55 protein-coding genes, 1 tRNA gene and 1 pseudogene are annotated in these 51,597 nt (G+C 67.3%); 34 read left to right on the top strand and 23 right to left on the bottom strand.

Annotated features, from left to right (window positions below):
- Positions 1-203 precede the first annotated feature (203 nt).
- The 3 genes from WKI94_RS02055 to WKI94_RS02045 are packed head-to-tail and all read left to right on the top strand — an operon-like array spanning position 204 to position 3,041.
- Positions 204-1,091 (top strand): EamA family transporter, encoded by an 888-nt coding sequence (locus tag WKI94_RS02055; RefSeq protein ID WP_337844113.1) that lies wholly within the window; start codon positions 204-206, stop codon positions 1,089-1,091.
- On the top strand, positions 1,088-1,900 hold the full coding sequence (locus tag WKI94_RS02050; RefSeq protein WP_337844112.1) for an EamA family transporter: 813 nt from the start codon (positions 1,088-1,090) through the stop codon (positions 1,898-1,900). Before WKI94_RS02055 ends, WKI94_RS02050 begins: the two co-directional genes overlap by 4 nt.
- A 1-nt stretch (position 1,901) precedes the next feature.
- The gene (locus WKI94_RS02045; protein ID WP_337844111.1) at positions 1,902-3,041 is read left to right on the top strand and encodes an MFS transporter; all 1,140 of its coding nucleotides are present in this window, start codon (positions 1,902-1,904) and stop codon (positions 3,039-3,041) included.
- Here the strand turns inward: WKI94_RS02045 and WKI94_RS02040 are convergent.
- Positions 3,021-4,022, bottom strand: coding sequence for a Fic family protein (locus WKI94_RS02040; protein ID WP_337844110.1), 1,002 nt, complete (start codon positions 4,020-4,022; stop codon positions 3,021-3,023). The genes WKI94_RS02045 and WKI94_RS02040 overlap by 21 nt on opposite strands.
- A gap of 175 nt (positions 4,023-4,197) precedes the next feature.
- Here WKI94_RS02040 and WKI94_RS02035 point away from each other — a divergent pair, with 175 nt between their 5' ends.
- Positions 4,198-5,691, top strand: a complete 1,494-nt coding sequence (locus tag WKI94_RS02035) for a YifB family Mg chelatase-like AAA ATPase (RefSeq protein WP_337844109.1) — start codon at positions 4,198-4,200, stop codon at positions 5,689-5,691.
- Here the strand turns inward: WKI94_RS02035 and WKI94_RS02030 are convergent.
- Together WKI94_RS02030 and WKI94_RS02025 are read right to left on the bottom strand one after the other, a co-directional pair.
- Positions 5,688-7,715 (bottom strand): molybdopterin oxidoreductase family protein, encoded by a 2,028-nt coding sequence (locus WKI94_RS02030; RefSeq protein ID WP_337844108.1) that lies wholly within the window; start codon positions 7,713-7,715, stop codon positions 5,688-5,690. The two genes, WKI94_RS02035 and WKI94_RS02030, sit on opposite strands and share 4 nt — an antisense overlap.
- 4 nt (positions 7,716-7,719) lie before the next feature.
- Entirely contained in the window at positions 7,720-9,267 is a 1,548-nt protein-coding gene (locus WKI94_RS02025) for a carboxylesterase family protein (protein ID WP_337844107.1), read from the bottom strand.
- A 61-nt stretch (positions 9,268-9,328) separates the two neighbouring features.
- Here WKI94_RS02025 and WKI94_RS02020 point away from each other — a divergent pair, with 61 nt between their 5' ends.
- The 3 genes from WKI94_RS02020 (at position 9,329) to WKI94_RS02010 (ending at position 11,629) form a co-directional block, all read left to right on the top strand.
- Complete coding sequence (locus WKI94_RS02020; protein WP_337844106.1) at positions 9,329-9,928, top strand: ribonuclease HII; 600 nt, start codon at positions 9,329-9,331, stop codon at positions 9,926-9,928.
- Between the two features lie 56 nt (positions 9,929-9,984).
- On the top strand, positions 9,985-10,461 hold the full coding sequence (locus tag WKI94_RS02015) for a DUF4384 domain-containing protein (RefSeq protein WP_337844105.1): 477 nt from the start codon (positions 9,985-9,987) through the stop codon (positions 10,459-10,461).
- An 88-nt stretch (positions 10,462-10,549) separates the two neighbouring features.
- Positions 10,550-11,629 carry a TRAP transporter substrate-binding protein gene (locus WKI94_RS02010; protein WP_337844104.1) on the top strand — a complete coding sequence of 360 codons (1,080 nt, stop codon included), beginning with the start codon at positions 10,550-10,552 and terminating at the stop codon, positions 11,627-11,629.
- Between the two features lie 65 nt (positions 11,630-11,694).
- Here WKI94_RS02010 and WKI94_RS02005 read toward each other — a convergent pair whose 3' ends face one another.
- The 4 genes from WKI94_RS02005 to WKI94_RS01990 form a co-directional block, all read right to left on the bottom strand.
- Positions 11,695-13,188 (bottom strand): TRAP transporter large permease subunit, encoded by a 1,494-nt coding sequence (locus WKI94_RS02005; protein ID WP_337844103.1) that lies wholly within the window; start codon positions 13,186-13,188, stop codon positions 11,695-11,697.
- Positions 13,188-13,727 carry a TRAP transporter small permease subunit gene (locus tag WKI94_RS02000; protein WP_337844102.1) on the bottom strand — a complete coding sequence of 180 codons (540 nt, stop codon included), beginning with the start codon at positions 13,725-13,727 and terminating at the stop codon, positions 13,188-13,190. Before WKI94_RS02000 ends, WKI94_RS02005 begins: the two co-directional genes overlap by 1 nt.
- Before the next feature lie 98 nt (positions 13,728-13,825).
- Positions 13,826-15,031 (bottom strand): MFS transporter, encoded by a 1,206-nt coding sequence (locus WKI94_RS01995; RefSeq protein ID WP_337844101.1) that lies wholly within the window; start codon positions 15,029-15,031, stop codon positions 13,826-13,828.
- 9 nt (positions 15,032-15,040) lie between these two features.
- A complete protein-coding gene (locus WKI94_RS01990) occupies positions 15,041-15,874 on the bottom strand; it encodes a universal stress protein (protein WP_337844100.1) in 834 nt (277 codons plus the stop codon).
- 21 nt (positions 15,875-15,895) lie between these two features.
- Between WKI94_RS01990 and folP the strand changes: the two genes are divergently transcribed.
- The 3 genes from folP (at position 15,896) to WKI94_RS01975 (ending at position 17,779) form a co-directional block, all read left to right on the top strand.
- Positions 15,896-16,732, top strand: coding sequence for a dihydropteroate synthase (folP, locus tag WKI94_RS01985; protein ID WP_337844099.1), 837 nt, complete (start codon positions 15,896-15,898; stop codon positions 16,730-16,732).
- A complete protein-coding gene (folB, locus tag WKI94_RS01980; protein WP_337844098.1) occupies positions 16,705-17,061 on the top strand; it encodes a dihydroneopterin aldolase in 357 nt (118 codons plus the stop codon). The genes folP and folB overlap by 28 nt, the downstream gene beginning before the upstream one ends.
- 178 nt (positions 17,062-17,239) lie before the next feature.
- Positions 17,240-17,779: an NYN domain-containing protein gene (locus tag WKI94_RS01975; RefSeq protein ID WP_018460872.1), complete on the top strand. Its 540-nt coding sequence runs from the start codon at positions 17,240-17,242 to the stop codon at positions 17,777-17,779.
- A 5-nt stretch (positions 17,780-17,784) separates the two neighbouring features.
- Here WKI94_RS01975 and ndk read toward each other — a convergent pair whose 3' ends face one another.
- The 3 genes from ndk to WKI94_RS01960 are packed head-to-tail and all read right to left on the bottom strand — an operon-like array spanning position 17,785 to position 20,038.
- Positions 17,785-18,198, bottom strand: a complete 414-nt coding sequence (gene ndk, locus WKI94_RS01970; RefSeq protein WP_337844097.1) for a nucleoside-diphosphate kinase — start codon at positions 18,196-18,198, stop codon at positions 17,785-17,787.
- A gap of 35 nt (positions 18,199-18,233) precedes the next feature.
- On the bottom strand, positions 18,234-19,163 hold the full coding sequence (locus WKI94_RS01965) for a Stp1/IreP family PP2C-type Ser/Thr phosphatase (protein ID WP_337844096.1): 930 nt from the start codon (positions 19,161-19,163) through the stop codon (positions 18,234-18,236).
- A 17-nt stretch (positions 19,164-19,180) separates the two neighbouring features.
- Positions 19,181-20,038 (bottom strand): LysR substrate-binding domain-containing protein, encoded by an 858-nt coding sequence (locus tag WKI94_RS01960; protein ID WP_337844095.1) that lies wholly within the window; start codon positions 20,036-20,038, stop codon positions 19,181-19,183.
- A gap of 101 nt (positions 20,039-20,139) precedes the next feature.
- On the opposite strand from WKI94_RS01960, the gene aceE reads away from it, so the two are divergent.
- The 5 genes from aceE (at position 20,140) to WKI94_RS01935 (ending at position 27,232) form a co-directional block, all read left to right on the top strand.
- On the top strand, positions 20,140-22,854 hold the full coding sequence (gene aceE, locus WKI94_RS01955; protein WP_337844094.1) for a pyruvate dehydrogenase (acetyl-transferring), homodimeric type: 2,715 nt from the start codon (positions 20,140-20,142) through the stop codon (positions 22,852-22,854).
- Positions 22,855-22,863: 9 nt separating this feature from the next.
- A complete protein-coding gene (locus tag WKI94_RS01950; protein ID WP_337844093.1) occupies positions 22,864-24,120 on the top strand; it encodes a 2-oxo acid dehydrogenase subunit E2 in 1,257 nt (418 codons plus the stop codon).
- Between the two features lie 66 nt (positions 24,121-24,186).
- On the top strand, positions 24,187-25,470 hold the full coding sequence (locus WKI94_RS01945; RefSeq protein WP_337844092.1) for an ABC transporter substrate-binding protein: 1,284 nt from the start codon (positions 24,187-24,189) through the stop codon (positions 25,468-25,470).
- Positions 25,471-25,517: 47 nt separating this feature from the next.
- Complete coding sequence (locus WKI94_RS01940; protein WP_337844091.1) at positions 25,518-26,393, top strand: sugar ABC transporter permease; 876 nt, start codon at positions 25,518-25,520, stop codon at positions 26,391-26,393.
- The gene (locus tag WKI94_RS01935; RefSeq protein WP_337844090.1) at positions 26,390-27,232 is read left to right on the top strand and encodes a carbohydrate ABC transporter permease; all 843 of its coding nucleotides are present in this window, start codon (positions 26,390-26,392) and stop codon (positions 27,230-27,232) included. The genes WKI94_RS01940 and WKI94_RS01935 overlap by 4 nt, the downstream gene beginning before the upstream one ends.
- 43 nt (positions 27,233-27,275) lie before the next feature.
- Here WKI94_RS01935 and WKI94_RS01930 read toward each other — a convergent pair whose 3' ends face one another.
- Complete coding sequence (locus WKI94_RS01930; RefSeq protein ID WP_337844089.1) at positions 27,276-29,078, bottom strand: peptidyl-prolyl cis-trans isomerase; 1,803 nt, start codon at positions 29,076-29,078, stop codon at positions 27,276-27,278.
- Between the two features lie 44 nt (positions 29,079-29,122).
- On the opposite strand from WKI94_RS01930, the gene WKI94_RS01925 reads away from it, so the two are divergent.
- The 4 genes from WKI94_RS01925 to WKI94_RS01910 all read left to right on the top strand — a co-directional run bounded on the left by WKI94_RS01925 (position 29,123) and on the right by WKI94_RS01910 (position 31,699).
- Positions 29,123-29,199 (top strand) — tRNA-Arg (locus WKI94_RS01925).
- Between the two features lie 84 nt (positions 29,200-29,283).
- The gene (locus tag WKI94_RS01920) at positions 29,284-30,417 is read left to right on the top strand and encodes an MFS transporter (protein WP_337844088.1); all 1,134 of its coding nucleotides are present in this window, start codon (positions 29,284-29,286) and stop codon (positions 30,415-30,417) included.
- A complete protein-coding gene (locus WKI94_RS01915) occupies positions 30,414-31,220 on the top strand; it encodes a universal stress protein (protein ID WP_337844087.1) in 807 nt (268 codons plus the stop codon). The genes WKI94_RS01920 and WKI94_RS01915 overlap by 4 nt, the downstream gene beginning before the upstream one ends.
- 47 nt (positions 31,221-31,267) lie before the next feature.
- Positions 31,268-31,699 carry a CBS domain-containing protein gene (locus tag WKI94_RS01910; protein WP_337844086.1) on the top strand — a complete coding sequence of 144 codons (432 nt, stop codon included), beginning with the start codon at positions 31,268-31,270 and terminating at the stop codon, positions 31,697-31,699.
- 69 nt (positions 31,700-31,768) lie between these two features.
- On the opposite strand, the gene WKI94_RS01905 is transcribed toward WKI94_RS01910, so the two are convergent.
- Genes WKI94_RS01905 through prfA form a run of 3 tightly spaced genes read right to left on the bottom strand, consistent with a single transcriptional unit; the run spans position 31,769 to position 33,668 of the window.
- On the bottom strand, positions 31,769-32,116 hold the full coding sequence (locus WKI94_RS01905) for a phage holin family protein (RefSeq protein ID WP_337844085.1): 348 nt from the start codon (positions 32,114-32,116) through the stop codon (positions 31,769-31,771).
- Positions 32,117-32,136: 20 nt separating this feature from the next.
- Positions 32,137-32,604 carry an NUDIX hydrolase gene (locus tag WKI94_RS01900; protein WP_337844115.1) on the bottom strand — a complete coding sequence of 156 codons (468 nt, stop codon included), beginning with the start codon at positions 32,602-32,604 and terminating at the stop codon, positions 32,137-32,139.
- Positions 32,604-33,668 (bottom strand): peptide chain release factor 1, encoded by a 1,065-nt coding sequence (prfA, locus tag WKI94_RS01895; RefSeq protein ID WP_337844084.1) that lies wholly within the window; start codon positions 33,666-33,668, stop codon positions 32,604-32,606. The genes WKI94_RS01900 and prfA overlap by 1 nt, the downstream gene beginning before the upstream one ends.
- A 64-nt stretch (positions 33,669-33,732) precedes the next feature.
- Between prfA and WKI94_RS01890 the strand changes: the two genes are divergently transcribed.
- Positions 33,733-34,524, top strand: a complete 792-nt coding sequence (locus WKI94_RS01890) for a ZIP family metal transporter (protein WP_337844083.1) — start codon at positions 33,733-33,735, stop codon at positions 34,522-34,524.
- An 84-nt stretch (positions 34,525-34,608) separates the two neighbouring features.
- On the opposite strand, the gene WKI94_RS01885 is transcribed toward WKI94_RS01890, so the two are convergent.
- Both WKI94_RS01885 and WKI94_RS01880 read right to left on the bottom strand, forming a co-directional pair.
- Positions 34,609-35,193, bottom strand: a complete 585-nt coding sequence (locus WKI94_RS01885) for an SCO family protein (RefSeq protein ID WP_337844082.1) — start codon at positions 35,191-35,193, stop codon at positions 34,609-34,611.
- The gene (locus WKI94_RS01880; protein ID WP_337844081.1) at positions 35,190-35,612 is read right to left on the bottom strand and encodes a copper chaperone PCu(A)C; all 423 of its coding nucleotides are present in this window, start codon (positions 35,610-35,612) and stop codon (positions 35,190-35,192) included. Before WKI94_RS01880 ends, WKI94_RS01885 begins: the two co-directional genes overlap by 4 nt.
- A gap of 139 nt (positions 35,613-35,751) precedes the next feature.
- Between WKI94_RS01880 and WKI94_RS01875 the strand changes: the two genes are divergently transcribed.
- From WKI94_RS01875 to WKI94_RS01835, 9 genes are all read left to right on the top strand, one after another.
- Positions 35,752-36,885, top strand: a complete 1,134-nt coding sequence (locus tag WKI94_RS01875; RefSeq protein ID WP_337844080.1) for a NosD domain-containing protein — start codon at positions 35,752-35,754, stop codon at positions 36,883-36,885.
- A complete protein-coding gene (locus WKI94_RS01870; RefSeq protein WP_337844079.1) occupies positions 36,864-37,544 on the top strand; it encodes an ABC transporter ATP-binding protein in 681 nt (226 codons plus the stop codon). The genes WKI94_RS01875 and WKI94_RS01870 overlap by 22 nt, the downstream gene beginning before the upstream one ends.
- Positions 37,525-38,217: a nitrous oxide reductase accessory protein NosL gene (locus WKI94_RS01865; RefSeq protein WP_337844078.1), complete on the top strand. Its 693-nt coding sequence runs from the start codon at positions 37,525-37,527 to the stop codon at positions 38,215-38,217. Before WKI94_RS01870 ends, WKI94_RS01865 begins: the two co-directional genes overlap by 20 nt.
- A 283-nt stretch (positions 38,218-38,500) precedes the next feature.
- On the top strand, positions 38,501-39,010 hold the full coding sequence (locus tag WKI94_RS01860) for a nitrous oxide reductase accessory protein NosL (RefSeq protein WP_337844077.1): 510 nt from the start codon (positions 38,501-38,503) through the stop codon (positions 39,008-39,010).
- A complete protein-coding gene (locus WKI94_RS01855) occupies positions 39,007-39,756 on the top strand; it encodes a hypothetical protein (protein WP_337844076.1) in 750 nt (249 codons plus the stop codon). The genes WKI94_RS01860 and WKI94_RS01855 overlap by 4 nt, the downstream gene beginning before the upstream one ends.
- Positions 39,757-39,765: 9 nt before the next feature.
- Positions 39,766-40,209, top strand: a complete 444-nt coding sequence (locus WKI94_RS01850; RefSeq protein ID WP_337844075.1) for a hypothetical protein — start codon at positions 39,766-39,768, stop codon at positions 40,207-40,209.
- The gene (locus WKI94_RS01845) at positions 40,184-40,777 is read left to right on the top strand and encodes a MazG family protein (protein WP_337844074.1); all 594 of its coding nucleotides are present in this window, start codon (positions 40,184-40,186) and stop codon (positions 40,775-40,777) included. The genes WKI94_RS01850 and WKI94_RS01845 overlap by 26 nt, the downstream gene beginning before the upstream one ends.
- Positions 40,778-40,806: 29 nt before the next feature.
- Complete coding sequence (locus WKI94_RS01840) at positions 40,807-41,277, top strand: NUDIX domain-containing protein (protein WP_337844114.1); 471 nt, start codon at positions 40,807-40,809, stop codon at positions 41,275-41,277.
- The gene (locus WKI94_RS01835; protein ID WP_337844073.1) at positions 41,240-41,737 is read left to right on the top strand and encodes a type 1 glutamine amidotransferase domain-containing protein; all 498 of its coding nucleotides are present in this window, start codon (positions 41,240-41,242) and stop codon (positions 41,735-41,737) included. The genes WKI94_RS01840 and WKI94_RS01835 overlap by 38 nt, the downstream gene beginning before the upstream one ends.
- Here WKI94_RS01835 and argB read toward each other — a convergent pair.
- Both argB and WKI94_RS01825 read right to left on the bottom strand, forming a co-directional pair.
- Positions 41,730-42,473 carry an acetylglutamate kinase gene (argB, locus tag WKI94_RS01830; protein ID WP_337844072.1) on the bottom strand — a complete coding sequence of 248 codons (744 nt, stop codon included), beginning with the start codon at positions 42,471-42,473 and terminating at the stop codon, positions 41,730-41,732. The genes WKI94_RS01835 and argB overlap by 8 nt on opposite strands.
- Entirely contained in the window at positions 42,466-42,954 is a 489-nt protein-coding gene (locus tag WKI94_RS01825; RefSeq protein WP_337844071.1) for a hypothetical protein, read from the bottom strand. Before WKI94_RS01825 ends, argB begins: the two co-directional genes overlap by 8 nt.
- 19 nt (positions 42,955-42,973) lie before the next feature.
- Between WKI94_RS01825 and dnaX the strand changes: the two genes are divergently transcribed.
- The 5 genes from dnaX to WKI94_RS01800 all read left to right on the top strand — a co-directional run bounded on the left by dnaX (position 42,974) and on the right by WKI94_RS01800 (position 48,137).
- The gene (dnaX, locus tag WKI94_RS01820) at positions 42,974-44,539 is read left to right on the top strand and encodes a DNA polymerase III subunit gamma/tau (protein ID WP_337844070.1); all 1,566 of its coding nucleotides are present in this window, start codon (positions 42,974-42,976) and stop codon (positions 44,537-44,539) included.
- Positions 44,540-44,546: 7 nt separating this feature from the next.
- A complete protein-coding gene (locus WKI94_RS01815) occupies positions 44,547-44,828 on the top strand; it encodes a metal-sensitive transcriptional regulator (RefSeq protein ID WP_016328302.1) in 282 nt (93 codons plus the stop codon).
- Positions 44,829-44,830: 2 nt separating this feature from the next.
- Complete coding sequence (locus WKI94_RS01810) at positions 44,831-45,292, top strand: HD domain-containing protein (protein WP_337844069.1); 462 nt, start codon at positions 44,831-44,833, stop codon at positions 45,290-45,292.
- 75 nt (positions 45,293-45,367) lie between these two features.
- A complete protein-coding gene (locus WKI94_RS01805; protein WP_337844068.1) occupies positions 45,368-47,221 on the top strand; it encodes a 2-oxoacid:acceptor oxidoreductase subunit alpha in 1,854 nt (617 codons plus the stop codon).
- A gap of 1 nt (position 47,222) precedes the next feature.
- The gene (locus WKI94_RS01800; RefSeq protein WP_337844067.1) at positions 47,223-48,137 is read left to right on the top strand and encodes a 2-oxoacid:ferredoxin oxidoreductase subunit beta; all 915 of its coding nucleotides are present in this window, start codon (positions 47,223-47,225) and stop codon (positions 48,135-48,137) included.
- On the opposite strand, the gene WKI94_RS01795 is transcribed toward WKI94_RS01800, so the two are convergent.
- The 5 genes and pseudogenes from WKI94_RS01795 to WKI94_RS01775 form a co-directional block, all read right to left on the bottom strand.
- Positions 48,132-49,097 (bottom strand): NAD(P)H-dependent glycerol-3-phosphate dehydrogenase, encoded by a 966-nt coding sequence (locus tag WKI94_RS01795; protein WP_337844066.1) that lies wholly within the window; start codon positions 49,095-49,097, stop codon positions 48,132-48,134. The two genes, WKI94_RS01800 and WKI94_RS01795, sit on opposite strands and share 6 nt — an antisense overlap.
- A complete protein-coding gene (locus tag WKI94_RS01790) occupies positions 49,094-50,089 on the bottom strand; it encodes a hypothetical protein (RefSeq protein ID WP_337844065.1) in 996 nt (331 codons plus the stop codon). Before WKI94_RS01790 ends, WKI94_RS01795 begins: the two co-directional genes overlap by 4 nt.
- Positions 50,086-50,637 (bottom strand): orotate phosphoribosyltransferase, encoded by a 552-nt coding sequence (pyrE, locus tag WKI94_RS01785; RefSeq protein WP_337844064.1) that lies wholly within the window; start codon positions 50,635-50,637, stop codon positions 50,086-50,088. Before pyrE ends, WKI94_RS01790 begins: the two co-directional genes overlap by 4 nt.
- Before the next feature lie 5 nt (positions 50,638-50,642).
- Positions 50,643-51,410, bottom strand: coding sequence for an orotidine-5'-phosphate decarboxylase (pyrF, locus tag WKI94_RS01780; protein ID WP_337844063.1), 768 nt, complete (start codon positions 51,408-51,410; stop codon positions 50,643-50,645).
- Positions 51,411-51,478: 68 nt separating this feature from the next.
- A pseudogene (locus tag WKI94_RS01775) lies at positions 51,479-51,597 on the bottom strand (IS256 family transposase); the annotation flags it as partial.

Below are 51,597 nucleotides of genomic sequence, written 5' to 3'. Positions count from 1 at the left end.
GAGCAGGGCCTGCAGAACCTGGGTTACCGTTTCCCTCACTGCTTCCCTCAAGATCATCTGGAGGGTATCCTGATCCATGGGGTACCTCCTCTCCCGTTGGTACCCCCATTCATACACATACCCTTACACATAATTCCTTACACGACCGACAGAAGCCCCTTGACCCACTGGTCAGAACCCCCCCGGTGTGAAAAAATGCGCCCATGCGACCCTCGGGGGCAAAGCTTCTCGCCGTACTCCTGCTTGGCATCCTGGCCATCAGCTTCGGGAGCATCCTGGTGCGGCTCGCCCTAAGGGCCAGCGGGGACACGAGCCTGGCCTTCAGCCTGGTCATGAGCGCAGGTCGGCTGGCCCTGGCCGCCCTCCTTCTGGCTCCAGGTTGGCGGAGAGGAACCCCAAGAGGGGAAGGGGTCCCTTGGGCGCTGGGGGCAGGGGCCTTCCTAGCTCTCCACTTCGCCTTTTGGATCACCTCCCTCTCCTACACCTCCGTGGCCGCCAGCACCGCCCTGGTCACCACCAACCCCGTCTGGGTGACCCTTCTCGGCTGGCTCCTCTTCCGGGAACGGCCCACCCCCCTCACCCTCCTAGGGGTGGGGGTGGCCCTTTCGGGTGGGCTTCTCATCGGGCTCGGGGACGCAAGGGGAGATGGGGGGAAAAACCCCCTCCTGGGAGACCTCCTGGCCCTTTTGGGGGCGGTGGCGGTTTCCTTTTACTTTCTCTTGGGGCGGGAAGCCCAGCGCCGGGGGCTCTCTACTCTGGAATATATCCGACTTGCCTACACCATGGCCGCCCTCCTGCTCCTGCCCCTCCCCTACCTCTTCGGCGGCGGGTATGGGGGGTACTCCCCTTCCGTGTACCTCTACATCCTCCTCATGGCGGCGATTCCTCAGCTCATCGGCCACACCAGCTTCAACTGGGCCACCCGGTACATCTCCCCGGTTCTGGTCACCCTGGCCATTCTCTTTGAGCCGGTGGGGGCAAGCCTCCTGGCCTTCCTCCTTTTCGGGGAGGTTCCGGGGCCCTTGGTCCTTTTGGGGGCGCTGGTCCTCCTGATGGGGGTGGGGCTTGCGGTGCTTGGAGGTAGGCGGTGATCCCCATCCTGCTCGCCGCCCTCCTTTGGGGCCTAGGCGGGGCCCTGGCGGGCCGGTTCATGGAGAGCATCCCCCCTGGGCTCCTCATCCCCTTGCGCTTCCTCCTAAGCTTCTTCCTCCTCCTCCCCCTCCTCCGCCGCCATCCTCCTCTTCCCGAGGAAAAACCCCGCCTCCTCCGGGTGGGCCTCGCCCTCTCCGGGGCCCAAGCCTTTTACTACCTGGCCATCCACACCACCACCGTGGCCACGGGGATCTTCCTCCAGTACCTGGCCCCAACCCTCCTCACCCTTCACGCCCTCCTCCGGGGGGAGCGCCTTCCCCGAAAGGCGCTTCTTGGGGTGGGGCTGGCCCTCCTCGGGGCCTACCTCCTGGTGGTGGGGCCTAGAGGCTTGGTGGGGGGGCCGGTGGGGCTGGCCTTTGGGCTCCTCTCTGCGGTCTCCTTCGCCGCCTACGCCGCCTTCTCCTATGGGTTAAGGACCCCACCCTTCACCAGCCTGGCCGTGGCCACAGGGGTGGGGAGCCTCCTCGCCCTGCCCGTCCTCCTCTACCACCTGCCCCTCCTCCTGGGCCTAGGCCTGAAGGAGGTCCTAGCGGTGCTCTACCTGGTGGTCTTCGGAACCGTGATCCCCTTTGGGCTTTTCCTCCTTGGGGTGAGGCAGGTGCCGGCCCGAAAGGCCACCCTCCTCGCCATGTTGGAGCCGGTGGCGGGGGCCCTCTTTGCCGTGCCCCTGGCGGGGGAGCCCTTAAGCCCAGGGGCCCTCCTGGGGGGCACGCTTATCCTGGTGGGGGTTGCCTTGAACCGGAGGTGATATGGCGCTCAGAGTCTTCCTGCTCTTTACCCTAGGCTACTTCCTCTCCTACTTCTACCGGTCGGCCAACGCGGTCTTGGCCAAGGACCTCTCCGCGGAAATGGAGCTTGGACCAGCGGAGCTTGGGTTCATGACCAGCCTCTTCTACCTGGCCTTCGCCTCGGTGCAGCTCCCCTTAGGGGGGCTTCTGGACCGGTACGGACCCCGGCTCATCACCCCTGGCTTCCTCCTTCTCGCCGCCCTGGGAAGCGTGGTCTTCGGCCTGGCCCCAAGCTTCCCCATCCTGGCCTTGGGGCGGGCCCTCATCGGGATGGGGATGGCCGCGGCCCTCATGGGCTCCATGAAGGCCTTCAGCCTTTGGTTCCCCAAGAACTACGCCACGGTGTCCACCCTCCTTGTGGGCCTGGGGGCCACAGGGGGGCTCATGGCCGCCACCCCCCTGGCCCTCCTGAAGGAGGCCTTGGGCTGGCGGGGGGTCTTCCTCCTTGGGGGGGGAGCAGTGGTCCTGGTGGCCCTCTCCATCGCCCTGGGCGTAAGGAACGCCCCTCCCGGGGTGGCCTGGCCCAAGGGTGGGGGGACGGGGGGGCTCAAAGAAGTGCTGGGCAACGGACCCCTCCTCCGGGTGGCCTTCCTGGCCCTGGCCTTTGCGGGGAGCTTTCTGGCCCTCCAGACCCTCTGGGCGGGGGCCTACGGGTACGCTCTAGGGCTTTCCGCCGTGGCGGTGGGGAACCTCCTCCTACTCTATAGCGGCGGAGCGGTCCTGGGGTTTTTGGTTTCCGGGTATCTGGCGGACCGGTTGGGAACGGCGCGGGTCCTCTTCCTCTCCGCCCTTCTCTTCGCCTTGGGACTCCTTCTCCTCCTCTTAAAAGCCCTCCTTCCCGCTTACGCCCTTTTGGGCTTCTTCGGGGCCTTCAACATTCTCACCCTAACCCAGGCCCGGGAGCTGGTCCTCCCCCACCTGGTGGGCCGGGCCACCACCCTGGTGAACCTCTTCGGCATCGGAGGAACCTTCCTCCTCCAGTGGGGGGTGGGGGTGATGGTGGGGACCTTGGGTTACGGAGCGGCCTTCCTCGGGCTTTTGGGGCTTCTCCTCCTCGGCCTAGGGCTTTACCTGCCCCTCCTACGCCCCCAGGTCAAATAGGGTGCGCTGCCACGCTCTCGCCCGCTCCTCCCACCCGGGCCGCTCGGGGGGAAAAGGGTTGGGTGCCGAGGGAGGATGTTCCCGGGTGCCCAGAAAAAGCCAGGGATGGGAAAGGGGCCGCCTTTTTCCCCCTGGCCGGTAGACCACCAAGCGCTTCCTCCGCACCCACTGGTAAACCAAAAGGCGGTCCACCCCCAGCTCCTGGGCCACCTTCTCCAGGGGCATGAGGTCGGTGTAGCGCAAAAGAGTAAGGGCCAAAAGGGTGTCCACCCTCGCAAGGAGGCTTTCGGCTAAGAGGAGGGCCAGGGGTTCAAACTGCCCGGCGTCCAAAGCCTCCAAGAGGGCCTGGGGTTCAGGGGGAGGGAAGGATTTATGGAACCCCCTATCCGCCTCCTGAAGAGCAGCGTAATACCGGCGCCGCTCCTCTTGGGAAAGACCCTTAATGGCCAAGGGGGGAAGCCCTTTTAGGATGGCCAGGTAGTTGAGGAGAATCCGGCCCACCCGCCCGTTACCATCCCGGTAAGGGTGAATGGCCTCAAAAAGGGTGTGGGCCTTGGCTAGGGCCTCGAGGACCTCCCGTGCTTGAAAGAGCCTGGGCATGAGTTGGGTGAAAGCCCGAAGATAGCTTGTGGCCTCCAAAGGAGGGCGCACCTGGGCCCCGGCGATGGTCCGCTGAACCCCATCGGCCGGCTGGCCCCTGTGACGCTCCTGGGACGTACCCTGGAAAAGCTGGGCGTGGATGGTGTTGATCAGGGCCACGTCTAGGTGCCAGGTTCCCTCTTGCAGATACTGGAAAGCCAAACCGTAGACAAACTGGGCGGTGCGAAAGTAGTTGAGGACCTCCAAAGAACCCCTCCGCCCACCCAAAACGGCCTCGAGCTCCTCATCCGTAACGAAGTAGCCCTCTATGGCCAGGGAGTGGCGGGTGTCCTCCTGGAGCATGTAGAGCCACTCCTCGCTGGCCACCTGGAGAAGAGTCAAGGGAACCCCCCCCATCCGCGAAAGGAGTGCCCTACGCTCCTGGAAAAGGGCCTGGGCTTTGTCATATGAGTCCAAGGGGCCAACCGATGGCATAGCCCTATGGTAGGGCAAAAATCTTCATGTCAACAAAAAGGGGTAAGCCCGCAAGCTGACACCTGTGTGGTAAACTCCTTCCATGCTAGCCCAGGTGCGGAGCTACGCCCTCTTCGGCCTGGAGGCGGTTCCCGTCACCGTGGAGGTGGATGTCAGCCCGGGTCTGCCCAGCTACGCCCTGGTGGGCTTGCCGGACAAGGCGGTGGAGGAGAGCCGGGAGCGGGTCAGGGCCGCCCTGAAGAACACCGGTCTCCCCTACCCCCAGGCCCGGGTGGTGGTAAACCTGGCCCCGGCGGAGCTCCGCAAGGAGGGGAGCCAGTTTGACCTGCCCATTGCCCTGGGGCTTCTGGCCGCGCAAGGGGTGGTGTCCCAAGGGGCCCTGGCCCCTTTTGCCTTCGCCGGGGAGCTGGGCCTGGACGGGAGCTTAAGGCCCATCCCCGGAGCGGTGAACCTGGCCCTAGGGTCCATATCCGAGGGGAAAAAGCTGCTCTTGCCCCGGGAAAGCGCCAAGGAGGCCGCCCTGGTGGAGGGGGTGGAGGCCTACGGGGTGGGCTCGTTGGCGGAGGCCGTGGCCTTCCTTCGGGGGGAGGAGGCGCTTCGCCCCATGGAAGGGGAGGAGGCCCTTCTGGAGGAGGCCCTTTTGGACCTCCGGGACGTGAAGGGCCAGGCCAAGGCCAAGCGAGCCCTGGAGATCGCCGCCGCCGGCCGCCACCACCTCCTCATGGTGGGCAGCCCCGGCTCCGGCAAGACCATGCTGGCCCGCCGTCTCCCCTTCCTCCTCCCACCCCTCACCCAGGAGGAGGCCTTGGAGGTGACCCGGGTCCACTCCGCCGCGGGACTTCCCGTTCGGGGTCTCCTCCGCACCCCCCCTCTCCGCGCCCCCCACCACACGGTGAGCTACGCCGGGCTCATCGGGGGTGGGGCTATCCCCAAGCCGGGGGAGGTCTCCTTGGCCCACCGGGGGGTCCTCTTCCTGGACGAGTTTCCGGAGTTTTCCCGGGAGGCCCTCGAGGCCCTGCGCCAGCCCCTGGAGGACGGGGTGGTGACCGTGGCCCGGGCCCGGGCCAGCCTCACCTTCCCTGCCCGCTTCCTCCTGGTGGCGGCCATGAACCCCTGCCCCTGCGGCTGGCACGGGGATGTGGAGCGGCCCTGCACCTGCACCCCCCTGGCCCGAAGGCGCTACGCGGGCCGCATCTCGGGGCCGCTTCTGGACCGGTTTGACCTGGTGGTGGAGGTGCCCCGCCTCACCCCCTTAGAGCTTGCCCGCGCCCCCGAGGGGGAAAGTACGGAAGCCGTGCGGGCCAGGGTCCTCCTGGCGCGGCAAAGGATGCTCGCCCGCCAAGGCCGGCCCAACGGGGAGCTTTCGGGAAGGGCCTTAAGGGCCCACCTCCACCTCACCCCAGAAGCGGAAGCCCTCCTCCAGGCGGCGGCCAAAAAGCTCCTCCTCTCCGCCCGGGGCTACGACCGCCTCCTCAGGGTGGCCCGCACCGTGGCCGACCTCATGGGCTCGGAGCGGGTGGAGGAGGCCCACGTGGCCGAGGCCCTCACCTACCGGAAAAGCCCCGACCCCGCCTAAGCCCAACGGGGCTCGGGGAAGTCGCCCAGGAGGGGGGTGACCTCCACGGGGTTGGCATGGAAGGTGCTCCCGCCCCCCAGGTCCGTGAGCCTCTCCGAGGTGAGGTGGTTGATCCCCTTCCCGTCTGGAGCCCACTTCTCCCACCAGGTGCCCTCCAGGACCACCACCCCCGGCATGGGGGCCTCCGTGACCTGCGCCCTTCGCACCACCTGGCCCCTCCTCGAGCGCACCAGGACCAGCATCCCGTCCCGGATGCCCCGGGCCTCCGCATCCTTGGGGTGGATGAGGAGGCGGGGCTCCCCCCCTTCCGCCTCCACCAGGATTTCCACGTTGCCGTAGGTGGTGTTGAGGAAGCGGTGGGCCGGGGGGGTGAGGAGGACCAAGGGGTAGCCCGGCTCCGGCTCCGTGGGGATGACCTCGGGGGGAGGGCTGAAGCGCACCGGGCCCTCTCGGAAGGGGAGGAAGGGCTTGGGGAGGTTCAGCTTGAGGAAGCCCGCCTCCTTTAGCCTCTCAAAGGTGATCCCCTGGAGATAGGGGTGGTCGGCGTCCAGGAGGCTCCTTGCCACCTCCTCCGCCGTCCAGTGGAGGGTGGGCTCCCTTAGGCCAAGCCTTTGGGCGAGCTCCCGGAAGACCCAGGTGTTGGGCCGGGCCTCCCCTTCCGGGGGCACCAGGGCCCGGTTCCAGGAGAGGTAGTAGTGGCCGTAGCTGGTGTAGAGGTCCTCGTGCTCGTAGAAGAAGGTGGCGGGGAGGAGGTAGTCCGCATGGCGGGCGGTCTCGGTCATCACCTGCTCCAGCACCACGGTGAAGAGGTCTTCCCTTAAAAGGCCCGCCCGCACCCGGCCCGTGTCCGGGGCCACCACCAGGGGGTTGGAGTTGAAGACGAAGAGGGCGCGGATGGGGGGGTCTAGCTCCAAAAGGGCCGTCCCCAGCTGGTTCATGTTCACCGCCCGCGCCCCAGGGTTCGGGCGGAAGTAGCCCTCGTGGGGGCGGGGTTTCTCCAGGAGGTGCCGCCCCCCGAGGAAGCGCCTATTGAGGGGGAAGGCCCCGCTGGTGGAGAGCATGGCCCCACAGCCCGAGTAGCGCCAGGCCCCAAGGAGGGCGGGGAGGAGGATGGCGGCCCTCAGGGCGTTCCCGCCCCCCGGGTGGCGGGTCATGCCGTAGCCCACGCGCAAGAAAACCCGCTTGGCCTCCCCCATCTCCCGGGCCAGGCGGAGGATGGCCTCCTCCGGCACCCCTGTGAGGGCGCTGGCCCTTTCCGGCGTCCAGGTCTCGGCCCTTTCCCGGAAGGCCTCGAGGCCCACCGCCGCCCTTTGCAGATAGGCCCAGTCCACCAGCCCCTCCCGGAAGAGAACGTGGGCGATGGCGTAGGCCAAGGCGGCGTCCGTGCCGGGGCGGAGCTTGAGGTGCCAGTCCGCAAAGCGGCTGGTGATGTTCTCGTAGGGGTCCAGGTGGACCACCTTGGCCCCCCTTTTCCGGGCCTCCTTGAGAAAGGGGGTGAGGTGGCTGTTGGTGGAGAGGCTGTTGATGCCCCAAAGGACGATGTAGCGGGCGTTTTCCGGGATGTCCTCGGGGTCTGGGGCCAGGCGGGGCCCGTAGGTCATGGCCCAGGCCTCGCCCCCCGCGGTGGCGCAGATGGTCTCCAGAAGCTCGCTGGCCCCGATAGCCCGGAAGAAGGCCAAAGGGTGCTGGTTCTCCACCACGCCCATGGTGCCCGCGTAGTGGTAAGGGAGGACAGCCTCACCCCCGTACCGGTCCAGGATGGCCTTAAGCCTTTCCGCGATCCCGTCCAGGGCCTCCTCCCAGGAGACCCTGACGAACCGCCCCTCCCCCTTGGCCCCCGCGCGGCGCATGGGGTGGAGGAGGCGCTTTTGGACGCGGTCCGGGTAGCGTTGGGTCTTGGCGCAGGCGAAACCCCGGGTGATGGGGTGCCCCAGGTCCCCCTCCACCTTTACGAGGCGCCCCTCCTGGAAGGTGAGGCGGAGGCGGCAGGCGTCGGGGCAGTCCAGAGGGCAGGTGGCCCGCATGGGCTTATAGTAGCCCAAGCCGCTCAAAGACGCCGCAGCGGACCTCAAAGGAGTCGGGGAGGAGGCCCACGGGGTCGTCCAATCGGAGGACGAGCCCCTTCTGGTATAGGGGCCAGCGGGGCCAACCCCCGGGCTCCCCCTCCTGGGCAAAGCGCACCCAGTAGCCCCGCATCCTCTGGCCCAGGGCTTCCGCCCGCTCGTAGGCCTCCCCAGTAAGGAAGAGGGGGAAGAAGGGCATGGCCCGGAGGTTGCCAAAGAGGGGGGCCAGGTCCAGGCCGTGGAAGGCCCCAAGGCCCTCAAACCCAGGGGCGCGGAAGGTGAAGAGGTAAGCGTAGGTGGGGGCGTGGGGGGCCTGCAGCCGGGCGGCCTGGAGGCTCGGGCAGAGGAGGACCCGGGCGGTCTCCGCCTCCCCCCAGGCCTCCTGTGGGCGTGCGAAGCGGGCCCGGTAGTGGTTGAGGAGGGCCTCGGCCTTCTCCTCAGGGAGCGTGAGGCGGAGGCGGGCCCGGAACTCCTCCCATGTCCCCGGGCCCAAGAGGGCCTGCAGCGTGGGGAAGCGGAGCTCGTCCAAAGTGGCCCCGGCGATGAGGGGCACCCCCCTGGCCCCGCCTCTTTCCAGGAAGGTCCGGGGGTCCTCCGGGACCAGGAGCCCCAGGTGGGGCTTGAAGGGAGAAAGGGCGAAGAGGGAAGGGCGACTTAAGAAGCGGACCGCGGCGTCCAAGGAGGGTTCTTGGGGCAGGAGCCCTTCTAAGGGCAGGCGGCGCAGGCAGGCGAGGTCCTTAGGGTCGCACCCCACCCCTCTGGCCCAGGCCTGCCCCAAGGGGAAGCCCTCTCCCAAAGGGCGGGCGTAGCCGCACCCCCCCGACTGGAGGATGGCCTTATGGAAAAGCCCCCAGGCCTCGGGGGTGGCGAGGAGGGTGCAGACCAGCATCCCCCCGGCGGACTCCCCGAAGAGTGTGACGTTCTTGGGGTCCCCCCCGAAGTAGCGGATGTACCGCTGGACGAAGCGGAGGGCTTCGATAAGGTCTAGAAGCCCATAGTTTCCCACCGCCTTTGGGTCTTCCGCCTCGAGGGCGGGAAGGGCGAGAAAGCCCAAAGGCCCCAGGCGGTAGTTGGGGGCCACCACCAGCACGCCCTCCTCCGCCAGGCGGTGGCCCCGGTAGATGGGCTCGGCGGCGCTCCCCGAGGAAAATCCTCCGCCATGGAGGTAGACCATCACCGGCCAGCCTTCCGGTGGGGGGAGCCTTTGGGGAAGGTAGACGTTGAGCACCAGGCAGTCCTCCCGCTGAGGGGGGATGAACCCCCCGAGGCGGGCGGTAATCCCTGGCGCCTGAGGGCAGGCCACCTCCTCCCGGCCCACCCCTTCCGGCCAGGTGGCCACGGGCCTGGGGGCCTGGAAGCGACCTGCCTCCGCATAGGGAAGCCCATAAAACGCAACGGCCTTTTCTTCCCAAACCCCTTCCGCCCGCCCCAAAGGGGTGTCCACCACGAAGGCCCACGCGGGGGAAAGGGCCAAGAGAGGCCAAAGCGCAAGCCCTCCCAACAATCCCCTCATACTTTACAACATAACCCTCTCTTTGGAGATTAGCCAGGTTAATCCTCGTAGAATACCCTCCATGACGCCCCCTACCCCCCTCGAGGCCCCCTTCTGGCAGGCGGGGCTAAAGGTGGCAGGCCTGGACGAGGCGGGCCGGGGGGCCTGGGCGGGCCCCATCGTGGTGGGGGCGGTGATCCTCCCCCCGGGGGTCTACCCCTTCCGGGACTCCAAAACCCTAAGCCCCAGGGAGCGGGAACGCCTGGCAGGAGAGGTGGAACGGGTGGCCCTGGCCTTCGCCCTAGGGGTGGCGGAGGTGGAGGAGATCGACCGGTTGGGGGTCCTGAGGGCCACCCTCCTGGCAGCAGAACGGGCTTTACAAGCCCTTCCCCTCCCTCCGGAAGCCCTGGTGACGGACTACCTGCCCCTGAAAACCCCCCTTCCCCTCCTGGCCCCACCCCGGGCGGACGGCTCAAGCCCCAGCGTGGCCGCGGCCAGCATCCTGGCCAAGGTCCACCGGGACCGGCTCATGGCGGAGCTGGACCGGCTCTACCCCGGCTACGGCTTCGCGCGGCACAAGGGCTACGGCACGGAGGAGCACCAAAAGGCCCTCCTGGCCCTGGGGCCCTCCCCCGTTCACCGCTGGTGCTTCGCCCCTATAAGCCGTCTTCCCCTCCTTTAAGGAAAGCTCAAAGCGGAGGGAAAAGGAGAGGGTATCCTGGGGGAGAGGAGGTGGATATGCGCCTAGGGCTTCTCCTGCTTGCGGGGTTCCTTTCCGCGTGCACCCTGGTGGTGGAGCCCGCGGGGCTTTCCCTCACCTACCGCCTGGACTTCGGCCGTGCCATCCTACGCTTTGAGCCCGACCGGGGGCCCGGAGGGGTTTATTACCTAGGGGAAGAGGTGCGCTTCTTTCTCACCCTGGCCGAGCCCGGCTGGGTGGCCCTTTTCGTGGAGGACCCCGACGGCCGCACCTACGGGCTGGACCGCTTCTACCTGACCCGGGGCACCCACGTCCTCCCTCCGGGAGCCTACCGCTACACCCTGGTGCCCCCCAGGGGCCTACACCGGGTGTGGGCGGTGTACACGGACCAAGCCCCCACCACCTTGCGCCTGGAGGGGGTCTACCAGGATTTTGAGGGGGTTTTAAGGCTTTACCTCGAGGCCGCCCAGGCCCGCCGCTACGACCGTGCGGAAACCTTCTTCTACCTCCGCTAGGGGGAGGGCGGTAAGTTCATGCAGGGCGGGGTTGCGGGCCCTACCCCCCCTTGGGGTATAATCCCCCCGACCGCGAAGGAGGTCAGACATGAAAAGGCGGGACTTTTTGAAGAAGGCGGGTATCGGCGTAGCGGCCAGCGCGGCCTTCGGCCCGGTTTTCGCCCAGGGGAGCCCCAGCGTGCGTTGGCGGCTCGCCTCCAGCTTCCCCAAAAGCCTAGACACCATCTACGGGGCGGCGGAGGTCCTGGCGGAACGGGTCTCCGCCCTCACGGGGGGTCGGTTCCAGATCCGCCCCTACCAGGCGGGGGAGCTGGTTCCGGGGCTCCAGGTGATGGACGCGGTGCAGCAGGGCACGGTGGAGGTGGGCCACACCGCCAGCTATTACTACGTGGGCAAGGCCTCCGCTCTGGCCTTTGACACCGCGGTGCCCTTCGGCCTCACCGCACGGCAGCAAAACGCCTGGATGTACTTTGGGGGCGGGATTGAGCTCCTCCGCTCCGTCTTCGCCGCCTTCAACATCATCCAGTTTCCCGGAGGGAACACCGGGGTGCAGATGGGGGGCTGGTTCCGCAAGGAGATCAAGGGCCTCGCCGACCTCAAGGGCCTCAAGATGCGCATCCCCGGGCCCGGGGGCCAGGTGATGAGCCGGCTTGGGGTGGTGCCCCAGGTGCTGGCGGGAGGGGACATCTACCCCGCCCTGGAGCGGGGCACCATTGACGCCACGGAGTGGGTGGGCCCCTACGACGACGAGAAGCTTGGCTTCTACAAGGTGGCCAAGTACTACTACTACCCCGGCTGGCACGAGCCCGGGCCCATGCTCTCCTTCTACGTGAACCTTAACGAGTGGAAGAAGCTCCCCAAGGAGTACCAAAAGGCCTTTGAGGTGGCCGCGGCCGAGGCCAACCAGTGGATGATGGCCAAGTACGACCAGGTGAACCCCCCTGCCCTCCAGCGCCTCATCCGGGCCGGGGTGCGCCTCAGGAAGTGGCCCAACGAGGTTATGCAGGCCGCCCAGAAAGCCGCCTTCGCCTGGTACGAGGAGGAGGCGGCCAAGGACGCCACCTACCGTAAGGTTTACACCGCCTGGAAGAAGTTCCGGGAGGAGCAGTACCGCTGGTTTGCGGTGGCCGAGCTGGGCTACGAGCAGTTTGCCTTCCCCTCGGTCTAAAAACCACCCCAAGAAAAGCCCCCGCCCTCAGGGCGGGGGCTTTTGGGTGTTCCAAGAGGACGCACCTAGAAGCCGCTCACGAAGTGCAGGATGGGGTCTTTCAGGAAGTAGACCAGGACCAAGACCAAAAGCTGGAGGAGGATGAAGGGGACACCCCCCAGGTAGATGTCCACGGTCCTCACCTCCTTAGGGGCCACGCTCCTCAGGTAGAAGAGGGCGAAGCCAAAAGGCGGGGTGAGGAAGGAAGTCTGGAGGTTGACCCCCACGAGGAGGCCAAACCAGACCTTGTCTATGTTCAGGCTTTCCGCCCCAATGGCGAGGAGGGGCAAGGCGATGAAGGCAATCTCAAAGAAGTCTATGAAAAACCCCAGGAGGAAGACCACCGCCATCACGAAGACGATGAACCCCACCTCCCCCCCGGGCAGGTTGCTGAGGAAGCCGTCCACCCAGAGGTCCCCGTCCACCCCCCGGAAGACCAGGCTGAACATGGTGGAGCCAATGAGGATGAAAATCACAAAGGCGGTGAGCTTGGCCGTTTGGTCCATGGCCTGGTAGAGGACGGGGAAGGAGAGGCACCGGTTCAGGAGGGCCAGGATCAGGGCCCCCACCACCCCCATGGCGGCTGGGGCCGTGGGGGTGGCGATCCCCAGGAGGACCGTCCCCAGGACCAGGAAGATGAGGACCAGGGGGGGGACCATGGAAAAGAGGGCCCGGCGGAGGAGGGCATTTCGGCGGATGCGGGGGAGGAGGAAAAGGGTCCAGAGGAAAAGCCCCAGGAGAACCTCGAGGCCCTCCAACCAGGCGGGTAGGCGCAGGAACTCCCCAAGCTTCCAGGCCCCCACCCCCACCAGGAGGTAGGAGAGGAGGGCAAAGGCCGCCTCCGGCTCCTTACCCGCGTGGGGCCTGGCCTCCGGGGGCAGGGCGGGGACGGCCTGGGGGCGGAGGAGGGCCACGGCGATGACGTAGAGGAAGTAAAGCCCCACGGTGAAGGCCGCGGGGATAAGGGCTGCTTTGTACATGTCCCCCACGCTCACCCCCAGCTGGTCGGCCATGACGATGAGGACCAGGCTCGGGGGGATGATCTGGGCCAGGGTGGCCGATCCCAGGATGACCCCGCTGGCAAGCCGTGGGTTGTACCCGTACTTGAGCATCACGGGCAGGGAGATGAGGCCCATGGCCATGACGCTGGCCGCCACCACCCCGGTGGTGGCGGCCAGGATGGCCCCCACGAAGACCACGCTTAAGGCCAGCCCCCCCCTGAGGGGCCCAAAGAGCTGGCCCATGGTGTCCAGAAGGTCCTCGGCCAACCCGCTCCGCTCCAGAAGAAGCCCCATCAGGGTGAAGAAGGGGATGGCCAGGAGGAGCTGATTGGACATGATGCCAAAGATGCGGTCGGGCATGGCCCGTAGGAGCGCTGGGGGAAAAAGGTCCAGGGCGATGCCCAGGAAACCGAAGACGATGCCCGTGGCCCCTAGGGCGAAGGCCACGGGGTACCCGGAAAGCAGAAAAACGATGAGCCCTAGGAACATCAGGGGGGGCATGAAGGCATGGAGGTCCATCACTCCACCACCTCCTCCCGCTCCTCTTCCAGCTGGTAAAGGCCCATGAGGTAGGCTACCCGTTTGATAAGCTCCGAAAGCCCCTGGAGGGCCAAAAGGGAAAAGCCCACCAGGACGAAGGGCTTGATGATCCAGCGGGGAAGGCCGCCGGCGTCCGGGGAAACCTCCCGGATGCGCACGGACTCCATGGCCCAGGGCCAGGCCAGGTAGAGGAGGCCCAGGCTCATGGGGATGAGGAAGAGCACCGTGCCCACCAGGTCAATCCAGGCCTGGGTCCGGGGGGAGAGGCGCCCATAAAGGAGGTCTATGCGCACGTGGGCGTTCTTCTTCAGGGCGTAGGCCCCCCCCAGGAGGAAGATGAGGGAGAAGAGGTACCACTGGGCCTCGAGGTAGGCGTTGGAGCTGTAGCTGAACCCGTAACGCAAGAGGGCGTTCCCCGCGGAGAGGAGGGCCACCGTCAGGACAAGCCAGGCGATCACCCGCCCAATGCCCTCGCTTAGGGCGTCTACGGCGTGGGCCAAAGCCAGGAGCGCTTTCATCCTTTATCCTCCCGAAAAACCCGCTTCATCCTAACGGGGTACCGGGGGAGCGTCAACCGCGCCCCTTGACGAAAAGGGCATAAAAATGCACCCTTGCCCTACCGCGCCCGGCGCACCCCCGCCACCCAAAACGCCCCGAGGAGGAAGAAGAGGGCCGCAAGGAGGAAGAGCACGGTGTAACCCAAGCCCGGCTCCTTGGCGTTCAGGAGGTCCAAAGGCCGGCCGAAGGCCCCCGCCAGCACCTGGGGCACCACGATGGAGGTCTGCCAGATCCCCATGTCCGTGGCGTGGGCTTGGGGGTCTTTAAGGACATCGGCCACCAAGGCCCAATCCGCCGCCAGGTACATGCCGTAGAAAAGGCCAAAGAAAAGGCCCAGGAATAGGAGGACCTCGTACCGAGGCAAGGCCAGGAGAAAGGGCATGAGAAGGGCAAGCCCCACCCCCGAGAGGTAGATCACCGGCTTGCGGCCCAGGCGGTCCGAGGCCCGGCCGGCAGGGACGCTGGAGAGGGCGGCCCCCAAGGAGATGAGGAGACCCAAAAGGGCCACCGCCTGGAAGGGTTCCTCCGTAAGCACCCGCCCAAAGGCCTGGAAAGCCCGCGCCACATCCGCCAGGTAGTACTGAAGGTAGGTTTGGGCCAGGTAAAAACCCAGCATCACCAGGAAGCGGGTGAGGTAGACCAGGCGGAAGTCGGCATCGGCGAAGGGGAGGAAGAGGGCCTGCCGGAGGGGCCTGGGGTTCGGGGCAAGCCCCTTGGGCGGCATCACCCCCAGGGTGAGGGCCGCGGCCAGAAGGTTCAAGAAGGCGGCCAGGTAGGCCTGGGGGGCGAGGGGCAGGAGGAACCCCACCGCCCCCCCCAGGATCTGCCCCAGGACCTGGAGGACCCCCATGTACCCCGAGGCCAGGCCCCGGCTCCCCTTGGGCACCAGGTCGGGGATGAGGGCGGAGTAGGGCCCCGTGGCCAGATCGTCCGCCACCTGGAGGAGGAGGTAGGCCAGGAGAAGGTGGGCAAAACTTGGAGCGTGGGCCAGATAGAAGAGGGCGAAGGCGGTGAGGAAGGCCCCGAGGAGGAGGAAGGGCCGCCTCCTTCCCAGGCGGTCGGAAAGGAAGCCCATAAGGGGGGGGCCCAGGATGGCCATCACCGCCCCTAGGCCAAAAAGGAGGCCGAGCCGGCTCGCCCTTTCCCCCTCTGGGGAAAGCTCCGCCACCCGGGCGGGCAGGAGGACAAGGAGGACCAGGAACCACTTAAAGCTGGTGGCGAACCAGTAAGCGGAGAGGCGGAGGTACCAGCTGGGCCCGTGCACGGGGGGATTCTACCAGCGGGTGGCCTCGGGAACCACCAGCAGGGGAAGCTCCGCGTGGCGCAAGGCGGCCTCCACCATCTGCCCCAGGCGGTGGCGCCAGGTGCGCTTGGCCTTGGAACCGAGGACGAGAAGGTCCGCCTTGAGGCGCTTGGTCGCCTCCAGGAGGTCCGAAGCCTCCTCCCCCTTCATGGCCTGGACCTTAAGGCCAAGCCGCTGGCCCAAAAAGGCCTCCGCCCGCTCCAACACCTGGGCCAGGCCGAGGCCCTTGGGATCCAGGTAGGTGGGGTAGCAGCACCCCCCTTCCCCGCTCACCAGGTGCAGGCCCACCACCTCGGCCCCTAGCTTTTCCCCAAAGGCCTGGGCCAGCCGGGCTGCCGCCAGGGCTGCGTCCCCCTCGTCCACCCCCACCGCGATCCGGGCCGGGCGGACGAGGGGGTGGTGGGGGGGCACCAGGAGGACGGGGACCTCCCCCCGGTGGAGGAGGTAGCGGGCGATCCCCCCCCGGGCCAGGCGCTCCAGGGGGGCTTCCCCCATCTGGCCCAGAACCACAAGCTTGGCCCGGGTGGCCTCCCCGCCCACCACAAAGGCGGGTAGGCCCCGGAGGACCTGGGCCCTAAGCCCCTGGGCCTTAAGGGCCTCTTCCACCCGGGCTTCCACCTGGTCCAGGAGGGCCAGGATGGGGTCTTTAAGCTCGGGGAAGTGGTGGGTCAGGCCCTGGAAGTAGGGGTCGGGGATGACGTGGAGGAGGTGGGGCTCGAGGCCTAAGGCCTCTCCCAGCGCCCCCGCCGTGGCCACCACGCTCTCGTAGGTGGCCCCAAAGTCCACCGCCGCCAGGAGCCTCATGAGGCCACTATAATCCAAGGCGTGCTCTGGCTTCGCGACCGGGCCCTCCCCCTAGACCGCCCCCTCCTTATGGGCATCCTCAACCTCACCCCCGACTCCTTCTCCGACGGGGGGCTCTACCTGGAACCGGAGGCGGCCCTAAGGCGGGCGAGGGAACTCCTGGAAGAGGGGGCGGACCTCTTGGACCTTGGGGCCGAGTCCACCCGCCCCGGGGCCGAGCCGGTGCCGGTGGAGGAGGAGAAAAGGCGGCTCCTTCCGGTCCTCGAGGCCGTTCTCTCCCTAGGGGCCCCGGTCTCCGTGGACACCCGCAAGCCCGAGGTGGCGGAGGAGGCCCTAAGGCTTGGGGCCCACCTTCTGAACGACGTGACGGGCCTCAGGGACGAGCGCATGGTGGCCCTGGCGGCCCGGTTTGGGGTGGCCGCGGTGGTCATGCACATGCCCGTCCCCGACCCCAAGGCCATGATGGCCCACGCCCGCTACACCGACGTGGTGGCGGAGGTGAAGGCCTTTCTGAAGGCCCAGGCGGAACGGGCCCTTAGGGCGGGGGTACCCCAGGTGGTCCTGGACCCTGGCTTTGGGTTTGGGAAGCACCTGGAGCATAACCTGGCCCTCCTTAGGCGCCTCGAGGAGATCGTGGCCCTGGGCCACCCGGTCCTCGTGGGCCTCTCCCGCAAGCGGACTATCGGGGAGCTCACGGGGGTGGAAAACCCCAGGGAACGGGTCCTGGGCAGCGTGGCCGCCCACCTCTTCGCCCTCCTGAAGGGGGCCCACATCCTCCGGGTGCACGATGTGAAGGCCCACCGGGAGGCCCTGAAGGTCTGGAGCGCCCTATGGGAGAGATCGCCCTCCTCGGGTTAGAGTTCTACGGCCGCCATGGGGTCCACCCCGAGGAGGGGCGGCTTGGGGCCCGGTTCGTGGTGGATCTCTGGCTGGAGGTGCCCTTTGAGGGCCGGGGGGACCTTTTGGAGGAGACCGTGGACTACGCCGCGGTCTACACCCTGGTGGAGGGGATCGTGCGGGGCAAGCGCTTCTACCTCATCGAGGCCCTGGCGGACCACCTGGCGGAGGAGCTCCTAAAGGCCTTCCCCCGCCTCCAGAGGGTACGGGTGCGGGTGCACAAGCCCCACGCCCCCATCCCCGGGGTCTTCCGGGACGTGTACGCGGAGACGGAAAAAGCGCGCTCCTGATGGACTCTTTGACTTCTTATCTTGCGCTCATGGAAGGGTCATGGTAGCATAACCCCGCCCTGAAAGGGCCTAAGCCGATCGCCGTATCCCTGCCCCCACCGCTCATTGAGCGGTGGGCTATAAAACCTCTCATCCGGGGGGAGTAGACTGGGGTAGCCCGGAAAGGGGCGGGCCTTTTATGGAAAGGGTAGCGATATTCATAGACGGGTCCAACCTGTACAAGGGGTTGGTCCAGCACCTGGGCTCGGACTATCGGCTGAACTTCGTGGAGTTCATCACCCTCCTCACTGCGGGGCGCAGGCTCCTCCGGGCCTATTACTACAACGCCCCCCTGCCCCCAGAAGACCCCGCAGCCAAGGCCCACCAGAGCTTCCTCAACTACCTCAAGCGGGTGCCCTACGTGGCCGTGCGCCTGGGCCGGCTGGAACGGAGGGCCGACGGGTTCGTGGAAAAGGGGGTGGACATCCAGATCGCCATAGATATCCTGCGCCTGGCCTATGCGGACGCCTACGATGTGGCCGTCCTGGTCTCGGGGGATGGTGACTTCGCCGAGGTGGTGCGGGTGGTGCAGGACATGGGCAAGCAGGTGGAGAACACCACCTTCCACGCCCTCTCCTCCCACCGCCTGGCCCAGCAGGCGGACCGGTTCTACCCCCTGGACGACTTCCCCTGGGACCGGCTCCGGGCCCAGACCCTCCCCCAGGCCCCGGAGGAGTAACCCTTTTAGAGGAGCTCTCCCGGACGGAAGTAGAGGGCGATCTCCCTTTGGGCGTCCTCCGGGGTGGCCGAGCCGTGGATCACGTTCTCGTCAATGGTGGTGGCGAAGTCCCCGCGGATGGTTCCGGGAAGGGCATCCTTGGGGTGGGTGGCCCCCATCATCTTGCGCACCTCGGCCACGACGTTCGGCCCCTCCAGGACCATGGCCACCACGGGCCCCGAGGTGATGAAGGCCACGAGCCCCGGAAAGAAGGGCTTTTCCCGGTGCTCCGCGTAGTGCTTCTCGGCAAGCCCCCGGTCCAGGGTGAGGAGCTTAAGGCCCACCAGACGGAAGCCCTTGCGCTCAAAGCGGGCCAGGATCTCGCCCACCAGACCCCGGCGCACGCCGTCCGGCTTCACCATGACAAAGGTCCGCTCCATACCCTTTGGAGTCTACCGAGGCGCCCGGGTTCCGTCTAGGGCCCGCGGAAGTAGCCTAGGAGGATGTAGGCCACCACCACCACCCAAAGGAGGATAAGGAGGACGTCCCGCCAGCCCACCTTAGGGCGGGGCTTGGGCTCCAGGACCTGGGTGGGAAGCTCCTCCGGCACCTCCCCCAGCTTGAGGTGCACGGGGTCACCCCTCGCGGCCTCGAGGGGCAGGGCATAGGGACGGGTCCTTTCGGGCAGCGCCTCGGGCACCTGGACCAGGGCCACGCTGATGTTGTCCGGCCCCCCCCACTCGTTGGCCAGGGCCACCAGGCGCTCCGCCGCCTCCTCAGGGGGGTAGTTCCTCAGCACCTCCTGGAGGGTCCGGTCCTCCAAAACCCCATAAAGCCCATCCGTGCAGAGGAGGAAGACGTCCCCGGGCTCCACCTTAAGCCCGAGGAGGTCCACCCGGGCCTCAGGGAAGGAGCCCAAGGCGTTGGTGATCACGTTCCGCCACCGGTGGGTGCGGGCCTCCTCCACCGTGAGAAGCCCCTGGCGGACCCGTTCCGCCACCCAGGAGTGGTCCTCGGTGAGCTGCCTCAGGACCCCCTTGCGAAGGAGGTAGGCCCGGGAGTCCCCCACGTGGGCGATGAGGGCATAGGGCAGGTCCAGGAGGAGGCAGGTGGCGGTGGTGCCCATCCCCCGGTTCTCCGGGCGCTGGGCTTCCTGGTAAATCCTGCGGTTCGCCTCCTCAAAGGCCTCCAGGAGGGCCTTGGGGGAAGGCTCCCCTTGGGCGAGTTTCTCCAGCAGGGTCTCCACCGCCAGCCTCGAGGCCACCTCCCCCGTGCGGTGCCCCCCCATCCCGTCCGCCACCACGAAGACGCCGCCCCAAGGGGTAACGGCCTGGCCCACCGCGTCCTCGTTCTTGGGACGCCTCAGGCCTGGGTGGGTGCGGAGGGCCGCCAAAAGCTCGGGCACAACGGGATTGTACACCCTTATAACACCAGGGCCTTAAGGAGGGCCCGGACCTCCTCAAGGCAGGGGGGTGGGGGGGCCTTGGGGTAGATGAGGGCCACCTCCAAGGCCGCCTCCTCCAAAAGAGGCCTCAGCACCACCCCGGGGTGGGGAAAGACCCGGTAGGGGGCCAGGGTCAGGTAAACCCCCACCCCTGCGGCCACCAGGCCCACCGCCTGGGGGAAACGGGCCACCTCCCGCACCACCTTGGGCTGGAAGCCCGCCCGGCGGAAGACCTCCATGAAGGCCTCGTAGAGGGGGGGTAGGGCTTCCTTGGGCATGAGGAGGAAGGGCTCGTCCTTAAGGGCCCTTAGGGGCACCCGATCCGCCCCTGCCAGGGGGTGGTCCTCGGGGAGGGCCACCACGATGGGGACCTCGAGGAGGGGTTCTTTGGCGATGGCCGGGTCTTCCACCCGAAGCCCCGCGAGGCCATAGTCCAGCCGCCCCTCCTTTAGGGCCTTCACCTGCTCGGGGGTGTGCATCTCCAGGATCTCCACCGGCCGGCCCAGGCCCCGCCTCAGGTGGTCCAAAAGGGGCATGAGGTCCGGGAGGAGGTTTTCCGGCACGCCAAAGCGGAGCTCCGCCCGCCCGGCCCGCCTTACCCTTTCCTTCAGGGCCTCGGCCTGGTCCAAAAGGGCCTTGCCCTCCCGATAGAGCACCTCCCCCGCAGGGGTCAGGCGGAAAGGGCGCCTCTCCAAAAGACGCACCCCAAGCTCCCGCTCCAGGGCCCGGATCTGCTGGGTGAGGCCGGGCTGGGAGAGGAAAAGCCTCTCCGCTGCCCGGTGAAAGTTCCGCTCCTCGGCCAGGACCAGGAAACAGCGCAGGCGGCGCAGATTCATGATAAGAAAAGTTTATCACAGGGGCCAAGGCCTTGCTATTGGACAGTCCCCCCCCGCTCGGCCAAACTGGTGTAGTGTAAGTGGCCACCAAGGAGGGCGCCATGACGGAAGGGGAACTCAAAGCCGCCTTTATCCGGCTTTCGCCGGAGGAACGAAAAGCCCTTTTTGAGCAGGAAAACCGGGAGTGGCTGGAGGCCTTGGAGTACGTCCTAAGGGTGGAGGGCCCCGAGCGGGTAGAGGAGCTTTTCCGCCTACTGGACCAGCATCTTTACCTCCAGGGCTACACCCTGAGCAACCGCCTCGAGACCCCCTACCTGAACACCATCCCCAAGGAGAAGGAACCCCCCTACCCCGGGGACCTGGAGCTGGAGCAGCGCATCGCCAACATCCTCCGCTGGAACGCGGCTATGATGGTGGCCCGGGCCAACAAAAGGGCCGACGGCATCGGGGGGCACATCTCCACCTACGCCTCCATCGCCGAGCTTTACGAGGTGGGCTTCAACCACTTCTTCCGGGGGCCGGGGGCGGGGCTAGACCGGGACCTGGTCTTCTTCCAGGGCCACTCCTCCCCCGGGATCTACGCCCGGGCCTTCCTGGAAGGGCGGCTTAAGGAGGCGGACTTGGAAAACTTCCGCCGGGAGGTCCACCCCCCCGTGGAAGGGAGCCAGGGGCTTTCCAGCTACCCCCACCCCTGGCTCATGCCCAACTTCTGGGAGTTCCCCACGGTGAGCATGGGCCTTGGGCCCATCCAGGCCATCTACCAGGCCCGCTTCATGCGCTACCTCGAGGACCGGGGCCTAAAGCCCAAAAGCTCCGCCAAGGTCTGGGCCTTCCTGGGGGATGGGGAGCACGACGAGCCCGAGACCGTGGGGGCGCTCCACCTTGCGGCCAGGGAGGGGCTGGACAACCTCATCTTCGTGGTGAACTGCAACCTCCAGCGCCTGGACGGCCCGGTGCGGGGGAACTCCAAGGTCATCCAGGAGCTGGAAAGGCTCTATCGGGGTGCGGGCTGGCACGTGATCAAGGTGGTGTGGGGCTCCCTCTGGGACGAGCTCATCGCCCGGGACACGGAAGGCCACCTTCTGCGGCGCTTTGAGGCCCTGGTGGACGGGGAGTCCCAGCGCTACGCCGCCTTTGGGGGGAGGGAGCTTAGGGAGCGCTTCTTCAACACCCCGGAGCTCAAAAAGCTCATTGAGGGCCTTTCGGACGAGGAGCTCACCGAGCTCACCCGCTCCCGGGGCGGGCATGACCTCAGGAAGATCTACGCCGCCTACAAGGCCGCGGTGGAGCACAAGGGGAGCCCAGTGGTCATCCTGGCCCGCACCATCAAGGGCTACGGCATGGGCCCCACGGCCATGGCCAAGAACGTGGCCCACCAGGTGAAGAAGCTCACCGAGGAGGACCTCAAGGAGGCCCGGCACTTCCTGGAGATCCCCGTCCCCGAGGAGAAGCTTGCCGAACTCCCCTACCACCACCCAGGCCCCGAGGCCCCCGAGGTGCGCTACCTCCTGGAGAGGCGAAAGGCCCTGGGGGGCTTTGTGCCGGAAAGGCGGGTGCGCTTCAAAGGGGGCCTCGAGGTCCCGGACGAGGCCTTCTTCCAGGAGTTCTACCAGGGCACGGGGGGGCGGGCCATCTCCACCACCATGGCCTTCGTGCGCATTCTGGCTAAGCTCCTGAGGCACAAGATCGGGAAGTACATCGTCCCCATCGTCCCCGACGAGGCCCGCACCTTCGGCATGGAAGCCCTCATCGCCCAGGTGGGGATCTACTCCCCCAAGGGGCAGCTTTACATCCCCGTGGACGCGGGCACCCTCACCGCCTACAAGGAGAGCAAGGAAGGGCAGATCCTGGAGGAGGGGATCACCGAGGCCGGGGCCATGGCGGACTTCATCGCCGCGGGCACGGCCTACGCCCACTGGGGCATCCCCACCATCCCCTTCTTCATTACCTACTCCATGTTCGGCCTGCAGCGCATGGGGGACCTGGTCTGGGCCGCCGCGGACCAGAGGACCCGGGGCTTCATCCTGGGGGCCACCGCGGGCCGGACCACCCTGGAAGGGGAGGGGCTCCAGCACCAGGACGGGCAGAGCCAGATCTACGCCTTGGCGGCCCCCAACCTCCTGGTCTACGATCCGTCCTTCGCCTACGAGCTTGCGGTGATCCTGGAAGACGGCCTCCGCCGCATGTACGGGGAGGGGGAGGACGTCTTCTACTACCTCACCATTGAAAACGAGAACTACCCCCATCCCCCCATGCCCGAGCCCCGGGCGGAGGTGAAGCGGGGCATCCTGAAGGGGCTTTACCTCTTCCGGAAAGGGGAGGGGGAAGGCCCCAGGGTCCAGCTTTTGGGCTCGGGGCCCATCCTGCCCCAGGCCCTGAAGGCCCAGGAGATCCTGAAGGGCTTCGGGGTGGTGGCGGACGTGTGGAGCGCCACCAGCTACAAGGCCCTCTACCTGGATGCCCTCGAGGCCGAGCGGGAAAGGCGGCTACGCGGCAAGCCCCGCACCCCCTACGTGGCCGAGGCCCTAGAGGGGCACGAAGGCCCCATCGTGGCCGCCACGGACTACCTCAAGGCCCTCCCCAACCTCATCCGGGGCTACCTGGACCGGACCTTCTGCGCCCTGGGCACGGACGGCTTCGGGCGCTCGGACACCCGGGAGGCCTTAAGGGACTTCTTTGAGGTGGACGACCGGCACATCGCCTACGCCGCCCTCGCCCTTTTGGTGGAGGAAGAAAGGCTCGAGGCCAAGGTTCTGGAGGAGGCTCGCACCCGGCTTGGGCTTAGCTTAGAGGAGAGGCCGCCCCACCGGCGGTAAGGAGGAGGTATGGAGCTCAGGCTACCCGAACTCGGCGACAACGTGGCCACGGCCACCGTGGTGGGCGTCTTGGTGAAGGAGGGGGACCGGGTGGCCCCCGGCCAGCCCCTCTTGGAGCTGGAAACGGATAAGGCGGTGATGGAGGTGCCCGCGGAGGCGGGCGGGGTGGTGGAGCAGGTCTTGGTGAAGCCGGGGGACGAGGTGAAGCCGGGGCAGCCCTTCCTGGTCCTGAAGGCGGAAGGGGAGGCCCAAGCCCGGGAGGAAGCCCCCGCGGCCGAGCCCACCCGGGAGGCCAAAGGGGCCGAACCCCCTGCCCCGGCGGTGGAAAGCCCAAAACCCAAGGCCCCCACCGGGGGAGAGGCTCCGGAGGGGCGGCGTCTGGTCCCGGCCTCCCCCTCCATAAGGCGGCTCGCCCGGGAGCTAGGGGTGGACATCCACGCCCTGAGGGGGAGCGGGCTTGCGGGCCGGATCACGGAGGAGGACGTCCGGCGGGCGGCGGGCCTGGCCGCGCCCGAACGGGCCGCCCCCGCTCCCTCCCGTCCTCCCCTTCCCGATTTCAGCCGCTTTGGCCCCGTGCGCCGCGAGCCCATGAGCGGGGTGCGGAAGGCCACCTTGAGGGCCATGGCCCAGGCCTGGGCCCAGGTGCCCATGGTCACCCACTTTGACGAGGCGGACATCACCGACCTCGAGGCTCTGCGGAAGCGCTACGCCCCCAAGGCGGAGGAGCGGGGCTTCCGCCTCACCCCCACCGCCTTCCTCCTCAAGGCCCTGGCCCTCACCCTTAAGGCCTTCCCCAAGTTCAACGCTTCCGTGGACGAGGAGGCCCAGGAGATCGTCTACAAGGACTACATCCACATCGGTGTGGCCGTGGACACCCCCCACGGCCTCCTGGTGCCCGTGATCCGCAATGTGGACCAAAAGGGCGTCTTCGCCCTGGCCCGGGAGCTTCAGGAGATCTCCGAGCGGGCCCGGGAGCGGAAGCTCACCCCCGAGGAGATGCAGGGGGGCACCTTCAGCCTCTCCAACCTGGGGGGGATCGGGGGCATGGGCTTCACCCCCATCGTGAACTGGCCCGAGGTGGCCATCCTAGGGGTTTCCCGCGCCCAGATGAAGCCCGTTTGGAACGGGGAGGCCTTCGTCCCCCGCCTCATCCTGCCCTTCAGCCTCACCTACGACCACCGCCTCATTGACGGAGCCGAGGCCGCCCGCTTCTGCCGCCACCTGGCCCTCCTCCTGGAAGACCCCCTGGGGCTGGCCCTGGAGTAGGGCTTGACGGGGCGGGAAAAGGGGTGGTAAAGTACCCCCTGGAAGCGTTTCTAAAGGGGGTGTAGGATGAAGCGTCGCGAGTTTTTGAAGAAAGCTGGGGTGGGTCTGGCCGCAGGGGTGCTCTTCAGCTCCGTGCGCGTCCAGGCCCAAAGCCCCGTCATCCGGGTGGCCGGGGACTCCACCGCCGTGGGGGAGGGCGGCCGCTGGATGAAGGAGATGGTGGAGGCCTGGGGCAAGAAGACGGGCACCCGGGTGGAGTACATTGACTCCCCCGCGGACACCAACGACCGCCTGGCCCTCTACCAGCAGTACTGGGCGGCGAAAAGCCCGGACGTGGACGTCTACATGATCGACGTCATCTGGCCGGGCATCGTGGCCCCCCACGCCCTGGACCTCAAGGCCTACTTCAGCGAGGATGAGCTTAAGGAGTTCTTCCCCCGCATCCTCCAGAACAACACCATTCGGGGCAAGCTCACCTCCATCCCCTTCTTCACCGACGCGGGCATCCTTTACTACCGCAAGGACCTCCTGGAGAAGTACGGCTACAAGAACCCCCCGAGGACCTGGGCCGAGCTGGAGCAGATGGCCAAGAAGGTGATGGAAGGGGAGCGGAAGACCAACAAGGATTTCTGGGGCTTCGTCTTCCAGGGCAAGCCCTACGAGGGCCTCACCTGCGACGCCCTGGAGTGGATCTACTCCTTTGGGGGCGGGCGCATCGTGGAACCCGACGGGCGTATCAGCGTGAACAACCCCAAGGCGGCCCTGGCCCTGAACACCATCCGCCGCTACGTGGGCACCATCGCCCCCCAAGGGGTGACGAGCTACGCCGAGGAGGAGGCCCGCAACGTCTGGCAGCAGGGGAATAGCCTCTTCATGCGCAACTGGCCCTACGCCTACGCCCTGGGCCAGAGCGAGGGGAGCGCGGTGCGGGGCAAGTTCGGGGTGACGGTGCTGCCCAAAGGAGCGGCGGATGCCACCAACGCGGCCACCTTGGGGGGGTGGCAGCTCATGGTCTCCGCCTACAGCCGCAACCCCAAGCTGGCCGCGGACCTGGTGAAGTACCTAGCCTCCTACGAGGTGCAAAAGGACAACGCCGTCCGCCTCTCCCGCCTGCCCACCCGCCCTGCCCTCTACACCGACCGGGACGTCCTGGCCAAGAACCCGTGGTTCCGGGACCTCCTCCCCGTCTTCCAGAACGCCGTCTCCCGTCCTTCGGACGTGGCCGGGGCCAAGTACAACCAGGTCTCCGAGGCCATCTGGACCGAGGTCCATAGCGCCCTCACCGGCCGCAAGACGGGCGAGGCCGCGGTCAGGGACCTCGAGGCCCGTCTCCAGCGCACCCTGCGCTAAGATCCTTTAGCCCCGGGGGGGCCTCCCCCCGGGCGTATCCTTAGACCATGCTCACCCTAAGGCAGGTCCGCCTGGCCTGGCTCCTGGTCCTCCCCACCCTCCTGGCGGTGGTCCTGGTGGCGGGCTACCCCTTGGCCCAGGTCTTCTACTGGTCCTTCTTCAAGGCCGACATCGCCTTCGTGGAGCCCCCAAGGTTCGTAGGCCTGGAGAACTACCTCTTCCTCCTAAAGGACCCGGACTTCCGCCAAGCTCTTTGGAACACCTTAAAGTTCACCGTGGTCTCCGTGAGCCTGGAGACGGCCTTGGGCCTCGCCATCGCCCTCATCGTCCACTCCAACTTCCGGGGCCGGGGGCTGGTGCGCACCGCCATCCTCATCCCCTGGGCCATCCCCACGGTGGTCTCGGCCAAGATGTGGCAGTGGATGCTCCACGACGTCTACGGGGTGATCAACGTCCTGGGGGTGAAGCTCGGGATCCTGAGCCAAAAGGTGGCCTTCCTGGCTCGCCCGGAGCTCATCCTGCCCGCCATCATCGCCGTGGACGTGTGGAAGACCACCCCCTTCATGGCCCTTCTCCTCCTTGCCGGGCTCCAGCTCATCCCGGAGGAGCTCTACGAGGCGGCCAGCATTGACGGGGCGAGCCGCTGGCAGCAGTTTTGGAGCATCACCCTACCCCTCCTCACCCCCGCCCTGGTGGTGGCCCTCATCTTCCGCACCCTGGATGCCCTCAGGGTCTTTGACGTGATCTTCGTCATGAGCGGGGTGAACCCCGCCACCCGCACCCTGGCGGTCTACAACCGCCAGACCCTTATAGACTTCCAGGACCTGGGGTACGGCTCGGCCATCAGCGTGGCCATCCTGGTGATCATCTTCGTCTTTGTGGTGCTCTACATGCGCACCCTGGGAAGGGAGGCGCTGAGATGAAGCGCCTACTCCGCGCGCTCAACCGAACCCTTTTCTACCTCCTGGTGGCCTTCGTGGTGGTCTACAGCGTCTTCCCCTTTTACTGGGCGGTGATCTCCAGCTTCAAGCCCTCGGATGCCCTCTTTTCCCCTAACCCAAGCTTCCTCCCTCTCCCCTTCACCCTGGACCACTACAAGAACGTCTTTCTCCAGGCCAACTTCGGCCGGAACCTCCTGAACTCCCTCCTCGTGGCCGGCGGGGCCACCCTCCTTTCCCTGGTGCTCGGGGTGCTTTCCGCCTATGCCCTAGGCCGCCTTCCCCTTCCTCCCAAGAACGCGGTCTTGTACATCGTCCTGGCCATGACCATGTTCCCGCAGATCGCCGTTTTGGGCGGGCTTTTCCTGCTCCTGAGGCAGGCGGGCCTCTTCAACACCCACCTGGGCCTCATCCTGAGCTACCTCCTCTTCACCCTGCCCTTCACGGTCTGGGTCCTGGTGGGCTACTTCAAGGGCCTTCCCCGGGAGCTGGAAGAAGCGGCCTACGTGGATGGGGCCACACCCCTCCAGACCCTCCTCAAGGTGATGCTTCCCCTCACCGGGCCGGGGCTGGTGACCACGGGGCTTTTGGCCTTCATCGCCGCTTGGAACGAGTACCTCTTCGCCCTTACCTTCACCGTGGGGGACTCGGTGAAGACCGTGCCCCCCGCCATCGCCAGCTTCGGCGGGGCCACGCCCTTTGAGATTCCCTGGGGGTCCATCATGGCCGCCAGCGTGGTGGTCACCGTGCCCCTGGTGGTCCTGGTCCTCATCTTCCAGCAGCGCATCGTGGCCGGGCTCACCGCGGGGGCGGTGAAGGGATAAGGAAAAGCCCTGCCCCTAAAGGGGCAGGGCCTCTTGTCTTCCCCTAGGGCTTCTTCTCGGGAGCCTTTTCCTGGGCTGGCGCCTCTTCCTTTTTGGGGGTGAGCTCCGCCAGGACCTCCTGCAGGCGGTTTTCTATCTGGGCCTTCTTGCGAAGCTCTTGGATGAGGGCCTGGGCCTTCTCCGAGCGCTTCTTGGCGATGACCCGCTCCTTGGCCTCCTCCGCCACCTCCTGGAAGGGCTTCAGCACCTCGGGCTTGCGGTCGGAGATGAGGAGGACCACGAAGGTGCCGTCCTCCAGCTTCACCGCCTCGCTCACCTCGCCCAAGGGCCCTTTGGGGAAGGTGACCGTGGTCTTGAAGACCAGCCGGTCCAGAACCGCGGGCAGGGTGTTGGGGTTCACGGCGCCGTAGTCCGTGACCGTGCCCTCCTGGGCCTTGGCCAGGGCCTCGAGGTCCCCTCCCTTAAGGACCGCGGCCCGGAAGGCCTTGGCCTTGGCCTCCTCCTTGAAGCTCACCCCCACCACCTTGGCGCTGGCGGGCACGGTGAAGAGGGCGGGGGTTTCCGCGTAGAACTTCCTGGCCTCCTCTTCCGTGGCCGTGACCTCCCGGGTGGTCCAGAGGGCGTAGGCCTGGGCGGTGGCGTCCTTGGAGCCCACAAAGGGCTTGCCGCTCGCCTTGGCGGCTTCCACCAGAAGCTCGCGGTCCACCAGGTTCTCCAGGGTCTGGGGGAGGAAGAACTGGACCGCAAGCTCCCCTAAGCCCTGCTGGATGAGGGCTGCGGTCTGCTGGTTGGAGAAGACGGGCTGGAGGACCTGGGAAAGGAGGATCTCCTTCCCGTTCACCTGGGCCACCACGGGGTTCTTGTAGCTGTAGGGGGCATCCTCGGCGAAGCGCACCTGGGCCTTCTTCCGGATCTCCTCCAGGTAGGCCTCGAGGGCCCCCTCCCCCTTCACCCGCTTCACGTCCTCCTCCACCCGGGCCTTCGTCTCCTCAAAGTCCGGCACCTTGGGGGGGAGGTAGGCCTCCACCTTCACCAGGTAGTACCGCCCCCCAGCCTCTACGGGCCCCACAAGGCCCGGGCCTTTTAGGGCGAAGACCGCCTGGCCCACCGCCTCGGGGAAGACCACCTGGGCCACGGGCTTGGGCTCCGTTTTGCCGGGCTCGGCGCCAAGAGCCCCCGCCGCTTCCGCCCCTACCTTGGAGTGGGCCTTGGCCAAGGCGGCAAAGTCCTCCCCGGCCTGGGCCTTCCGGTAAAGCTCCTCCGCCAGGGCCTTGTCGTCCACCACGATCTGCCGGGCCAGGACCCTGGGCTCGGTCTTGTAGTCCTCCTGGTGGACCTCAAAGTAGAACCGGAGCTCCTCGGGGGTGGGCTTGGCCGAGGCGCGGATCTGGTCCAAGCGCTTTTGGATCTGGAGCTGGGTCTTGATCTCGGCCCTTAGCTGGGCATCGGTGTAGCCCACCTGGTTCAGGAAGCTCTCGTAGGCGTTCTTCTCCTTCAAGCCGAACTGCTCGCGGATGCGGTTGAGCTCCGTCCGGATCTCGGCGCTGGAGACCCGCACCCGGGCCGCGTCCTGCTTGAGGGCCTCGGTGAGGACGACCTGCTCCAGGAAGTGGGTGTCCACCAGGGTTTTGAGAAGCCCCTCGGGGTTGGCCGCGTACAGGGGGTCGTTCCCCTGGAGCCTAAGAAGGTCCAGCTCGTACACCGGCTTGTTGTTCACCCAAAGGACCGCCTTGCCCCGGGCCTGTTGCCCCGCCTGAGGGGTGAAAAGCAGGATGGCCCCCACAGCGAAGGCCAAGGCCAGAAGCCCAAACAGGATGGTGATGATGCGCCGATTCAGACCAAACACTTGACCGCCTCCTCTCCCACGTGCTAAAGTAGCTCCTGCTGAGTGCGCCCGTAGCTCAGCTGGATAGAGCGTCGGCCTCCGGAGCCGAAGGTCAGAGGTTCGAGTCCTCTCGGGCGCGCCATTTTTCTTTTGGTACCCCGGAAAAGCCCAAGCACAAAGGGATTCTAGCACACCCTGCGTGAGAAAACCCCTTTAGGATAGGAGGGTGCTGCCCCTCCTCCTCGCCTGGCTCCACACGGCCAACGACCTCTTCTCCAACTTCCTCACCCCCCTGCTCCCCAAGCTCATGGACCGCTTTGGGGTGGGGCTGGGGACGGCGGGCCTTTTGGTCTCGGTCTACTCCCTCACGGGAAGCCTCCTGCAGCCCTTCGCCGGACTCATCGCCGACCGGTTGGACCGGAGGTTGCTCGCTGCCCTGGGCCCTGTTTTGGTGGCCCTGGGGATGGGCTCCCTAGGGGTCTGGCCCCGGTTTGAGGTCCTCCTCTTGGTGCTGGGCTTGGCTGGCCTGGGCTCGGCCCTCTTCCACGCCTCGGGGGCCAGCCTGGTGGGGGAGTACGCCCCCCGGCAACGGAAAGGGTTTTGGCTCTCCTTCTTTGGCTCCGCGGGGTACCTGGGCCTTTCCCTGGGCCCCATCGTGGCCCTCCTCGCTGTGGGGGCCTGGGGGCTGGAAGGCCTCCTCTGGCTCACCCCCCTGGCCCTCCTCCCGGCCCTCCTCCTCCTCCGGCTTCCTCCCGTGCGCCGAAGGGGCAAGCCCGCCGGGTTTAAGGACTTCCTCCGGGTCTTCCGGGGAGACGTGGCCCGGCTCTGGGGGATGGCCACCTTAAGGAGCCTGGTCTTCATGAGCTTCTCCACCACCCTCCCCTACTGGTACGCCCAGCGGGGCTTGCCCGACGGCTACACCGCCTTAAGCCTTTCCGTCTATAGCTTTTCCGCCACCCTGGGCACCTTCCTGGGGGGGACGCTTTCCGACCGCCTGGGGCGGAAGGCGGTCCTGGTGGGCACCCTCAGCCTGGGCCTTCCCCTTTACCTGGCCCTCCTCCTCTTCCCTCCGGAAAACCCCCTCTACCTCCTCCTCCTCTCCGCCACGGGGGCCCTGATGAACGCGGGCATCCCCGTGGCCGTGGCTCTGGCCCAGGACCTGGAGCCCACCCAGACGGCCACGGTTTCCGGCCTCCTCATGGGGTTCACTTGGGGGTTTGCCGGCCTCTTCTACGCTCCCATCGGGGGGCTCATCGAGGCCTTTGGGGTGCTCCCGGTCCTTTTGGCCTTGGGGGGGCTGATCCTCCCCGCCTGGGCCCTGGCCCGGGGGGTGCAAGAGCCCAGTAGAATGGGTGCATGAGGATCCTCCTGGCCACCGACGGCTCCCCCCAGGCTAAGGGGGCCGAGGTGCTGGCGGAGTGGCTTTGCTACAAGCTTTCCGCCAAGCTCCTTGCCCTTTACGTGGTGGACCTGCGCCTGGTCCAGGCCCTGGAGCCCCTGGACCTGGGAGCCCTCACCATCCCCCTCCCTGTGCGGCGGGAGGAGGTGGAGCGCCTCCTCACCCTTAAAGGGGAAGCGGTTTTGGAACGGGTGGTGGGAAGCGCCCAAGCGGCCGGGGTGGAAGCGGAGGGCCTTTTGGAAAAGGGCGTGCCCCACGAGATCATCCTCCGGCAGGCCCGGGCGGCAGACCTCTTGGTGCTGGGCAAAAGCGGGGAGACCCACGGGGCGGGATTTTCGGGGCTTGGGAGCACGGTGGACCGGGTCCTCAGGGCCTCCCCCGTCCCCACCCTGGTGGCCCCCATGGAGTACGTGGAGCTTGCGGGGGCGGTCTTGGGGTACAACGCCTCGGAAAGCGCGGTGCGGGCCCTGCACACCCTGGCCCCCCTGGCCCGCACCCTGGGGCTTTTCGTACGGGTGGTGAGCGTGCACGAGGACCCCACCCAGGCAGGGGCCTGGGCTTTGGAGGCGGAAATTTACCTCAAGGACCACGGGGTAGCCGCGGAGGGGCTGGCCCTTTCGGGCGACCCAGCGGAGCACCTCCTGGCCCTGGCGGGGCCCTCCGACCTCCTCGCCTTAGGGGCCCCGGTGCGGCGGTTCATCCTGGGGAGCACGGCGGAAGAGGTGGTGCGCCACGCGGTGGGGCCGGTCCTCACCGTGCGATAAGGGACGGGGCCTCGAGGTATAATCTTCCCCTAAAGGAAAGGGGGGTTATGAACGTCCGCCAGCTTCTCGTCCACAAGGGGGGCGCGGTGTACCGCATCCACCCCGAGGCCACGGTCCTGGAGGCCCTGAAGGAGCTCGCCCGCCACAACATTGGGGCCCTTCTGGTCATGGATGGAGACCGGCTTCTTGGCATCTTCTCCGAGCGGGACTATGCCCGGAAGCTGGTCCTTCTGGGGCGCTTCTCTAAGGACACCCGGGTGCAGGAGGTGATGACGGAAAACCCCATCGCCGTAACCCCGGAGACGGACCTGGAGGAGGCCATGCGCCTCATGACCGAGCACCGGGTGCGCCACCTGCCCGTGCTGGAGGGGGGGAAGGTGGTGGGGGTGGTCTCCATCGGGGACGCGGTGAAGGCCATCCTCATGGAAAAGGAGCTCCTCATCCAGGAGCTTTCCCGCTATGTGAGCGAAAACCGCTGAGCCCCTTCCCACCCAGGAAGGCCTCCGGAGGGCTTGAGTACCCCGCCGAAGCCTTCCCCAGATGAAGGCTTAGTCCCGGAAAAGCCAGCTCAGGAAGAGGCTCACCAGGGAGAGGAGGAGGGCCCCCACGAAGGCCCCGGCGAAGCCTTGGACCTCTAGGAGGGTGGCCTGGGCCACCAGGTAGAGGACGAAGGCGTTCACCACCAGGGTGAAAAGCCCCAGGGTGAGGAGGTTCAGAGGCAGGGTGAGGAAGAGGAGGAGGGGGCGGAGGAGGGCGTTGGCCAGGCCCCAGAGGGCCCCCGCCACCAGGTAATCCAGAAGGTCTGCCCCTGGGGCGAAGTAGATCCCAGGGTAAAGACTGGCCACCAGCCAAAGGGCCAGGGTGTTGAGGAGGAGCCGGGCGAGGAGGGCGCGCACGGGCTCCAGCATACCCCGGCCTAGACCTTTACCCCCGGCACCCCCCAGTCCCCGTAGGCGTAAAACCGCCCCCGTTCCCCCTTGAGGTAGCCCATGAGGGGCTCCAGGAGGGGGAGGTGGCCCTTTAGCCTGGCCTCCACCTCCTCCGGGGCGTAGAAGCGGGCCTCCACGATGTGCCCATCGGGGTCTTTTGGGTTTAGAAGGCCCTCGTAGCTCGCCCGGAAGGCCATGGCCAAGGTACGCTCGTTCTTGCGCCGGTCCTCCACCTGGACCACGTAGGCCAGGTGCTCTATGGCCTTTACCCTAAGGCCCGTCTCCTCCCGCACCTCCCGTGCCAGGGCCTCGAGGACCGTCTCCCCCGGTTCCACCGTGCCCCCGGGAAGGGTGTAGCGCACCTGGCCGCGCCGCCCCCAGTCGTTTCCCACCAGGAGCACCCGGCCTTGGCGGTCCAGGAGGATGGCCGCCACCACCAGGATCTCGCGGCGCATCACGCTTCGGTCATGGCCTCCAGCTGGCGCTCCTGATCCGCCCTCTTGAGGGCCTCCAGGAGGGGCTGGAGGCGGCCCGAGAGGACCCCCTCGAGGTCGTGGGTGGTGAAGCCGATGCGGTGGTCCGTGACCCGGGACTGGGGGAAGTTGTAGGTGCGGATCTTCTCCGCCCGCTCCCCGGTACCGATCTGGGCAAGGCGGGTTTGCCGGAGCTTCTCCGCCTCCTCCTGGCGCCTCATCTCCAAAAGACGGCTACGGAGGATCATGAGGGCCTTTTCCCGGTTCTTGATCTGGCTCCGTGAATCTTGGCAGGTGACCATGATGCCCGTGGGCAGGTGGACCACCCGTACAGCGCTGTCCGTGGTGTTCACCCCCTGGCCCCCCGGGCCCGAGGCCCGCATCACGTCAATGCGGATCTCGTCCATGTTGAGCTGGAAGTCCGACTCCTCCGCCTTGGGCAACACGGCCACGGTGGCCGTGGAGGTGTGGATGCGTCCTTGGGTCTCCGTGGCGGGCACCCGCTGCACCCGGTGCACACCGCTTTCGTACTTCAGGGTGCCGTAGGCGCCGGGGCCCCGGATCTCCACCACCACCTTGGAAAACCCCCCGAGGTCCGTGGGGTTGGAATCCAGGATTTCCGTCTGGAACCCCATCTCCTCAGCGAAGCGGAGGTACATCTCCAAAAGGTCCCGGGCAAAAAGGGCCGCCTCCTCCCCCCCGGTGCCGGCCCGGATCTCCAGGATGGCGTCCTTCTCGTCCATGGGGTCCTTGGGGAGAAAGTGGCGCTCCAACTCCTTTTCCAGCCGGGCCTTCTCCGCTAGGAGGGCTTCCCGCTCTGCCTTGGCCACCTCCTTCAGCTCAGGGTCCTCGAGGAGGCTCTCCGCCCCCTCCAGGTCCTCCAACACCTTGCGGTAGGCGCGGACGAGGGCGATGACCTCCCCCATCTCCGCGTACCGCCGGGAAAGGGCCTGGTAACGCGCGGGGTCTTTTAGGACCTCGGGGTCCGCCAGGCGCGTTTCCAGCTCCTGGTACTCCTCTTCTAAGCGCGCAAGCTTGTCCAGCATACCTACTTTCAGGATACCCCAAAGGGGGCTTTACCGGTTTTTAGGGATGCCTAAAATAGAGGGCATGGACCCCATCCTCTACGCCCTCCTGGCGGGGCTCTTCACCTGGGGCCTCACCGCGGTGGGGGCGGCCAGCGTCTTCCTCACCAAAGAACCCAGCCGCAAGCTTTTGGACGGCATGCTGGGCTTCACCGCCGGGGTGATGCTGGCGGCCAGCGTCTTCTCCCTCCTCATCCCCGGGATGGAGGCCGCAAAGGCCCAAGGGATGAACCCCCTAGCGCCCGCCATCCTGGGTTTCCTCCTGGGGGGTGGGCTCATCCGGGTGCTGGACGCCGTCTTACCCCACCTCCACCTGGGTGAGCCCCAGGAGGCCGCGGAGGGCCCCAAAACCCCCTGGCGGCGCACCACCTTGCTCATCCTGGCCATCACCCTGCACAACTTCCCCGAGGGCCTGGCGGTGGGGGTGGCCTTTGGGGCTGTGGGGGCTGACCCCACGGGCACGGCCACCCTGGGCGGGGCCATCGCACTGGCCCTGGGCATCGGCATCCAAAACGTCCCCGAGGGCCTGGCGGTGGCCTGGCCCCTAAGGCGGGCCGGGGTAAGCCCGGGGGTGGCCTGGTTTTACGGCCAGCTCTCCGCCCTCCTGGAACCCATGGCCGCCCTTATGGGGGCCTCCTTGGTGAGCCACATGATGGCCCTTCTCCCCTACTTCATGGCCCTGGCCGCGGGGGCCATGGTCTACGTGATCGTGGAGGAGGTCATCCCCGAAAGCCAAAGGGAAAGCGGGGACATCTCCACCCTGGGGGCCATGCTGGGCTTCGCCCTCATGATGGCCCTGGACGTGGCCCTGGGCTAAGTGCCCCGGCATTGAAGAGTCCTGAAGGGGCTTGGAGGGAAGGCGCGCCGGGCCCCCACCGAGGCAAACGCTTCGGTGGGGTACTTAAAGGAGCGCCCTAAGGTCCGCCACCACCCTTTCCGTCTCCTCCACCTTATCGGGGCTAAAGAGGAGGACCAGCTTCCCGCCCTGGACCACGAAGGTGGTGGCCGTGTGGTCCACCAGGTAGTCCTCCGGGCCCCGGTACTGGCTCACCTGGTAGTAGACCCCAAGGGCCTGGGCCGCCTGACGAATAGCCTCCTCGCTTCCCGAAAGCCCAAGGAAGGAGGGGTTAAAGGCCTTGGCGTAGCGGTCCGCCACCTCCGGGGAGTCCCGCTTGGGGTCCACGCTGACGAAGACCACCTGCACCCGGGCCTGCTCCGCCGGGCTTAGGGCCTCGTAGGCCCGCTTCAGGGCAAGAAGGGTGGTGGGGCAGACATCGGGGCAGTGGGCGTAGCCAAAGAAGATGAGGACCAGCTTGTCCTGGAACTGAGAAAGGCGTACTGGGCCTTCCGGGCTCTCCAGAAGGAAGTCCACGGGCTTGGGGTTCAAAAGCCGGGTGCCGTAGAAGGCGTGGCCCCCCTTGGGGAGAAGGAGGTACCCGAGGAGGAGAAGCCCAGCCACGATGAGGAAAGGCAAGACCCGCCTCATCGCATCTCCACGGGGAGGAGGACCTTGACCTTGAGCCCCCCCTGGAAGACCAGGGTGAGCTCCACCTTCTCCCCCGCCTTCAGGAGGCGCTTCAGGCCCTCCAGCATCAGGTGGTACCCCCCGGGCTTGAGCTCCACCCGCCCCTTGGGGGGGATGTCCAGGTAGGGTAGGGGCCGCATGCCCATCACCACGTGCCCATCCCGCTGCTCCCGTTGGTCGCGGTGCAGGGAAACCCGCCGGGCCACCGGGGTTTCTCCCCCAAGGAGGCGGAGGGGCTTGTCCCCCCGGTTCAGCAGGGTGAGGTAGGCCGCGGTGTCCTGGAGGACGGGGGGCACCAAGCGGACCCACCCAGGCTGGACCTCCACCCGCTGGGCTAGGGCCAAGGCAAGAAAGGGGAGGAGAAGGGCCAAAGTCCGCACGGTGCCAGTCTATAGGAAAGGAGGCGGGACATTCGTACTCCCCTCGCCTGGAAGTACAAACGTCCCGGCCCAGGAGCCTACCCTAGGGGTGGGAATGTATGCTCTGCCGCTCTTCCTGGGGGTAGCCCTCAGCGGGCCTATGCTGAGGCTCCAGGGCGATCTGCAGGGGCCCTTGGTCCTGAACACCCCTGGGCTTCAGGTGGAGGCCCAAGGGGCTACCCTTCGGGGAACCCAAGGGCACACCCTGGTGCTGAACGCCCCGGGCATCCGGGTGCGGGGGCTCAGGGTGGTGGGGGCAGGCCCGTCCTCGGACTTCTTTGACCCTCATGCGGGGGTGTACCTGGAAGGGTGTGAAGGGTGCCTTCTGGAGGGCCTCGAGGTGGAAGGGGCTCCCACGGCGGTGCGCCTAGAGAACTCCCCTGGAGCCAAGGTGCGCGGGATCAAGGCCCGAGGCATGGGGGAGGCCCCGGGCGTCCTGGCCTATCGGAGCCCCGGGGTGCAGGTGGAGGGGAGCGAGCTTTCAGGCTTCATGGACGGGATCTACCTGGAATACACCCCCGAGGCCAGGATCCTGGAAAACCGCCTCCTGGACCACGCCCGTTACGCCTGGCACGTGATGCTCAGCTGGGGGGTGGAGGTGAGGGGCAACCTCTCCTTTGGGAACGGTGTGGGCTCGGCCATCATGCACGGGGCGGAAAACCGGGTGGTGGGGAACCGCTTCTTAGGTGAACGGGCCCCCATTGCCTACGGGCTTTTGGTCCAGGGGGAAAGGGGAACAGCAGTGGAGGCAAACCTCTTCGGGGAGAACACCATCGGCCTGGTGCTCATGGATAGCCAAGGGGTCCTGGTGCGGGCCAACCGCTTTGAGGAAAACGGAACTGCCTTGCGCATCACCCGTGAGCGGGGGGAAAACTCTGCCCAGGTAATGGCCAACGTCTTCCAGGGCAATCTCTACGACCTCCTGGTGGACGATCCGAAGGCCAAGGCAGAGGTGGTGGGCAACGCCTACGACCGGGCCCCCGGCCTCCCCGTGCCCCACCTGCCCACCTCGAGCTTCGCCCTCCTCTTGGCCCGGCAACCGGAGCTCTCCCTGTTTGCCCTCTCCCCTGGTGTCCTCCTGTGGGAGGGGGCGGAAGCCCAGGTGCCGGGCCTCCGGTTGCTGGCCCTGGCCGATCCCCGCCCCACCCCCTTGCCGAGGAAAAGGGCAGCCCCCGCCGCTCCCCTCCTCCTGGGCCTTTTGGGAGGTGCATTGTGGTGGCGGTGGAGGGTCTGACCAAGCGGGGCCGGCTTCAGGGGGTGACCCTCCGGGTGGGGGAAGGGGTGGTGGGCCTCTTTGGGCCCAACGGGGCAGGGAAGAGCACCCTCTTGGCCCTCCTCGCGGGGCGGCTTAGGCTAGACGGGGGAAAGGCAGCCCTCATGGGTCTTAACCCCCGGGACCCCCGGGCCCTCCCCCTGCGGGCCTACCTGCCCCAAAACCCCCGGCTTTTCCCCCACCTGAAGGCCCTGGAAGTCCTGAAAGGGGCCCAGCGGGCCAAGGGGCTAAGGGGGGAGGCCTTGGAAGAGGCGGTGTTCCGAATGGGGGTGGAACCCCTCCTCCCCAAACGGGTGGGGGTCCTCTCGGGGGGACAACAAAAGCGGCTGGCCCTGGCCGCAGCGCTGATGGGCAACCCGCCCATATGGCTTCTGGACGAGCCCACGGCAGCCTTGGACCCCAAAGGGCAGGCCCGCTTCTGGGACTGGGTGGCGGCCAAGGGGGAGGGGCTCGCCCTCCTGGCCCTGCACGGCCTGGAGGAGGCCTCCAAGGTAGGGCACCTGGTCCTGCTCAAGGGGGGGAGGGTTCTGGAGGAAGGTCCCCCCAACCGGCTTTTGGGCCCAAGGGGAGAACGCCTCCCCTGGCTAATGGAGGTAGTCTATGGTGAAGACGCGGCGTGAGGTCTTGACGGCTTTAGGTGGGTTGCTCATGGTGGGAGACGCCTTGGCCCAAAAACACATGGGAGGGCATTCCATGGGGCAGAACATGCCTACCTCTAAAGAGGTCATTCCCCCCAAGCCCATCCCCTGGGGTACAGGCACTTGCGCGTTTTGTGGCATGCCCATCGCAACCCCGGAAGGGCAGTGGCGCGGGCGGACCTTTCCGAAAGGGTTTTTTGAGCAGACCTACAGCCAAATCGGCTTCAAGGAACCCCAGCCTGCACCCCACAACCCGCAAGAGAGGGTGGATGCCCTCCACTTTGAAAGCATCGCCTGCATGGTGAACTACGCCTTCGTACATGGCCTGCAGGACGGGGAGGGGGCCACCTTTTATGTGACGGATAGGGGCAGCTACGACCCGAAGGACCCCCAAGGGAGCGCGCGCCTGATACCCGCCCGCAGGGCCACCTTCTACTGGGGGGAAAAAATGATGGCGGTCATGAATGCCAAGCTGATGGCCTTCGCGGGGCCTGCCCAGGCCAAAGCCTTCGCCGAAAGCCATCCAGAGCATGGGAGGCAAAGGTTTTACACCTTCCAGACCCTTTTGGACTTCGCCCCTCTCCCGGAAACGAACCTGGTGGCCCTCTTGGCCCAGCACGCAGGGCTGTTAGGAGAAGAGGCACACCACCACTGAGCGGAAGAGGAGGCCGATTCGGGAAACCCCCTGCGTCAGGCCCCAGGTTGGGCAAGGAGAAGGCCAAACGACCGCTCCCACCAGGGTGAACGCCCTAGACCCTAAGGAGTACACCCTGCCCTGAACCCGGGAAGCCGCCCTAGCCTTAAGTGCCCCACCGAAGCTTTCGCTTCGGTGGAGACCCCAGAACAAGTGGTCCAGCGTGCCCTTCCTCCAAGTCCCATGAGAAGTTTTCCATGCCCGGGCGCTTAGCTGGGGCGGCTCCTCCTCTTAAGGAAGAGGTATGCAGCGCAGAATCCTTCTCAAGATGATGGCGCTCCCCCTTATAGGGACCCAAGCCCTAGGAGCCCCAAGGACACTCAGGATAGGGGTGGATGCCTGCCCCTACTGCTTCATGACCATCTTGGATGCGCGTCATGCAGCCCAAGCCATCAACCCCCAGGGCAAGGCCTCCTTCTACGACGACCCTGCCTGCCTCCTGGACCAGCTCAACGGCTGGGGGGGGCCGGAGCTGAAGGCCCAGGAGGTCTACCTGGCGGATTTCCGGGGCAGTCAAAGGGACAAGCCCCTTTGGGTGGAGGCGGGAAAGGCCCTCCTCTACCACCACCCGAGCATTCGCACCCCCATGGGGTCCGGGCTCCTCGCCTTCGGAAGCCGGGAAGGGCTGGAGCAATACCTGCGGGAACGCCCAGAGCGCAAGGGGGGGAGGGTCCTGACCTGGAAGGAAGCGCTTAAGGAGGGGGAAAGGCGAACCTGGGTGCCCGCGGAGGTCTTCACCCCCAAAGCGCCATGACCCCCCTCTTCCTGAAGGAGGCGGCCCGGAACCCCTGGGCCTCCGGGCTTTTCCTCCTCCCCCCCCTCTTGGCCTTGGGGTTCACGGGACGGGGGGAAGGGGTGGGGCTGGTGGGCCTCTACGCGGGGCTCGTCCTCCTCCTACCCCCCCTCGTCCTGGCCCTGGCCCTCCCCCTCTTGGCCTCGAGGGAGGAGTGGGCCTTCCTCCTAGGCCTTCCCCTCCGGCCAGGCCGGGCCTTCCTGGAAGCAGGAGCGGGGATTTTCCTGGGCCTCTCCCCGCTCCTCCTCCCGGGCCTCCTTCTGGGAGCTTGGGTCTTGGGGCTTTCCCCCAAGGGCACCCTCTGGCTCCTCCTTTCCGGGGTGGGCCTCCTCCTCTTCTGGTTGGGGGTGGCCGCCCTTCTCGCCGCCCTCCTCTTGGAAGAACGGCGGGCCTTGGGCCTGGGCTTCGCCCTTTTCGGCCTCCTCAACGTCCTCTACGGCCCCCTGGTGGTGGCCCTGGCCGTGCGGCTCCAAGCCTATCCCCTGGAGGGCCTCCTCACCTTGGCCCTCCTCTCAAACCCCCAGGAGGTCCACCGGGTGGGGCTCCTGGTGAGCCTCGAGGCCCCGGTCCTGGTGGGACCGGTGGGCTACCTGGTGGCGGAGCGGTTGGGGTCGGTGGGGCCCCTATGGGGGTTCCTCCACTTAGGCCTCTCCGGGCTGGCCCTGGCCCTGTTGGCCGCCCTGGTTTTCGGCAGGCGGGACCGGTAGGCTTGGGGCATGCGCCTTGTGGCCATGTTCTTCATCCTCCCCTTCTTCCTACAGCTCCTAGGCCTTGGGGACACCCCTTTGGGCGGGGGGCTTTGCGGGGAGGTCTTCCGGGCCAAGGACCCGGCTTTGGCCTTCAGGACCCCGGGCTTTTGGTACGGCCTCCTCTTCATGGCCCTCCTGACCCTGGAGCTGGGCTACGGCCTCAGCCTCCTCCTCCTGCCCCTTCTGGAGGTGCACCCGGGGAGGGGGTGGGTGCGGGCTGGGCGGTACCCAGCGGGGGCGCTTCTCGCCCTTTTCCTCCTCACCCGCACCACGGGGCTTCCCATCCCGGGGCCCCAGGGCCTGGTCCTGGAGCCTGCCCCCCTGGACCCCCTAAGCCTCCTCTTGGTGGGCCTCTCCCTCCTCGGGGCCCTCCTCTTGAGGGAGAATGGGGGGCATGGAACGGCTGCTTGAGGTGATGCGCCGCCTGAGGGGCCCTGGAGGGTGCCCCTGGGACCGGGCCCAGACCCACGAAAGCCTCGTCCCCTACCTCCTGGAGGAGGCCTCGGAGGCCGCAGATGCCCTTCTGGAGGGGAACTCCAAGGCCATGGCGGAGGAGCTTGGGGATGTCCTCCTCCAGGTGGCCTTTCACAGCGTCATCGCCGAGGAGGAGGGCCGCTTCACCTATGGGGACGTGGAGCGGGCCATCGTGGAGAAGCTCATCCGCCGCCACCCCCACGTCTTTGGGGAAGGGGAGGCGAAGACGGCGGAAGAGGTGAAGGCCCGCTGGGAGGAGCTTAAGGCCAAGGAGGGCAAGCTGGAAGACCCCTGCAGCCTGCCCAAGGGCCTGCCCACCCTTCTAAGGGCCTATGAGCTCCAAAAAAAAGGGGTGGACCCGGGCTCGGAGGAGGGCCTAAAGGCCGCCCTGGAAAAGGGCGACCTGGAGGAGGCGCTTTGGAACCTGGTGGGGCTTTTCGCCAAGCGGGGCCTGGACCCCGAGAGCGCCTTAAGAAGGCGCTCCCTCAGAGCTTGCCGGAGCTAAAGCCCCTGGAGGGCTTCCGGCTTGCGGCGGTGGCCGTGCCCCTCCTTGGGGGCCACCTCCTCCTCACCCGGCGAAGCCCCCACCTCCCCACCCACGCGGGCCAGGTGGCCTTTCCCGGGGGGGTGGTGGAGCCTGGGGAAGGGGTGGTGGAGGCCGCCCTTAGGGAGGCGGAGGAGGAGGTGGGGCTTAGGGGGGTGGAGCCCTTGGGCTTCCTCTCCCCCACCCTTTCCCCGCAGGGCTTCCTGGTCCAGCCGGTGGTGGTCTACCGGGAGGACATTCCCCCCCTTCGCCCAAGCCCCAAGGAGGTGGCCGAGCTCCTCCTCGCCCCCCTGGAGGAGCTTCTCGCCCTCACCCCCTGGAGGGAGGAGCGCCTGGGGCGCGTGGTCTGGCACTACCCCTGGCGGGGGGTGGACATCTGGGGGGTGACGGGGAATATCCTGAGGGAGTTCCTGGAGGTGTGGCGTGGGGCAGATCGGGATTCTCCTGGCGGACCTTTTTGACGAGCGGGAGTTCATCTATCCCTACTACCGGGTCCTCGAGGCCGGGCACACCCCCCTGGTCATCGGGCCCGAGGCCCGGGCCTACCAAGCCAAGTCGGGCTTCGCCTGGAAGGCGGAGGTGGCCGCGGAGGAGGCCCCGCCCCTTTCTGGCCTCCTCATCCCCGGGGGATTTGCCCCCGACTACCTGCGGCGAAGCCCCGCGGTCCTGGCCCTGGTGCGCCGGGTGGCGGAGGAGGGAAAGCCCCTAGGGGCCATCTGCCACGCAGGCTGGGTGCTCATCAGCGCAGGGCTTGTGCGGGGGCGCCGGGTCACGGGGTTCTTCTCCATCCGGGCGGACCTGGAAAACGCCGGCGGGCTTTACCGGGAAGAGGGGGTGGTGGTGGACGGCACTCTGGTCACCGCCCAGGGGCCCAAGGACCTCCCCGGCTTCATGCGGGCCTTTTTGGGGCTCCTTAGCTGAAGCGGGTCCCCGTCCGCCCGGCCAAGACCCCCTCCAAGACCCCCCGTCCCCCCTTGGCGATGGCCGCCCAAGGGGCCCCCGCTTCCAGGGCGCCCAGGGCCGCCTCCACCTTGGGGATCATCCCCCCCTGGAGGACCCCTTCCCCCTTTAGGGCCAGGGCCTCCCCCCGGGTGAGGTGGGGAAGGCGGCTTGCCGGGTCCTTGGGGTCCCGGTAGACCCCTTCCACATCGGTGAGGAAGACCACAGGCCAGCCCAAAGCCCCCGCCACCGCCCCCGCGGCGGTGTCCGCGTTCACGTTTAAGGGGCCCTCCTCGTCCAGGGCGATGGGGGCGAGGAGGGGGGTGTAGCCGGCCTCGAGGAGGGCGCGCAAAACCCCCACCTCCACCCCCACCACCTGCCCCACCCGGCCCAGGTGGGGAAGGGCCCGGCCCCTTAGGAGGAGGGCATCCCGCCCGCTTAAGGCGAGGGCGGGGCGGCCCCTTTGGCTTAGGCCATGGGCGAGCTCCTTCCCCACCAGGGTGAGGACCATCTCGATGGCCTCCATCTGCTCCGGGGGGGTGACCCTTAGGCCCCCCTCAAACCGGGTGGGGAGGCCAAGCCGTTCCAGGAAGGCCCCGATACGGGGCCCACCCCCGTGGACCAGGACCAGGGGGCCAGGGTAGAGGGCGAGCTCGTCCAAGAGGTCCTCCGCCCCCCTTAGGCTCCCCCCCACCTTGACCAGAAGGGGTTCACTCAAGGTAGACCACCTCCTCGGGAAGCCCCTCTTCCTCCTCCGCCTCCAAAAGGTCCAGGAAGCCCAGGAGGGCGTGGTCCGGGTGGAGGCCGAAGGCCTGGGCCAAGGCGGTGGCAGCGGAAAGGGGAGGAAGGGCCTTGGCCTGGAGGAAGACCTCCTTAAGCCCCTCAGGGGCCCAAAAAGCCTCCCCAAACTCCGGGCCCTTCCGGATCTCGCCCAATACCTGCCCTCCTTCCGCTTGGAGGAAGAGGAGGTTCTCCTCCTCCACCACCAAAAAGGCCAGGGCAAGGCCCAGGTGGGAGAGGCCCTGGAGGAAAACCCTTAGGGCCTCTGGGTCCTCCCCTGCCTCGAGGGCCTCGTGGTAGAGGCCGGTCCAGGGGGGGTCAGGGAGGAGGTAGACCCCAGCCCCCCCGGTCCGCCCCTCGGCCCAGGGGAGGACCGCCTCTAAGGGCACCTTCACGTGAAGGGAGAGAAAGCTCCGCACCGCCTCTATACTAGCCCTTGTGAGCGCCCTCTACCGCTCCTTCCGCCCCCTCACCTTTGAGGAGGTGGTGGGCCAGGAGCACGTAAAGGAGCCCCTAAAGCAGGCCATCCGCGAGGGGCGGCTGGCCCAGGTCTACCTCTTTTCCGGGCCTAGGGGGGTGGGGAAGACCACCACCGCAAGGCTCATCGCCATGGCCGTAGGGTGCACGGGGGAAGGGGAGCGTCCCTGCGGGGTCTGCCCCCACTGCAAGGCGGTGGCCCAGGGGGTCCACCCCGACGTGCTGGAGATGGACGCGGCCAGCCACAACTCCGTGGAGGATGTGCGGGAGCTCAAGGAGAGGATCCACCTGGCCCCCCTTTCCGCCCCCAGGAAGGTCTTCATCCTAGACGAGGCCCACATGCTCTCCAAAAGCGCCTTCAACGCCCTCCTAAAGACCCTGGAGGAGCCCCCGCCCCACGTCCTCTTCGTCTTTGCCACCACCGAGCCCGAGAGGATGCCTCCCACCATCCTCTCCCGCACCCAGCACTTCCGCTTCCGCCGCTTGAAGGAAGAGGAGATCGTGGCCAAGCTGAAGCGCATCCTAAAGGAGGTGGGCCGGGAGGCGGAGGAGGAGGCCCTAAGGCTCGTGGCCCGGCTTGCGGACGGGGCCATGCGGGACGCGGAAAGCCTTCTGGACCGCCTCCTCCTCCTGGAGGAGATCACCCTGGCCCGGGTGGAGGAGGCCCTGGGCCTTCCCCCAAAGGAGGCCCTAGAAGGCCTGGCGGAGGCCCTCTTCCAGGGGGAGGTGGGCAAGGCCCTGGCCGTGGCCCGCACCCTCTACGCCCAGGGCTTCGCCCCAAGAAGCCTGGTGGGGGGGCTTTTGGAGGTGCTGAGGGGGTTCCTTTACGGGCGGGTGGAGGGGAAAGGGGGGCCCTCCCCGTGGGCCCTCATCGCGGCCATGAAGGCCCTGGACGAGGGGCTGGAGAGGCTCGCCCGCCGCTCGGACGCCTTGGGCCTCGAGGTGGTCCTGTTGGAAGCGGGCCAGGCCTTCGCCCTTTCCCCCCACCCGGAAGCGCCCCCCACCCCCCCACCCCCCGAGCCCTCCAAAGACCTCCCCCCTGCAAAAGAGGCCCCGCCGGTGCGGGCCTTCCTGGACGCCCTGAAGCCCACCCTTCGGGCCTTCGTCCGGGAAGCGGAAATCGCCCTGGAGGGGGACACCCTTTACCTCCGCTTCCCCGAAACCAAGGCCTTCCACCACCAAAAGGCCCTGGAGCACAAGGACGCCCTCCTCCCCATCGCCGCCCAGGTCTTCGGGGTGCGGGCCCTGGAGATCCAAAAGGGGACCACCCCAGAAAAAAAAAGCCCTCTGACCGCCCCTGAACCCCAAAGGGCAAACCCGCCGCGGGAGCGCTCAGAACCCCCCCAAAGCCCCAGGGGGATCCAGGACCCCTGGCCCGAAGCCCAGGACCCGCCCCCGGACCCCGAAACCCTCCTACGGCACCTGGCCCGCCGGCTTGGGGGAAGGGTCCTTTGGGTGCGCAAGCCCAAGGTGGCCGAGGCCGAGGAACCCCTAAGCGAAGACGAGATAGGGGGTAATGGTATATAATGCCCCCATGACCCGGACCACCGATCTCGGCAACGAAACCGTGGAGAACATCCTCAAGCGGCTACGGCGCATTGAGGGGCAGGTGCGGGGCCTGCAGAAAATGGTGGCCGAGGGCCGCCCCTGCGACGAGGTCCTGACCCAGATGACCGCCACCAAGAAGGCCATGGAGGCCGCGGCCACCCTCATCCTGCACGAGTTTCTCAACGTCTGCGCCGCGGAGGTCTCCGAGGGGAAAGTGGACCCCAGGAAGCCCGAGGAAATCGCCAACATGCTGAAGAAGTTTGTCTAAGGGTGCATAAGCGCCTAAAGCGCCTCCTCAAGGCCTTCTTCCCCCACCTCGCCCGCCCGGACGACGCCTTTGCCTTAAGCCTCCTAAAGGGGGAGGAGCGGGCCTTGTACCTGGCCATGGATCCGCGGGACCGGGAGCATGCGGTGCGGGTGGCCCGCCGTCTCCTAAAGGCCTACCCCGAGGCACCCCCTTCTGTCCTCCGGGCGGCCCTCCTCCACGATGCGGGCAAGGCCTTAAGGCCTTACCACCCCTTGGAAAGGATCCTCACCGGCCTCTTCGCCCCACCCGTCCCCCCCTACCCCTTGCGAAGGGGAATCCTTGGGGCCTTCCAGGTGCGCCGTCACCATCCCCTCTACCTGGCCGAGCGCCTGGAAGACCCAGAGGTGCGGGCTTTGGTCCTGGAGCACCATAGGCCCCAAAGCCTCTGGGGGCAAAGGCTCCACCGGGCCGACCAGGAGGAATAGGCCCCTCCTTGTACAAATGCCCCTAGCCAAGGTCCAGGGGTTAGGGGTAAGTTATGCGGGAAAAGGAGGGTCCTTATGGATGACTTCACCTGGCGGGTGGGCGGCCCTCAAGGGGGCGGCATAGAGACCGCGGCCACCCTCTTCGCCCGGGCGGTGGGCAAGGGCGGTTGGTGGGTGGCCACCCGGCGGGAGTACCACTCCAACATCATGGGGCGGCACTCCTACCTGGACGTGAGACTGGGGCGAAAACCGGTCCAGGCCTTCCGGGAAGGGGTGGATATGCTGGTGGCCCTGGACGGGGAGACCTTGGTGCGCCACCTGGGGGAGGTGCGGAGCGGGGGGGTGCTCCTCTACGATCCCAAGGTGCTGGACCAAAGCCTGCACAAGCTCCCCATGCTGGACCATCGGGTGGCGGAGGCGGTGGAGGCTAGGCTTGGGAAAAGGGACCCAAGCCTTCAGGAGATCCTTTCGGCCCACGTGGAGGCGGGGGTCCAGCCCCTCCCCTACCCCTACGAGGAGGTGGCGGAAAGGATCGGAAGCGCCCTGGGAGTGCCCTCCCTCCAGGCCCGGCGCACCTTAAACACCATCGCCGTGGCCGCAAGCCTCCACCTCCTGGGCTACCCCTTGGAGCCCCTCCTGGAGGCTTTGGCCCTGCAGTTTAGGGGGAAGGTGCTGGAGCTCAACCGGGCGGTGGCCGAGGCGGTGTACAAAGAGGAGGTGCCCAAGATCCCCTTCCGCCTTTCCCTAAACGGCTACGAGCCCGGCCGGGTCTACCTCACTGGGGCCCAGGCGGCCGCCTTGGGGAAGCTTGCCGGCGGGCTTCGCTTCCAGACCTACTACCCCATCAGCCCGGCCACGGACGAGTCCACCTACCTCGAGGCCCACACCGCCTTCCCTGGGGCGGACGTGGCCGTGGTCCAGACGGAGGACGAGATCGCCGCGGTGAACATGGCCATCGGGGCGGCCCTTACCGGGGCCCGGGCGGCCACGGCCACCAGCGGCCCCGGCTTCAGCCTCATGGCCGAGGGGATGGGCTTCGCGGGGATGATCGAGGCCCCTCTGGTGGTGACCCTCTACCAGCGGGGCGGGCCCTCCACGGGCCTCCCCACCCGCACGGAGCAGGGGGACCTCCACTTCGCCCTAAGGGGCGGGCACGGGGAGTACCCCCGCCTGGTCCTGGCCTCCGGGGACATCCTGGACGCCTTCCTGGACGCCCAGAAGGCCTTGGCCTGGGCCTGGCGCTACCAGACGGTGGTGATCCATCTTTTGGACAAGTTCCTGGCTTCCAGCGCCCAAAGCCTTCCCAAGGAGGCCCTTAAGGTCCTCCAACTGGACGGGGAGAAGCGGCTTCCACCCAGGGAGGGCAGGCCCGTCCCCCTACCCCGCTACGCCCCCAGCGAGGGCAGGATCTCCCCCTTTATCCCCCTGGGCACCCCCGGGGGCTTCTACTGGATGACCTCGGACGAGCACGACCTCGAGGGCCACATCACCGAAGACCCCGTCCTCCGGGAGTACCAGATGGAAAAGCGCATGCAAAAGCTCCAGACTGCCCTAGAGGAGATCCCCCCGGAGGACCAGTACACCCTCTTCCGGGACGGGGAGGTCCTGGTCTTGGGGTGGGGCTCGGTGAAGGGGGCCATGCTGGAGGCCTTGGAGGCGCTTCCCGGAGTGGGCTACCTCCACCTCAGGCTCCTCTGGCCTTTCCCCAAGATCGGACCCCTCCTGGAGGGGAAACGGCTCGTCACCCTGGAGCACAACTATTCTGGCCAGCTGGCCGACCTGGTGCAGGGGGAGACCCTGAAAAGGGTCCACCACCGGGTGGTGAAGTACAACGGCCGCCCCATCGTCCTGGAGGAGGCGGTGACGGCCCTAGAGGCCATTCTGAAGGGGGAGGCCAAAGAAAGGGTCGTGCTTCGGAAAGGGGTATAGCATGCTGGAGCTCAAGCTTGCGGACTACAAGGCGGAAAAACAGCCCGACTGGTGCCCAGGCTGCGGGGACTACGGCATCCTCTCCGCCCTGCAGATGGCCCTTTTTGAACTAAAGAAGGACCCCACAGAGACCGTGGTCTTCTCCGGCATCGGCTGCTCGGCCAAAACCCCCCACTACCTGAACCTCTACGGGGTCCACACCCTCCACGGCCGCGTCCTGCCCGTGGCCCAAGGGGCCAAGCTCGCCAACCCCCACCTCACGGTGGTGGCGGTGGGGGGGGATGGAGACGGACTTGGCATCGGGGCTGGGCACTTCGTGGCCGCGGGGCGGCGGAATGTGGACATGCTCTACATCCTCTACGACAACGAGGTCTACGGCCTCACCAAGGGCCAGGCGGGGCCCACCCTGGGCCTTGGGGAGAAGACCAAAAGCCTGCCCAAGCCCAACCCCCAAAGCCGCATTAACCCCCTCCTCCTGGCCTTCGCCTCGGGGTACACCTTCATCGCCCGGGGGTACGCCTACGATGTGAAGGGCCTGAAGGAGCTCATCAAGGCGGGGATAGAGCATAAGGGCCTCGCCTTCCTCCACGTCCTCCAGCCCTGCCCCACCTACAACGACCTCCACACCAAGGAGTGGTTCGCCCCGAGGCTCTACCGCCTTGAGGAGGAGGGGTACGATCCCCGGGTTACCGAGGGGCTCCCCCCCGAGGTCCTGGAGGAGAAGATGGCCCGCTTCCAGGAGAAGGCCCTGGAGTGGGGGGAGAGGATCCCCGTAGGCCTCTTCTGGAAGGCCGAGCTCCCCACCTTTGAGGAACGGCTTAGGGCCTTCCTCCCCCGCTACCCCGAGGCCTACCCGGCCCAGGGGCAGGAGGAAGCCCTGGACCTCGAGGGCCTCCTCCGGGAGTTCGCCCTATAGCTCCGGCTTGGGCTCCCGCCCCATGAGGGCGAGAAGGGCCTTCATGGGGTCTAGGCCCTCGTAGACCACCCGGTGGACGGCCTCGGCGATGGGAAGCTCCGCCCCCACCTCCCTGGCCCAGGCCATGAGGGCCCGCACCGCGTAAAGTCCCTCCACCACCCCCCGGGCCTCCAGGGCCTCCCGGGGGGTCCCCCGCACCAGGGCCTCCCCCGCCCCGCGGTTCCGGGAGTGGCGGCTATAGGCGGTGGCCAAAAGATCCCCCAGGCCCGAAAGCCCATAGAAGGTGGCCTCCTCCCCCCCCATGGCCACCCCGAAGCGCACCATCTCCCTAAGGCCCCGGGTGAGGAGGGCGGCCTTGGCATTGTCCCCAAGGCCCAGGCCGTCCACCATCCCCGCGGCCAGGGCCAGGACGTTCTTCATCCCGCCCCCAAGCTCCACCCCCCGCCGGTCCCGGCTGGTGTAGACCCGGAACGTGGGCCCCGCGAAGAGGGCCTGCACCCCCTCGGCCCTGGGCCCCGCGGCCACGCTGGCCGTGGGCAGGAAGCGGGCCACCTCCTCCGCGTGGTTGGGGCCCGAAAGGACGGCCACTTCCCGCCCCGTGAGGGCCTCCACCAGCTCGGAAGGGGTGAGGAGGGCCCCTTCTCGGAAGAAGAACCCTTTGGCCGTGGAGAGGTACCAGGGGGCCTTGGGAAGGCCCTTGAGGGCCTCCTCCAGACCCTTGGTGGGGATGGCCAGCACGGCAAGCTCCGCCCCCGCCAAGGCCTCCTCGGGGTCAGCGGTGGGGTAGAGATAGGCGGGAAGGGGCACCCCCGGGAGGTGGGCCCGGTTCTCCCGGGCTTCCCTTAGGGCCTCGGCCTGCTCCTTCCTCCGGGCCCAAAGGGCCACGGGAATCCCCTTGGAGGCCAGGACCACGCCCAAGGCCGTGCCCCAGGCCCCCGCACCCAGGATGGCCACCTTCATAGCAGGAAGACTACCTCAAAGGCCTCGTACCAGGCGGCAAGGAGGAGGAAGAAAACCCCCAAATAGAAGGCCAGGAGGAGGTCCCTAAGCCCCCTCCTGTACCCCTCCCTCCCGGCTAACCGGGCCAGGAGGCTGAGCCCCCCAAAGGTCACCAGGATGTAGGCCTGGAGCTCCAGGAGGAGGGTGGGCAGGTGGAGGAGGAAAAGGGGCCCCAGGAGGGCCGGGGAGAGGGCGAAGCCGAAGAGGAAGTAGCGGAGGGCGTTCAGGAGGAGGACAGGGAGGCCCAAGAGGAGGGCCGGAAGGAGCCCGGTGAGGAAGAGACCTTGGGTGAGGTTCCAGCTGAAGATGACCCCCGCCAAGGCCATAACCCCCGCCTCCATCGCCCGGTCCAAGCCGAGGGCCTCCAGGGTGCCCCCCAGGAGGGCCTGGACCCCTCGGGCAACCTCAGGAAGGGCGTAGGCCAGGAGGGCCCCCAGGGTGAAGAGGCTGTAAAGGAGGGCATTGGTGACCAGGTAAAGCCCCCGCTTCTCCCGAAGAAGGGCTAGGGCCTCCAAAAAGGCGGCGCGAAAGGGGCCCGGCTGGCGCAGGAGAGAAGCCCAGAAAAGGCTCAGGAGGAGGAAGCCCCATCCGGCGGCGGGGGTGAAGAGGTAGGCCGGGGGGCCCACGCCTTCTGGGCGGTAGAAGACCCGCACCGCCCTGCCCCCCTCCAGGACCACCCCCACCTCCCCCCCGCGGGCGGCGGGGAAGTAGACCCGGTTTCCCTCCACCCGGGGCTGGGCCCGGTTCACCTCCAGGCCTGGAGGGGGTGGGGGAAACTGGGCGTAGCGCTTAAGGAGCTTAGGGGCCTCCTCAGGGGGGGCCTGGAGGAGCTCTTTCAGGGTTGGGGAAAGCTCCCCCTTAAGCCAGGCCTCGAGGGCCTCCTGGGCCAGCTGGGCCTCCGGGGCCCCGAGGGCCAAACCCAGGAGGAGAAGGAGGGCAAGGAAGCGCCTCATACCTCTTCCAGGAGCATGCCTGCCCGGCACAGGGGACAGGCCTCGGGGGGGTACTGGGGGGCCTCGAGGCTGGCCAGGGCCTTAAAGGGCACTCCGAAGGCCGCCTTACCCCCGCTCCGGTCCACCAGGGCCCCCACGCCCACCAGCACCCCACCCTTGGCCTCCGCGGCCCGGATGGCCTTCCGCACGCTTTCCCCCGTGGTCACCACGTCCTCCACCGCCAGGAAGCGGTCCCCCGGGTTCACGGTAAGCCCCTTGCGCAAGACCATCTCCCCGGAAGGGGTTTTCTCGGCAAAAAGGGCCCGGGCCCCCAGGGCCCTTGCCACCACGAAGGAGAGGACCACGCCCCCGATGGCCGGACCCACCACGAAGTCCACCCCCTCCTCCTCAAAGAGCCGGCCCAGGGCCTCCCCCACCGCCTCGGCATAGATGGGGTGCTGGAGGAGGGCCGCGGACTGGAGGAAAAGGGGGGAGTGGAGGCCGGAGCGCAGGAGGAAGTGGCCCTCCAGGAGGGCCCCCGTCTTGCGGTAAAGGGCCAGAACGTCCATCCCTCCTACTCTACCAGGGCCTTCAGGAGCTCGGCCTGGGCCCTTAGGGCGGCCTCGAGGTCCGGCCTCCCCCCTGGGTAGAAGAGGGCGCGGCTTGCCGCGTTGAGGAGGCCGGGGCCCTTAAGGGGCCTTCCCCCCTGGGCCCCCACCCCGGGAAGGAGGAGGGGGGCCCTTGGGGCCACGGCCCGCACCCCGGCCACCGCCTCGGGGTAGGTGGCCCCCACCACCATCCCCACCCGGCCAAACCCCTCCCCCTCCTCCTCCAGGCGGGCCAGGGCCTCCGCCAGGTGGAGGTAAAGGGGCCTTCCCCCCACGGGCGGGTCCTGGAGGAAACCCGAGCCCGGGTTGGAGGTCTTCACCAGGACGAAGAGGGCCCCCCCATGGGCCCGGGCGGCCTCCAGAAAGGGGGCAAGGGCGTCCAGGCCTAGATAGGGGTTTACCGTGAGGGCGCTTCCCGGAAACCGGGCCAGGTAGGCCTCGGCGTAGGCCTTTGCGGTGGAGCCGATATCCCCCCGCTTGCCGTCAAAGATCACGGGCAGGCCGAAAACCCGCGCCGCGGCCGCAAGCTCGAGGAGAAGCCCCATCCCCTCCACCCCCAGGGCCTCAAAGAAGGCCAGCTGGAACTTCACCGCGCAAAGCCCCGGGGCCAGGGCCTCCATGGCCTCGAGGGCGTAGCGGCGGAGGCCCCTTAGGGGGTCTTTCCCATGGAGCTCGGGCCTCGGGTCCACCCCAAGGACCAAGGGGGGGCGCTCTAAGGCGGTGAGGAAATCCATCGCCTTCCACTATAGGCCTTGACGCCCAAACCCCCACGCCCTAGACTGGCCGGCGTAAAACGGTCGTGTCAAGATTTATGTGTAAGCGTCTGTGTACGGGGGGCATACCTTTCCCGAAGCATCCCTTCCAACACCTCCTGCACCTCGGCAAAACCCTTCAACCTCCGCTCCGCCCACCTCCCTTCCT

It is taken from the genome of Thermus sp. (genome assembly GCF_037444525.1).
Taxonomy (GTDB): domain Bacteria; phylum Deinococcota; class Deinococci; order Deinococcales; family Thermaceae; genus Thermus.
The sequence above is the reverse complement of the archived record's forward strand: the minus strand, read 5'-3'. Positions and strand labels throughout refer to the sequence as shown.

What these genes read in the sequence shown, in the direction of transcription:
- WKI94_RS02055 (WP_337844113.1), top strand. Translation starts at nt 204, where the DNA reads ATGCGACCCTCGGGGGCAAAGCTTCTCGCCGTACTCCTGCTTGGCATC.
- WKI94_RS02045 (WP_337844111.1), top strand. Translation starts at nt 1,902, where the DNA reads ATGGCGCTCAGAGTCTTCCTGCTCTTTACCCTAGGCTACTTCCTCTCC.
- WKI94_RS02035 (WP_337844109.1), top strand. Translation starts at nt 4,198, where the DNA reads ATGCTAGCCCAGGTGCGGAGCTACGCCCTCTTCGGCCTGGAGGCGGTT.
- WKI94_RS02030 (WP_337844108.1), bottom strand. Translation starts at nt 7,715, where the DNA reads ATGCGGGCCACCTGCCCTCTGGACTGCCCCGACGCCTGCCGCCTCCGC.
- WKI94_RS02025 (WP_337844107.1), bottom strand. Translation starts at nt 9,267, where the DNA reads ATGAGGGGATTGTTGGGAGGGCTTGCGCTTTGGCCTCTCTTGGCCCTT.
- WKI94_RS02020 (WP_337844106.1), top strand. Translation starts at nt 9,329, where the DNA reads ATGACGCCCCCTACCCCCCTCGAGGCCCCCTTCTGGCAGGCGGGGCTA.
- WKI94_RS02015 (WP_337844105.1), top strand. Translation starts at nt 9,985, where the DNA reads ATGCGCCTAGGGCTTCTCCTGCTTGCGGGGTTCCTTTCCGCGTGCACC.
- WKI94_RS02010 (WP_337844104.1), top strand. Translation starts at nt 10,550, where the DNA reads ATGAAAAGGCGGGACTTTTTGAAGAAGGCGGGTATCGGCGTAGCGGCC.
- WKI94_RS02005 (WP_337844103.1), bottom strand. Translation starts at nt 13,188, where the DNA reads ATGGACCTCCATGCCTTCATGCCCCCCCTGATGTTCCTAGGGCTCATC.
- WKI94_RS02000 (WP_337844102.1), bottom strand. Translation starts at nt 13,727, where the DNA reads ATGAAAGCGCTCCTGGCTTTGGCCCACGCCGTAGACGCCCTAAGCGAG.
- WKI94_RS01990 (WP_337844100.1), bottom strand. Translation starts at nt 15,874, where the DNA reads ATGAGGCTCCTGGCGGCGGTGGACTTTGGGGCCACCTACGAGAGCGTG.
- folB (WP_337844098.1), top strand. Translation starts at nt 16,705, where the DNA reads ATGGGAGAGATCGCCCTCCTCGGGTTAGAGTTCTACGGCCGCCATGGG.
- WKI94_RS01975 (WP_018460872.1), top strand. Translation starts at nt 17,240, where the DNA reads ATGGAAAGGGTAGCGATATTCATAGACGGGTCCAACCTGTACAAGGGG.
- ndk (WP_337844097.1), bottom strand. Translation starts at nt 18,198, where the DNA reads ATGGAGCGGACCTTTGTCATGGTGAAGCCGGACGGCGTGCGCCGGGGT.
- WKI94_RS01960 (WP_337844095.1), bottom strand. Translation starts at nt 20,038, where the DNA reads ATGAATCTGCGCCGCCTGCGCTGTTTCCTGGTCCTGGCCGAGGAGCGG.
- aceE (WP_337844094.1), top strand. Translation starts at nt 20,140, where the DNA reads ATGACGGAAGGGGAACTCAAAGCCGCCTTTATCCGGCTTTCGCCGGAG.
- WKI94_RS01950 (WP_337844093.1), top strand. Translation starts at nt 22,864, where the DNA reads ATGGAGCTCAGGCTACCCGAACTCGGCGACAACGTGGCCACGGCCACC.
- WKI94_RS01945 (WP_337844092.1), top strand. Translation starts at nt 24,187, where the DNA reads ATGAAGCGTCGCGAGTTTTTGAAGAAAGCTGGGGTGGGTCTGGCCGCA.
- WKI94_RS01940 (WP_337844091.1), top strand. Translation starts at nt 25,518, where the DNA reads ATGCTCACCCTAAGGCAGGTCCGCCTGGCCTGGCTCCTGGTCCTCCCC.
- WKI94_RS01935 (WP_337844090.1), top strand. Translation starts at nt 26,390, where the DNA reads ATGAAGCGCCTACTCCGCGCGCTCAACCGAACCCTTTTCTACCTCCTG.
- WKI94_RS01915 (WP_337844087.1), top strand. Translation starts at nt 30,414, where the DNA reads ATGAGGATCCTCCTGGCCACCGACGGCTCCCCCCAGGCTAAGGGGGCC.
- WKI94_RS01910 (WP_337844086.1), top strand. Translation starts at nt 31,268, where the DNA reads ATGAACGTCCGCCAGCTTCTCGTCCACAAGGGGGGCGCGGTGTACCGC.
- WKI94_RS01900 (WP_337844115.1), bottom strand. Translation starts at nt 32,604, where the DNA reads ATGCGCCGCGAGATCCTGGTGGTGGCGGCCATCCTCCTGGACCGCCAA.
- prfA (WP_337844084.1), bottom strand. Translation starts at nt 33,668, where the DNA reads ATGCTGGACAAGCTTGCGCGCTTAGAAGAGGAGTACCAGGAGCTGGAA.
- WKI94_RS01890 (WP_337844083.1), top strand. Translation starts at nt 33,733, where the DNA reads ATGGACCCCATCCTCTACGCCCTCCTGGCGGGGCTCTTCACCTGGGGC.
- WKI94_RS01885 (WP_337844082.1), bottom strand. Translation starts at nt 35,193, where the DNA reads ATGAGGCGGGTCTTGCCTTTCCTCATCGTGGCTGGGCTTCTCCTCCTC.
- WKI94_RS01875 (WP_337844080.1), top strand. Translation starts at nt 35,752, where the DNA reads ATGCTGAGGCTCCAGGGCGATCTGCAGGGGCCCTTGGTCCTGAACACC.
- WKI94_RS01865 (WP_337844078.1), top strand. Translation starts at nt 37,525, where the DNA reads ATGGTGAAGACGCGGCGTGAGGTCTTGACGGCTTTAGGTGGGTTGCTC.
- WKI94_RS01860 (WP_337844077.1), top strand. Translation starts at nt 38,501, where the DNA reads ATGCAGCGCAGAATCCTTCTCAAGATGATGGCGCTCCCCCTTATAGGG.
- WKI94_RS01855 (WP_337844076.1), top strand. Translation starts at nt 39,007, where the DNA reads ATGACCCCCCTCTTCCTGAAGGAGGCGGCCCGGAACCCCTGGGCCTCC.
- WKI94_RS01850 (WP_337844075.1), top strand. Translation starts at nt 39,766, where the DNA reads ATGCGCCTTGTGGCCATGTTCTTCATCCTCCCCTTCTTCCTACAGCTC.
- WKI94_RS01845 (WP_337844074.1), top strand. Translation starts at nt 40,184, where the DNA reads ATGGGGGGCATGGAACGGCTGCTTGAGGTGATGCGCCGCCTGAGGGGC.
- WKI94_RS01815 (WP_016328302.1), top strand. Translation starts at nt 44,547, where the DNA reads ATGACCCGGACCACCGATCTCGGCAACGAAACCGTGGAGAACATCCTC.
- WKI94_RS01805 (WP_337844068.1), top strand. Translation starts at nt 45,368, where the DNA reads ATGGATGACTTCACCTGGCGGGTGGGCGGCCCTCAAGGGGGCGGCATA.
- WKI94_RS01800 (WP_337844067.1), top strand. Translation starts at nt 47,223, where the DNA reads ATGCTGGAGCTCAAGCTTGCGGACTACAAGGCGGAAAAACAGCCCGAC.
- WKI94_RS01795 (WP_337844066.1), bottom strand. Translation starts at nt 49,097, where the DNA reads ATGAAGGTGGCCATCCTGGGTGCGGGGGCCTGGGGCACGGCCTTGGGC.
- WKI94_RS01790 (WP_337844065.1), bottom strand. Translation starts at nt 50,089, where the DNA reads ATGAGGCGCTTCCTTGCCCTCCTTCTCCTCCTGGGTTTGGCCCTCGGG.
- pyrE (WP_337844064.1), bottom strand. Translation starts at nt 50,637, where the DNA reads ATGGACGTTCTGGCCCTTTACCGCAAGACGGGGGCCCTCCTGGAGGGC.
- pyrF (WP_337844063.1), bottom strand. Translation starts at nt 51,410, where the DNA reads ATGGATTTCCTCACCGCCTTAGAGCGCCCCCCCTTGGTCCTTGGGGTG.